The organism is Microbacterium aurum, assembly GCF_016907815.1.
GTDB lineage: Bacteria > Actinomycetota > Actinomycetes > Actinomycetales > Microbacteriaceae > Microbacterium > Microbacterium aurum.
Genome location: NZ_JAFBCQ010000001.1, coordinates 2762529 through 2820199, shown reverse-complemented (window position 1 = coordinate 2820199; position 57671 = coordinate 2762529). Strand labels below are relative to the sequence as shown.

50 protein-coding genes and 3 rRNA genes (2 of these 53 cut by a window edge) are annotated in these 57671 nt (G+C 69.6%); 47 read left to right on the top strand and 6 right to left on the bottom strand.

Translation table 11 applies throughout. The features are described 5' to 3' along the window. A protein-coding gene (hflX, locus tag JOD60_RS13895) for a GTPase HflX (protein ID WP_076691229.1) crosses the window boundary here: on the top strand, positions 1 to 1423 show its 3' portion. The gene continues 101 nt to the left of window position 1, outside the view; 1423 of the gene's 1524 nt are visible here — the last part of the coding sequence; the start codon falls outside the window, past its left edge; it ends in the stop codon at positions 1421 to 1423. Between the two features lie 31 nt (positions 1424 to 1454). On the opposite strand, the gene JOD60_RS13890 is transcribed toward hflX, so the two are convergent. Beyond that, complete coding sequence (locus JOD60_RS13890; protein WP_076691228.1) at positions 1455 to 3443, bottom strand: S9 family peptidase; 1989 nt, start codon at positions 3441 to 3443, stop codon at positions 1455 to 1457. A 165-nt stretch (positions 3444 to 3608) separates the two neighbouring features. On the opposite strand from JOD60_RS13890, the gene JOD60_RS13885 reads away from it, so the two are divergent. Next, positions 3609 to 4646: a methylenetetrahydrofolate reductase gene (locus JOD60_RS13885; RefSeq protein WP_076691227.1), complete on the top strand. Its 1038-nt coding sequence runs from the start codon at positions 3609 to 3611 to the stop codon at positions 4644 to 4646. Continuing rightward, positions 4643 to 6970 carry a 5-methyltetrahydropteroyltriglutamate--homocysteine S-methyltransferase gene (metE, locus tag JOD60_RS13880; protein ID WP_076691226.1) on the top strand — a complete coding sequence of 776 codons (2328 nt, stop codon included), beginning with the start codon at positions 4643 to 4645 and terminating at the stop codon, positions 6968 to 6970. Before JOD60_RS13885 ends, metE begins: the two co-directional genes overlap by 4 nt. Before the next feature lie 48 nt (positions 6971 to 7018). Here metE and JOD60_RS17055 read toward each other — a convergent pair whose 3' ends face one another. Next, positions 7019 to 7153 carry a hypothetical protein gene (locus JOD60_RS17055; protein WP_269746934.1) on the bottom strand — a complete coding sequence of 45 codons (135 nt, stop codon included), beginning with the start codon at positions 7151 to 7153 and terminating at the stop codon, positions 7019 to 7021. Between the two features lie 129 nt (positions 7154 to 7282). Further along, positions 7283 to 7948, bottom strand: coding sequence for a transcriptional repressor LexA (gene lexA, locus JOD60_RS13875; RefSeq protein ID WP_076691225.1), 666 nt, complete (start codon positions 7946 to 7948; stop codon positions 7283 to 7285). Positions 7949 to 8225: 277 nt separating this feature from the next. Here lexA and JOD60_RS13870 point away from each other — a divergent pair, with 277 nt between their 5' ends. The 6 genes from JOD60_RS13870 (at position 8226) to JOD60_RS13845 (ending at position 12643) form a co-directional block, all read left to right on the top strand. Then, the gene (locus tag JOD60_RS13870; protein WP_076691224.1) at positions 8226 to 8606 is read left to right on the top strand and encodes a LysM peptidoglycan-binding domain-containing protein; all 381 of its coding nucleotides are present in this window, start codon (positions 8226 to 8228) and stop codon (positions 8604 to 8606) included. A 13-nt stretch (positions 8607 to 8619) separates the two neighbouring features. Next, positions 8620 to 9738 carry a histidinol-phosphate transaminase gene (locus JOD60_RS13865; protein ID WP_076691223.1) on the top strand — a complete coding sequence of 373 codons (1119 nt, stop codon included), beginning with the start codon at positions 8620 to 8622 and terminating at the stop codon, positions 9736 to 9738. 59 nt (positions 9739 to 9797) lie between these two features. Then, on the top strand, positions 9798 to 10409 hold the full coding sequence (gene hisB / locus JOD60_RS13860) for an imidazoleglycerol-phosphate dehydratase HisB (RefSeq protein WP_076691222.1): 612 nt from the start codon (positions 9798 to 9800) through the stop codon (positions 10407 to 10409). Beyond that, positions 10406 to 11062, top strand: coding sequence for an imidazole glycerol phosphate synthase subunit HisH (hisH, locus tag JOD60_RS13855; RefSeq protein ID WP_076691221.1), 657 nt, complete (start codon positions 10406 to 10408; stop codon positions 11060 to 11062). Before hisB ends, hisH begins: the two co-directional genes overlap by 4 nt. Positions 11063 to 11127: 65 nt before the next feature. Then, complete coding sequence (gene priA / locus JOD60_RS13850) at positions 11128 to 11874, top strand: bifunctional 1-(5-phosphoribosyl)-5-((5-phosphoribosylamino)methylideneamino)imidazole-4-carboxamide isomerase/phosphoribosylanthranilate isomerase PriA (protein WP_076691220.1); 747 nt, start codon at positions 11128 to 11130, stop codon at positions 11872 to 11874. After that, positions 11858 to 12643, top strand: coding sequence for an SseB family protein (locus JOD60_RS13845; protein ID WP_076691219.1), 786 nt, complete (start codon positions 11858 to 11860; stop codon positions 12641 to 12643). The genes priA and JOD60_RS13845 overlap by 17 nt, the downstream gene beginning before the upstream one ends. Before the next feature lie 21 nt (positions 12644 to 12664). On the opposite strand, the gene JOD60_RS13840 is transcribed toward JOD60_RS13845, so the two are convergent. Continuing rightward, positions 12665 to 13060: a DUF1844 domain-containing protein gene (locus JOD60_RS13840; protein WP_076691218.1), complete on the bottom strand. Its 396-nt coding sequence runs from the start codon at positions 13058 to 13060 to the stop codon at positions 12665 to 12667. A gap of 231 nt (positions 13061 to 13291) precedes the next feature. Between JOD60_RS13840 and infC the strand changes: the two genes are divergently transcribed. From infC to JOD60_RS13735, 21 genes are all read left to right on the top strand, one after another. After that, positions 13292 to 13948, top strand: coding sequence for a translation initiation factor IF-3 (gene infC, locus JOD60_RS13835; RefSeq protein ID WP_076691217.1), 657 nt, complete (start codon positions 13292 to 13294; stop codon positions 13946 to 13948). A 58-nt stretch (positions 13949 to 14006) separates the two neighbouring features. Beyond that, positions 14007 to 14201, top strand: coding sequence for a 50S ribosomal protein L35 (gene rpmI / locus JOD60_RS13830; protein ID WP_005048908.1), 195 nt, complete (start codon positions 14007 to 14009; stop codon positions 14199 to 14201). Positions 14202 to 14231: 30 nt separating this feature from the next. Next, complete coding sequence (gene rplT, locus JOD60_RS13825) at positions 14232 to 14612, top strand: 50S ribosomal protein L20 (RefSeq protein WP_076691216.1); 381 nt, start codon at positions 14232 to 14234, stop codon at positions 14610 to 14612. A 69-nt stretch (positions 14613 to 14681) separates the two neighbouring features. Next, a complete protein-coding gene (locus JOD60_RS13820; RefSeq protein ID WP_076691215.1) occupies positions 14682 to 15482 on the top strand; it encodes a TrmH family RNA methyltransferase in 801 nt (266 codons plus the stop codon). Positions 15483 to 15569: 87 nt separating this feature from the next. After that, positions 15570 to 16358 carry an amino acid ABC transporter ATP-binding protein gene (locus tag JOD60_RS13815; RefSeq protein WP_076691214.1) on the top strand — a complete coding sequence of 263 codons (789 nt, stop codon included), beginning with the start codon at positions 15570 to 15572 and terminating at the stop codon, positions 16356 to 16358. A 71-nt stretch (positions 16359 to 16429) separates the two neighbouring features. Then, complete coding sequence (locus JOD60_RS13810; RefSeq protein ID WP_076691213.1) at positions 16430 to 17299, top strand: glutamate ABC transporter substrate-binding protein; 870 nt, start codon at positions 16430 to 16432, stop codon at positions 17297 to 17299. A gap of 73 nt (positions 17300 to 17372) precedes the next feature. Continuing rightward, on the top strand, positions 17373 to 18020 hold the full coding sequence (locus JOD60_RS13805; protein ID WP_076691212.1) for an amino acid ABC transporter permease: 648 nt from the start codon (positions 17373 to 17375) through the stop codon (positions 18018 to 18020). Then, positions 18017 to 18958 (top strand): amino acid ABC transporter permease, encoded by a 942-nt coding sequence (locus tag JOD60_RS13800; RefSeq protein WP_076691211.1) that lies wholly within the window; start codon positions 18017 to 18019, stop codon positions 18956 to 18958. Before JOD60_RS13805 ends, JOD60_RS13800 begins: the two co-directional genes overlap by 4 nt. Before the next feature lie 136 nt (positions 18959 to 19094). Beyond that, complete coding sequence (pheS, locus tag JOD60_RS13795; RefSeq protein ID WP_076691210.1) at positions 19095 to 20135, top strand: phenylalanine--tRNA ligase subunit alpha; 1041 nt, start codon at positions 19095 to 19097, stop codon at positions 20133 to 20135. Next, entirely contained in the window at positions 20135 to 22666 is a 2532-nt protein-coding gene (pheT, locus tag JOD60_RS13790; RefSeq protein WP_076691209.1) for a phenylalanine--tRNA ligase subunit beta, read from the top strand. The genes pheS and pheT overlap by 1 nt, the downstream gene beginning before the upstream one ends. Before the next feature lie 82 nt (positions 22667 to 22748). Then, positions 22749 to 23525, top strand: a complete 777-nt coding sequence (locus JOD60_RS13785) for an ABC transporter ATP-binding protein (RefSeq protein ID WP_076691208.1) — start codon at positions 22749 to 22751, stop codon at positions 23523 to 23525. Beyond that, positions 23507 to 25090, top strand: a complete 1584-nt coding sequence (locus JOD60_RS13780) for a hypothetical protein (protein ID WP_076691207.1) — start codon at positions 23507 to 23509, stop codon at positions 25088 to 25090. Before JOD60_RS13785 ends, JOD60_RS13780 begins: the two co-directional genes overlap by 19 nt. Continuing rightward, the gene (locus JOD60_RS17225; RefSeq protein WP_307823874.1) at positions 25087 to 25629 is read left to right on the top strand and encodes a hypothetical protein; all 543 of its coding nucleotides are present in this window, start codon (positions 25087 to 25089) and stop codon (positions 25627 to 25629) included. The genes JOD60_RS13780 and JOD60_RS17225 overlap by 4 nt, the downstream gene beginning before the upstream one ends. 9 nt (positions 25630 to 25638) lie before the next feature. Then, entirely contained in the window at positions 25639 to 26673 is a 1035-nt protein-coding gene (gene argC, locus JOD60_RS13770) for an N-acetyl-gamma-glutamyl-phosphate reductase (RefSeq protein WP_076691206.1), read from the top strand. 35 nt (positions 26674 to 26708) lie between these two features. Next, positions 26709 to 27860, top strand: coding sequence for a bifunctional glutamate N-acetyltransferase/amino-acid acetyltransferase ArgJ (gene argJ, locus JOD60_RS13765; protein ID WP_076691205.1), 1152 nt, complete (start codon positions 26709 to 26711; stop codon positions 27858 to 27860). After that, entirely contained in the window at positions 27857 to 28777 is a 921-nt protein-coding gene (argB, locus tag JOD60_RS13760; RefSeq protein WP_076691204.1) for an acetylglutamate kinase, read from the top strand. Before argJ ends, argB begins: the two co-directional genes overlap by 4 nt. Continuing rightward, positions 28774 to 30033 (top strand): acetylornithine transaminase, encoded by a 1260-nt coding sequence (locus JOD60_RS13755; protein WP_076691203.1) that lies wholly within the window; start codon positions 28774 to 28776, stop codon positions 30031 to 30033. Before argB ends, JOD60_RS13755 begins: the two co-directional genes overlap by 4 nt. Beyond that, positions 30030 to 30953 (top strand): ornithine carbamoyltransferase, encoded by a 924-nt coding sequence (gene argF / locus JOD60_RS13750; RefSeq protein WP_076691202.1) that lies wholly within the window; start codon positions 30030 to 30032, stop codon positions 30951 to 30953. Before JOD60_RS13755 ends, argF begins: the two co-directional genes overlap by 4 nt. A gap of 13 nt (positions 30954 to 30966) precedes the next feature. Beyond that, positions 30967 to 32073, top strand: a complete 1107-nt coding sequence (locus tag JOD60_RS13745; RefSeq protein WP_232321620.1) for a heparan-alpha-glucosaminide N-acetyltransferase domain-containing protein — start codon at positions 30967 to 30969, stop codon at positions 32071 to 32073. Between the two features lie 69 nt (positions 32074 to 32142). Continuing rightward, positions 32143 to 33582 carry an argininosuccinate lyase gene (gene argH / locus JOD60_RS13740; RefSeq protein ID WP_076691201.1) on the top strand — a complete coding sequence of 480 codons (1440 nt, stop codon included), beginning with the start codon at positions 32143 to 32145 and terminating at the stop codon, positions 33580 to 33582. Positions 33583 to 33673: 91 nt separating this feature from the next. Continuing rightward, a complete protein-coding gene (locus JOD60_RS13735; protein ID WP_076691200.1) occupies positions 33674 to 34324 on the top strand; it encodes a SatD family protein in 651 nt (216 codons plus the stop codon). Positions 34325 to 34401: 77 nt separating this feature from the next. Here the strand turns inward: JOD60_RS13735 and JOD60_RS13730 are convergent, their stop codons facing one another. Continuing rightward, the gene (locus JOD60_RS13730; protein WP_076691199.1) at positions 34402 to 34998 is read right to left on the bottom strand and encodes a hypothetical protein; all 597 of its coding nucleotides are present in this window, start codon (positions 34996 to 34998) and stop codon (positions 34402 to 34404) included. Positions 34999 to 35059: 61 nt separating this feature from the next. Here JOD60_RS13730 and tyrS point away from each other — a divergent pair, with 61 nt between their 5' ends. The 6 genes from tyrS to JOD60_RS13700 all read left to right on the top strand — a co-directional run bounded on the left by tyrS (position 35060) and on the right by JOD60_RS13700 (position 42425). After that, positions 35060 to 36370: a tyrosine--tRNA ligase gene (tyrS, locus tag JOD60_RS13725; RefSeq protein WP_076691198.1), complete on the top strand. Its 1311-nt coding sequence runs from the start codon at positions 35060 to 35062 to the stop codon at positions 36368 to 36370. An 8-nt stretch (positions 36371 to 36378) separates the two neighbouring features. Continuing rightward, the gene (locus JOD60_RS13720) at positions 36379 to 37161 is read left to right on the top strand and encodes a DUF4184 family protein (RefSeq protein WP_076691197.1); all 783 of its coding nucleotides are present in this window, start codon (positions 36379 to 36381) and stop codon (positions 37159 to 37161) included. A gap of 27 nt (positions 37162 to 37188) precedes the next feature. Then, positions 37189 to 38268: a LacI family DNA-binding transcriptional regulator gene (locus tag JOD60_RS13715; protein ID WP_076691195.1), complete on the top strand. Its 1080-nt coding sequence runs from the start codon at positions 37189 to 37191 to the stop codon at positions 38266 to 38268. A gap of 106 nt (positions 38269 to 38374) precedes the next feature. Next, complete coding sequence (mmsA, locus tag JOD60_RS13710) at positions 38375 to 39922, top strand: multiple monosaccharide ABC transporter ATP-binding protein (protein ID WP_076691192.1); 1548 nt, start codon at positions 38375 to 38377, stop codon at positions 39920 to 39922. Continuing rightward, positions 39919 to 41259, top strand: a complete 1341-nt coding sequence (gene mmsB, locus JOD60_RS13705; protein ID WP_076691190.1) for a multiple monosaccharide ABC transporter permease — start codon at positions 39919 to 39921, stop codon at positions 41257 to 41259. Before mmsA ends, mmsB begins: the two co-directional genes overlap by 4 nt. A 47-nt stretch (positions 41260 to 41306) precedes the next feature. Beyond that, on the top strand, positions 41307 to 42425 hold the full coding sequence (locus JOD60_RS13700; protein ID WP_076691188.1) for a substrate-binding domain-containing protein: 1119 nt from the start codon (positions 41307 to 41309) through the stop codon (positions 42423 to 42425). 75 nt (positions 42426 to 42500) lie between these two features. On the opposite strand, the gene JOD60_RS13695 is transcribed toward JOD60_RS13700, so the two are convergent. Next, positions 42501 to 43772, bottom strand: a complete 1272-nt coding sequence (locus JOD60_RS13695) for a CoA transferase (protein WP_076691185.1) — start codon at positions 43770 to 43772, stop codon at positions 42501 to 42503. Between the two features lie 713 nt (positions 43773 to 44485). On the opposite strand from JOD60_RS13695, the gene JOD60_RS13690 reads away from it, so the two are divergent. The 11 genes from JOD60_RS13690 to JOD60_RS13640 form a co-directional block, all read left to right on the top strand. Then, a 16S ribosomal RNA gene (locus JOD60_RS13690) occupies positions 44486 to 46009 on the top strand. A 377-nt stretch (positions 46010 to 46386) separates the two neighbouring features. Continuing rightward, positions 46387 to 49492: ribosomal RNA gene (locus tag JOD60_RS13685) — 23S ribosomal RNA — on the top strand. Positions 49493 to 49591: 99 nt separating this feature from the next. Then, positions 49592 to 49708, top strand: a 5S ribosomal RNA gene (gene rrf / locus JOD60_RS13680). The 16S, 23S and 5S rRNA genes sit together here, the layout of an rRNA operon. A gap of 71 nt (positions 49709 to 49779) precedes the next feature. Beyond that, entirely contained in the window at positions 49780 to 50790 is a 1011-nt protein-coding gene (locus tag JOD60_RS13675; protein WP_232321619.1) for a tetratricopeptide repeat protein, read from the top strand. Then, complete coding sequence (locus tag JOD60_RS13670) at positions 50790 to 51830, top strand: HAD-IIA family hydrolase (RefSeq protein ID WP_076691182.1); 1041 nt, start codon at positions 50790 to 50792, stop codon at positions 51828 to 51830. The genes JOD60_RS13675 and JOD60_RS13670 overlap by 1 nt, the downstream gene beginning before the upstream one ends. Positions 51831 to 51884: 54 nt before the next feature. After that, complete coding sequence (locus JOD60_RS13665; RefSeq protein ID WP_157127956.1) at positions 51885 to 52058, top strand: hypothetical protein; 174 nt, start codon at positions 51885 to 51887, stop codon at positions 52056 to 52058. After that, entirely contained in the window at positions 52055 to 52879 is an 825-nt protein-coding gene (locus JOD60_RS13660) for a TlyA family RNA methyltransferase (RefSeq protein ID WP_076691180.1), read from the top strand. Before JOD60_RS13665 ends, JOD60_RS13660 begins: the two co-directional genes overlap by 4 nt. After that, the gene (locus JOD60_RS13655) at positions 52876 to 53847 is read left to right on the top strand and encodes an NAD kinase (RefSeq protein WP_232321618.1); all 972 of its coding nucleotides are present in this window, start codon (positions 52876 to 52878) and stop codon (positions 53845 to 53847) included. The genes JOD60_RS13660 and JOD60_RS13655 overlap by 4 nt, the downstream gene beginning before the upstream one ends. Next, positions 53844 to 55547 (top strand): DNA repair protein RecN, encoded by a 1704-nt coding sequence (gene recN, locus JOD60_RS13650; protein ID WP_076692224.1) that lies wholly within the window; start codon positions 53844 to 53846, stop codon positions 55545 to 55547. Before JOD60_RS13655 ends, recN begins: the two co-directional genes overlap by 4 nt. 6 nt (positions 55548 to 55553) lie before the next feature. After that, positions 55554 to 57254, top strand: coding sequence for a CTP synthase (gene pyrG / locus JOD60_RS13645; RefSeq protein ID WP_076691176.1), 1701 nt, complete (start codon positions 55554 to 55556; stop codon positions 57252 to 57254). Next, positions 57247 to 57671: the 5' portion of an NUDIX domain-containing protein gene (locus tag JOD60_RS13640; protein ID WP_076691173.1), read on the top strand. 235 nt of this gene lie beyond the right edge of the window; the window shows 425 of its 660 coding nt (coding positions 1–425); its start codon is at positions 57247 to 57249; the stop codon falls past the right edge of the window. Before pyrG ends, JOD60_RS13640 begins: the two co-directional genes overlap by 8 nt.

The window sequence follows — 57671 nt, the reverse complement described above, 5'->3', positions numbered from 1 at the left end:
TGTCTTCGGAGCCGCTCAGGCGCTGCAGGATGCCGCCACGGTCGCCTACGGCGACACGGACGGCGACCAGTGGGATCGCGAGGAGCGCGCGGCGCTGCGACGCGTTCCGGGGCTGTCCACCGAGCTCGAGGACGTCACCGAGGTCGAGTACCGGCAGCTGCGGCTGGAGAACGTCGTGCTCGTGGGCGTCTACCCGCAGGGTTCGCACGAGGACGCCGAGAACTCGCTGCGCGAGCTCGCCGCGCTCGCCGAGACCGCCGGCGCCGTCGTGCTCGACGGCGTGCTGCAGCGGCGCCCGCACCCCGACCCCGCCACCTACATCGGCCGCGGCAAGGCCGCCGAGCTGCGGGACCTCGTCGCCGCCGTGGGCGCCGACACCGTCATCGCCGACACCGAGCTCGCCCCCAGCCAGCGACGTGCGCTGGAGGACGTCGTCAAGGTCAAGGTGATCGACCGGACCACCGTCATCCTCGACATCTTCAGTCAGCACGCCAAGAGCCGCGAGGGCAAGGCCCAAGTCGAGCTCGCCCAGCTCGAATACCTGCTGCCGCGCCTGCGCGGCTGGGGTGAGTCGATGAGCCGTCAGGCCGGTGGACAGGTCGGCGCCGGCGGCGCCGGTATGGGCTCGCGCGGACCCGGTGAGACGAAGATCGAGCTGGACCGTCGCCGCATCCGCACCAAGATGGCGCAGCTGCGCAAGCAGCTGCGTGACTTCGCGCCCGCCCGTGAGGCCAAGCGCAGCGAGCGCAAGCGCAACACGATCCCGTCGGTCGCGATCGCCGGCTACACCAACGCGGGAAAGTCGAGCCTGCTCAACCGGCTGACCAGCGCCGGCGTGCTCGTCGAGAACGCGCTGTTCGCGACGCTCGACGCGACGGTGCGCCGCGCCGAGGCCGCCGACGGACGCGTGTACACGCTCACCGATACCGTCGGCTTCGTCCGCAACCTGCCGCACCAGCTGGTGGAAGCGTTCCGCTCCACCCTGGAGGAGGTCGGCGACGCCGACGTTCTCGTCCACGTGGTCGACGGATCGCACCCCGATCCGGCCGCGCAGCTGGCGACGGTCCGCGACGTCATGGGCGACGTGGGGGCACGGTCGACGCGCGAGATCGTCGTGTTCAACAAGGCCGATCTCGTCGACGACGACACCCGACTGGTGCTGCGCGGACTCGAGCCCGGTGCGCTGTTCGTGTCGTCTCGCACCGGTGAGGGCATCGAACAGCTGCGGGCCGCGATCGAGGCGGCGCTGCCGTTGCCGGCGGTCGAGGTGCGCGCACTCGTGCCGTACGACCGCGGCGACCTCATCAACGCGATGCACGAGAGCGCGCACATCGTCTCGACCAGCCACGAAGAAGGCGGCACCGCCGTGCACGCGCACGTCTCCGAGCGCCTGGCCGCCGAGCTCGCCCCGTACGCCGTCTGACGCGACCGGCAAGAGGCCGCAAAGGCGGTGCTCAGGTCAGCGTGACCGGAGGGATGCCGGGGGTCTCGAACCCGAAGACCTGTCCCACGAAGGCGAGTTCGGTCTCCAGAGCGTGCACGATCGTCTCGGCACGCCGGAAGCCGTGGCCCTCGCCCTCGTAGCGGACGTAGGCGTGCGGCACGCCGTGCGCGGCGAGCGCGTCGCGGATGGCCTCGGCCTGCGACGGCGGGACGACGGGGTCGTCGGAGCCCTGCAGCAGGAGCACCGGCACGTCGAACCCCTCGATGTGGGTCAGCGGCGACCGCTCCCGGTAGACCTCCTCGGCCTCGGGCAGCGGGCCGATGAGACCGTCGAGGTAGTGCGCCTCGAAGCCGTGGGATGCCGCGGCCAGCGCACGGGCGTCGCCGACGCCGTAGCGGGAGATCCCGGCGGCGAACACATCGGTGCGGGCGAGCGCCGCGAGCACGGTCCAGCCGCCCGCCGAGCCGCCCTTGATCGCGAGGCGGGCGGGATCGGCGGCTCCGGTCGCCGCGAGGCCGGATGCCGCGGCGGCGACGTCCGCGACATCCACCACGCCCCACTGCCCGCGGAGCCGCTCGCGATAGGCGCGCCCGTATCCGGTCGAGCCGCCGTAGTTCACCTCCAGGACGCCGATGCCGCGGCTCGTGAAGAACAGCACGCGGCTGTCGGCGACGCCCGTCGCGCGCCCGGTGGGACCGCCGTGGACGAGCACGAGGTACGGCGGGCGCTCGCCGTCCGCGCCCCGCACCTCCGGGCTTGCCGGGGGATGGACGAAGGCGTGCACGTCGCCGGAAGACCCGGACACCGTCAGCGGCGCCGTGCGCGGCAGCCACGCGCGGTCGATCCCCAGGGACGCGCCGACGACCTGTCGGGCGGTCCCGGCATCCGCGTCGATGAGCCAGATGCCCGTCGTCTCGGGCGCCGTCCCCGAGACGAGCGCCTGGTGACCGCGCACCGCCTCGATGAGGAGGTCCCCGGTCGCCGGCAGCGCGACGGGGCTCACGTCGCCTGTGGGACCGATGAGCACGAGGCGGTCGGAGCCGTCGCTGCGGACGGCGAGGATCCGTCCGCCGTCGAGGACGCCGTACCAGCGCATGCCCAGCGACCACAGCGGTCCGCCGGTGTCCGCGTCGGCGGGCGCGAGAGGGATCGGCGGGATGCCGGCATCCGCGCTCACCTGCCACGGGTTCCAGAAACCGGTGGTGTCGTCGAGGAACACGAGGGTGCGCTCGTCACGCCACTCCGGCTGCAGGACCGCGCCGGAGCCGCCCGCGACGTCGACGGGGGCGGCGGGGGTGTCACCGTCGATCCGGGCGATGCGCAGCCGGCTGTGATCCCACGGCATGTCGGGGTCGTCCCACCCGATCCACGCCAGCAGCGCGCCGTCGGGAGACAGGGTCGGCTGGGCGACGAAATCGGTTCCCGTCGCAAGCGTCCGCACGTCGCCGGTCGCGACGTCGATCGCCACGATCGCACGCGTCGCGGCGTCGGTCCCGGCCGCCGCCGTCACGTCGCCGGCCGCGTCGGCACCGGTGGCGCGTTCGCGCACCGCGAGGAGGGTGCCCGCACCCCAGCGGAGGCCGCCGTAGCGGTGGGCAGGGTCCGCCGTGAGTGGCTGCGGCGCGCCGCCGGGGAGCAGCCGCCAGACCTGCTGGTCGCTCTTCTCGACGAAGAACAGGCGGCCGTCGTCCGTCGCGGCCCACGCGCCGCCGCCGTAGTCGTGCACCGTCGACCGGGCGCTCCACGGGGTCGGCAGCACGGTCTCGATCGCGGTTGCCGTCGCCGTCAGCGCGCGGCGGAACACCGCGGTGCGGCCGCCCTCGGCGGGGACCGACTGCCCCCACCAGATCTCGTCGCCGACGAAGGCCGCGCCCTCCAGCCGCGGCGACGCCGCCGAGGCCCACTCCGCCGTCAGCGGCGACGGCCAGCTGCCGTAGGGGAGGGTCGGGAGCGCGGAGGTCTCGGACGTCTCGGGGCGGTCGGGGTGCGCAGCGGTCATCCGGCCACGCTACCGGCGAGATGACATCTGCCGTCATACAGCGCGCGCGGCCATCGCACGCCCCTACAGTGGACGCATCGACGCCCGCAGCTGCGGGCACGCGCCCGGCACCGACCGGGCAGGAGCGACAGCCGAGCCCGGCACCCGCCCGCGACGAGCGCACGTGTGCGCGCATCCGCGGCCGACCGGCTGACCGACCCTGACCCGAGAGCGACGATGACCCGCGCGACGATGTTCCTCCCCGAGACGTCCCCCGACACTCCGGTGCCGGCCGACGCCGCCGCGCCGTTCTCGTTCGAGATCTACCCGCCGCGCACCGCCGCGGGCCTTCCCGCCCTCTATGAGACCATCCGGGTGCTCGCCGACGCCGGGCCGCGGTTCATCTCGGTGACCTTCGGCGCGGGCGGCTCGACGACCGACCGGTCCCTCGCGGTGCTCACCCACATCCTCCGCGAGACCGCCGTGCCGCCCGTCGCTCACCTGACCTGCGTCGGCAGCACCTACGCCGACGCGACGGCGGTCATCCGCGAGTTCCTCGACGCCGGGATCACGCGTTTCCTCGCCTTACGGGGGGATCCGCCGGCCGGTACCGCCGAGGAGGACATCTATCTCGGCGACCTCGAGTCGGCCGCACAGCTGGTGCAGCTCATCGACCGGGTGCAGGCGGAGTGCTCGCCGTACCGCGAGCAGGAGATCCCCGGGGTGCCCGGCGCCGCGCGGGTGCAGCCGGCGTCCCGCGTCGAGATCGCCGTGGCCGCATTCCCGAACGGGCATCCGCGCTCGCGTCACCGTTTCGAGGACATCGATGCGCTGCTGGCGAAGCAGGCCGCGGGCGCCACGTCGGCGATCACGCAGCTGTTCTTCCACGCCGATGAGTACCTCGCCTTCGTCGAGCGTGCCCGCGCCGCGGGGGTGCGCATCCCGATCGTCCCCGGCATCATGCCGATCACCTCCCCGGCGCGTCTGCGTCGCGTGCTGGAACTCACCGGTGATCCGCGGCCGGACGACCTCGGGGAGGCGCTGGAGACGGCGACGGAGGCCGCGGCGCAGCGCGCCGTCGGCATCGCCCACGCGGCGGATCTCGCCCGTGCCGTCCTGGACGGCGGCGCGCCCGGCATCCATCTGTACGCCTTCAACAACCACGAGACCGTACTGGCGGTGCTGCGCGCCGCCGGCCTCATCGAACAGGAGACCCTCGCATGACCGCTCCCGCCTTCCCCGCCGGCACCATCCTCGGCTACCCCCGCATCGGACGGCGCCGGGAGCTCAAGCGTGCCCTCGAGCAGCACTGGGCCGGGGAGATCGATGAGGCCGAGCTCGACCGCGTCACGACCGAGCTGCGCCGCGCGACGCGGGAGCGCCTCGCCACCCTCGGGCTCGGCCGCGGCGACTCGGCGATTCCGGAGTCGTTCTCCTTCTACGACCAGGTGCTCGACGCCGCCCTCACCGTCGGCGCGCTGCCGGAGCGGTTCGGCGCGCTGCGGGCTGCCGACGGGTCGATTCCGCTGGCGGCATACTTCGCGGCGGCGCGCGGTCTCGGTGAGGCTGCGCCGCTGGAGATGACCAAATGGTTCGACACGAACTACCACTACCTCGTCCCCGAGATCGGCCCCGAGACCGACTTCCGGCTCTCCAGCGATCGGTTCGCCCGGCAGGTCGCCGAGGCGCGCGCCGACGGCGTGACGGTGCGGCCCGTGATCGTCGGCCCGGTCACCCTGCTCGCGCTGGCGAAGTCCTCCGACGCGGCTCCCGCAGGGTTCGCGCCGCTCGACCGGCTCGATGACCTGCTGGCGGTGTACGCCGACCTGCTCGGGGCACTCCGCCGGGCGGGCGCCGAATGGGTGCAGCTCGACGAGCACGCCCTCGTGAGCGAGAGCCTTGATGTGGATGCCGCCTCTCTCGCCGCCGCGGCCGCGCGTGCCTACGCCGTGCTCGGGGCGGCGACGGAGCGCCCCGCCATCCTCGTCGCCGCCGGCTACGGTCCGCTCACACCTGAGGCATGGCGCGCGCTCGGCGCAGCGCCGGTCGAGGCGCTCGCGATCGACCTGCACCGCGGTGGCGTCCCGACGGCGGTACCGGGGCTGGCTGGCAAGACGCTCGTCGGCGGTGTGATCGACGGTCGCAACATCTGGCGCGGCGACCTGGGTGCCGCAGCCGAGCGCCTGGCCTCGCTGGCCGGTCTCGGCGCGGCGGGCGTCGCGGCCGGGACGTCCACATCGCTGCAGCACGTGCCGCACGACGTCGCCGACGAGACCGCGCTGGATGCGCGTCTGGCATCCTGGCTCGCGTTCGCCGACCAGAAGGTCGCGCAGGTCGTCACGCTCGCCCGTGGACTCACCGATGGGCCCGCGGCGATCGCGGCCGACATCGCCGACGCCGCGGCCGCGCTCGCCGACCGTCGCAGCGCGCCGGGCGTGCGGGACGGGGCGGTGCGGAGCCGTGCCGCCGCGCTGACGCCGGCCGACGCGGAGCGCGGCGACCTCGAGCTGCGGGCCGCCGCGCAGGAGTCGCTGGGGCTTCCCGTCCTGCCGACCACGACGATCGGCTCCTTCCCGCAGACGGGCGACATCCGCCGCGCCCGCGCCGCGCACGGCCGCGGCGAGCTCACCGCTGCTGAGTACGCGCAGTTCCTGCGTGACGAGATCGCGCGGGTGATCGCGCTGCAGGAAGACCTCGGGCTGGACGTGCTCGTGCACGGCGAGGCGGAGCGCAACGACATGGTGCAGTACTTCGCCGAGCACCTCGACGGCTTCGCCGTGACGCAGCACGGCTGGGTGCAGTCATACGGGTCGCGGGCCACGCGCCCGTCGATCCTGTGGGGCGACGTCGCACGGCCGGCGCCGATCACGGTCGACTGGGCGCGCTTCGCGCAGTCCCTGTCGGACAAGCACGTCAAGGGGATGCTGACCGGCCCCGTCACGATCCTGGCGTGGTCGTTCGTCCGCGACGACCAGCCGCTCGCCGACACGGCGAACCAGGTCGCGCTCGCCCTTCGGGATGAGATCGCGGACCTCGAAGACGCCGGCATCCGGATCATCCAGGTCGACGAGCCCGCCCTCCGTGAGCTGCTGCCGCTGCGCCGCGCCGATCAGGCGTCGTACCTCGACTGGTCGGTGCGCGCCTTCCGCATCGCGACGGCGGGGGCGGCAGCGCCGACGCAGATCCACACTCATCTCTGCTACTCGGAGTTCGGTGTCGTCATCGAGGCGATCGCCGCGCTGGATGCCGACGTCACCTCGATCGAGGCGGCGCGCAGCCGTGGTGAGGTGATCGGCGACATCGCCGCGTCGGGATTCGCGGCGGGCATCGGTCCCGGCGTCTACGACATCCACTCCCCGCGCGTGCCGAGCAGCGCTGAGATCGAGTCCCTGCTGCGTCGCGCCGCCGCTGAACTGCCGCTGCGGCAGGTGTGGGTCAACCCCGACTGCGGCCTGAAGACGCGGGGGTACGACGAGACGGTGGCGTCGCTGCGGAACCTCGTGACAGCCGCGGACCGGGTGCGCGGCGAGTTGCAGCCCATCGGCTGAGTCTCACCACCCGGCGGCAGTGGGCGTGGCGTCTCACCGGACAGCGTCTCACCGCACCGTGGTCGCCGCGTCCGCCACCACGGCGAGGACCGCGGCGGTGTGCGCCGTCTGCCCGGACAGCTGCGCGTAGACGACGGCAAGCCCGGTGGGGGACAGGTCGAGATCGGTCGCGACGCTTCCCATGGCGGCGGAGCCGATCGCGACGCCCACCGCGAGCGAGCCCGCTCCGATGAGCAGGGCCAGGCCGGCGCCGTGGCGCGCGCACGGCCCGCGGCAGGCGGAGTGCTCCGGACCTCAGCCTCGACGGGTGACTCAGACGGCGCGGAGCACGGCGACGACCTTGCCGAGCACGACGGCGTCGTCGCCGAGGATCGGCTCGAACGCACTGTTGCGGGGGAGGAGCCAGGTGTGACCGTCGCGCTGGCGGAAGGTCTTCACGGTCGCCTCGCCGTCGAGCATGGCGGCGACGATGTCGCCGTTGTCGGCGTTCGGCTGCGAACGCACCACGACCCAGTCGCCGTCGCAGATGGCCGCGTCGATCATCGACTCTCCGCTGACCTTCAGCATGAACAGGTCGCCCTTGCCCACGAGCTGGCGGGGAAGCGGGAAGATCTCCTCGACCTGCTGGTCGGCGGTGATGGGGACGCCGGCGGCGATGCGTCCGACGAGCGGAACGAGCGCCGCGTCGCCGAGGGCCGGCGTCATGTCGGCGGGGTTCTCGGCTGCCGAGCCCGGCAGGTCGATGAGGACCTCCATCGCGCGCGTCTTGCCGGCGTCGCGGCGCAGGTAGCCGCTCAGCTCGAGCTGATTCAGCTGGTGGGTGACGCTGGAGAGCGACTTCAGTCCGACGGCGTCGCCGATCTCGCGCATGCTGGGCGGATAGCCGTGCCGCGCGATGGAGGCCTGGATCACCTCGAGGATCTTCAGCTGCTTGTCGCTCAGGCTCTTGCGTCGGCGGGTCTGAGGCTTGTCGGCCATGTCGCGCGCTCCTTCGATCGCGGCCTCCGGAAGGCGTCGCCTTCGAATGTCGGAGGTTGGTGATGGGGTCATCTTGTCGAAACCGTATCCGGTTCCGGAGGTCTCCGCTCGCAGCGCCACGCGTGTCGCGTTCGATCCATCTCCGATCCGGGGAGGGCTTGACAATCAGATTATATCGAAGATAGCTTCGGTACAGAGATTCGCATCCGACTCTCCCGGCCGAGAGTCGGGTGCGAATCTCTGACATCCGCAGGCATCCGTCCTTGAGGAGGAACCCATGACCACGATCGACATCCTCGGCGCTTCGCCCCGCCGCGCCGTGCTCGGCGCCGCACCCGCGACGCGACTGCGGCTGACGCGTCGCGGTCGCCGGGTCCTGGCCTTCCTCGCATCGGTGCCGGCGATCGTCGCCCTCAGCATCGCGATCATCTCCGGCGGTGGCGCACTCGCCACGTCCGACAGCGGCGCAGGCGCCGCACTCGAGAAGGTCACCGTCATGCCCGGCGACACCCTGTGGTCGATCGCCGAGAGCGTCGCGCCGCAGGCGGACCCGCGCGACGTCGTCGATGCGATCATGCGGCTGAACGCCCTGCCGTCGGGCAGCCTCGACGCCGGCGAGACCATCGCGATCCCGCTGGAGTACAGCGCCGCACGCTGACCCGCCCTCTACGATGGTCAGGGTGAGCGCCCGTCTCGAAGACCTCCCCAACTCGCTGGAGAACCTCCTCCGTCCCGACCTCCGCGGTCTCACGCCGTACGGTGCACCGCAGGCGCCGCTGCCGGTCGCGCTGAACGTCAACGAGAACACCCACCCCGTCCCAGAGGAGGTCGCCGACGACATCCTCGACGGCATCGCGCGCGCGCTGCGCGAGGTCAACCGCTACCCGGACCGCGAGTTCACCGCGCTACGCGAGGGCTTCGCCGATTACCTCGGTCACGGTCTTGCCCCCGATCAGATCTGGGCGGCCAATGGTTCCAACGAGGTGCTGCAGCACCTGCTGCAGGCGTTCGCCGGCCCGGGACGCACCGCGTTCGGGTTCGCCCCGACCTACTCCATGTATCCGCTGCTGACCCGTGCGACCGGCGCATCGTACGTGTCCGGCACGCGCGGGGTGGACTACACGCTCGCCCCCGAGGACGCCGCCGCGCAGGTCGCGCAGGCTCGGCCCGACGTCGTGTTCCTGTGCGCGCCGAACAATCCGACCGGCACCCCGCTCGGGCTCGACGTCATCGAAGCGGTGTACGACGCGACCGACGGCATCGTGATCGTCGACGAGGCGTACCAGGAGTTCGCGCCCCGCGACTCCCGCTCGGCCCTGACGCTATTGCCGGGCCGGGAGCGGCTCGTCGTCTCGCGCACGATGAGCAAGGCGTTCGCTTTCGCCGGCGCGCGCGTGGGCTACCTCGCCGCCGACCCCGCCGTGATCGACGCCCTGCGCCTCGTCCGCCTGCCCTACCACCTCAGCGCGCTCACTCAGGCGGCCGCTGTCGCGGCACTGCGTCACGCGCCGGCCATGCTCGCGATGGTCGACGACATCGTCGCGCAGCGCGATCGCATCTCCGCGACGCTCGCCGCGCTGGGCTACACGCCCTACGAGAGCTGGACGAACTTCGTGCTGTTCTCCGGTGTCGCCGACCCTGCGGCGACCTGGCACGCGCTGTACGACCGGGGCGTGCTGATCCGCGATGTCGGCATCGCGCACAGCCTGCGGGTCACGGCCGGCACTGAAGCGGAGTCGACAGCGTTCCTCGACGCGCTCGCGTCGATCGGCGACGCCGGCCGCGCGTAGCCCGCGTCGCGGCATCCGGCCGACGTCGGCGCGGCGCACGGCGCCGATAGACTCGCGGCATGAGCACTCCTGCGTCCCGGACGGCGGCGATCCGCCGCGCGACGAGCGAATCGACGGTCGAACTCGAGCTCGACCTCGACGGCACCGGTCAGAGCCACATCGACACCACGGTGCCGTTCTTCGACCACCTGCTGACGGCGTTCGCGAAGCACTCGCTGACCGATCTCACGGTGCGCGCCTCCGGCGACACCGACATCGACGCCCACCACACCGTCGAGGACGTCGCGATCGTGCTGGGACAGGCGATCCGTCAGGCGCTGGGGGACAAGAGTGGCATCTCGCGCTACGGCGACGCGCTCGTGCCGCTGGACGAGGCGCTGGCGCAGGCCGTCGTCGACATCAGCGGGCGCCCCTATCTCGTGCACACCGGCGAGCCCGTCGGCTACGAGCACCACCTCATCGGCGGCCACTTCACCGGATCGCTCGTGCGGCACACGTTCGAGGCGCTGGCCTTCAACGGCGGCCTCACGGTCCACGTCACGGTGCTCGGCGGTCGCGATCCGCACCACATCGCCGAGGCCGAGTACAAGGCGTTCGCGCGGGCGTTCCGGCAGGCGAAGGCGCTCGACCCGCTGGTGCAGGGCGTTCCCAGCACGAAGGGCGCGCTGTGACCGACGCCGCGACGCGGCCCCTCGTCGCGGTGCTGGACTACGGGTCGGGCAACGTCCACTCCGCCGTCAAGGCGCTCGCGGCGGCCGGCGCGGACGCCCGGCTGACGGCGGATCGGGGACTGATCCAGGATGCCGCGGGTCTCGTCGTCCCCGGCGTGGGTGCGTTCCGCGCCGTCATGGAGGCGCTGCGGGCGAGCCGCGGCGACGAGGCGATCGAACGGCGGCTGGCCGGCGGGCGTCCGGTCCTCGGGATCTGCGTCGGCATGCAGGTGCTGTTCGAGCACGGGGTCGAGCGCGGTGAGGAGACCGAGGGGCTCGGCGAATGGCCCGGCGCGGTCACCGAGCTCGATGCGCCCGTGCTGCCGCACATGGGGTGGAACACCGTCCGGGCGGGGGAGGGCTCGGTGCTGTTCGACGGCATCGCCGACGAGCGCTTCTACTTCGTGCACTCCTACGGCGCCCAGCACTGGTCGCTCGAGGTCATGCGGCCGTTCCGCGAGCCGGTGCTGACCTGGTGCGATTACGGTACGCCGTTCCTGGCGGCCGTCGAGAACGGACCGCTGTCGGCGACGCAGTTCCATCCCGAGAAGAGCGGTGCCGCCGGCATCCGCCTGCTCGGCAACTGGATCTCGGCGTTGCCGTCGGCCGGGTAGTCTCTCTCCTTGTCTTGCATTCACCGCACCCGCACACGCGGGGAGATGACCCACCCACTGGAGCCATGAACGATTTCGCGTCGACCCCCGAACTGATCCTGTTGCCTGCTGTCGACGTCGCCGACGGAAAGGCGGTGCGGCTGACGCAGGGTGAGGCCGGCACCGAGACGAGCTACGGCGACCCCGTCGAGGCGGCGCTGACCTGGGCCCGTGACGGCGCGCAGTGGGTGCACCTCGTCGACCTCGACGCCGCGTTCGGTCGCGGCAGCAACGCGGCGGTACTGCGCAAGGTCATCAAGCAGCTCAAGGGCGTGCAGGTGGAGCTGTCCGGCGGCATCCGCGACGACGCGACGCTGGAGGCGGCGTTGGAGTCCGGGGCCGCGCGCATCAACCTCGGCACCGCCGCGCTGGAGAACCCGGAATGGGCCGCCGACGTCATCGGCCGCTACGGCGACGCCATCGCCGTCGGGCTCGATGTGCGCGGCACGACGCTGGCCGCCCGCGGCTGGACCCGCGACGGCGGCGACCTGTGGCAGGTGCTGGCGCGCCTGGAGGATGCCGGATGCAGCCGTTACGTCGTCACCGACGTCACCAAGGACGGCACGCTGAAGGGCCCGAACCTCGACCTGCTGCGCGAAGTGACCTCACGCACCGTGAAGCCTGTCGTCGCCTCCGGCGGCATCTCCAACCTCGACGACATCGCGGCGCTGCGCGAGCTCGTCCCGCTCGGTGTGGAGGGCGCCATCGTGGGCAAGGCTCTCTACGCCGGAGCGTTCACGCTGGCTGAGGCGCTGGATGTCGCCGCAGGCTGAGCACCCCGCCGACTCGGCCGGAGTCCCCTGGGAGGGGCGTTCGTTCGAGCCGAATCCCCATTCCGGCGACGACGGCTCGGCCGACCCGGCGCTGCTGGCGGCACTGACCGCGTTCCACGCCGGCCAGGGCGACGCCGTCGCCGTGGTCGAGGCCTACCGCACGGCGCGGCTGCTGATCCCGCTCGTGGCGGAGACGGGGAGCGCCGGCCAGGCGCTCGAACCGGAGGTCGGACCGTACGGGCTGCCGGTCGACAAGACGCAGGAGCTGTCGATCGTGACCGTGGCCGCTCCCGACGGGCGCAAGGTCCTGCCGGTGTTCACCTCGGTGACCGCGATGGCGGCGTGGGACCCGAAGGCGCGGCCAGTGCCCGCCGACGGTGTGCGCACGGCGCTGTCGGCCGCGGCCGATGACACCGATCTGATCGTCATCGACCCGGCATCCGCCACGGAGTTCGTGTTGCGCCGTCCCGCGGTCTGGGCGATCGGGCAGGGTCATCCCTGGGAGCCGGCGCACGCCTCGCCGGAGGTCTTCGCGGGGCTGCAGGAATCGATCGGCGGTGAGCTGGGCGTGCTCGATCTGTCCGTCGCGGCCGGCGACCCGCACGCGCGCCTGCGCGGCCCGGAGCTCGTCGTGCGGCTGCATCTGATCGACGGGCTCGATCAGGGCGAGCTCGACGCGGTCCTGCAGCGGCTCGCCGCTCGCTGGGCGGCCGACGACCGCATCGCCGTGCTCGTCGACTCGCTCACGGTCAAACTCGTCCGCGCCTGACCCCAGACCCGCTCCGCGGGGTCAGGTGACCGGCCCGGTCCACTTCTCGCCGGGACCCTTGCCGATCGCGTCCGGGATGACGGAGGCCTCACGGAAGGCCAGCTGCAGCGAGCGCAGGCCGTCGCGGAGGGACCGCGCGTGCATGTCGCTGATCTCGGGAGCGCCGGCGGTGATGAGCCCGGCGAGGGCGTTGATGAGCTTGCGCGCCTCATCCAGATCGAGCTGCGTGTCGGGGTCGTCGGCGAGTCCCGTCTTCACGGCGGCGGCGCTCATGAGGTGCACGGCGGCGGTCGTGATCACCTCGACAGCGGGGACGTCGGCGATGTCGCGGCTGGCCGCCGCGGCGGCGCGCTCCTGCTCCTCCCAGCGGGCCAGGCGCTCGGCGTCGTGCGGGTCGGGGGCGTCGATCGTGTCCACGTGCTGCTCTCTGCTAGACTGAGCGGGCGCCGGAGTGTTCTGCTCCGGATCGAAAGAGGATCACATCCCACCCGCGCTTGCCGCTCCAGGCTACCGGGTCACGCACTCCGCCCCGCTCGTCGGGGTAGCCACGCCGGTCTGCGGCGGGGATCAGGGTGCAGACGAAGCCGACGTGCGCGTCGTGCGGGGTGGACGTGAGACTCTTCCGCCCGAGACACCTCCCGTGTCCCGGTGGCACCCACCCGTACGACTAAGGAGTTCCGCATCAGCGATCCCCGCACCAACGACCGCATCCGCGTCCCCGAGGTCCGCCTCGTCGGGCCGAACGGTGAGCAGGTCGGTGTCGTCCGCATCGAGGCCGCACTGCGCCTCGCTCAGGAAGCAGACCTCGACCTGGTCGAGGTCGCCCCCAACTCGAAGCCTCCCGTGGTCAAGATCATGGACTACGGCAAGTTCAAGTACGAGGCTGCCCAGAAGGCCAAGGAAGCGCGACGCAATCAGGCCAACACGGTCCTCAAGGAGGTCCGTTTCCGCCTGAAGATCGAGGCGCACGACTACACGACGAAGCTCAAGCGCGCCGAGGGCTTCCTGCAGGCGGGCGACAAGGTCAAGGCCATGATCCTCTTCCGCGGCCGTGAGCAGTCCCGGCCCGAGCAGGGTGTGCGCCTGCTCCGCAAGTTCGCGGAGGATGTCGCCGAGTTCGGCACCGTGGAGTCCAACCCCACGATCGACGGCCGCAACATGGTGATGGTGATCGCACCGCACAAGAACAAGTCCGAGGTCAAGACCGAGCAGAACGCGCAGCGTGCTGCCAACAAGGAGGCGGCGCGCCAGGCGAAGACCGTCACCGCGGACGCCCCCGCCGCCGACGACGCCGCTGCCGAATAGCAGCGTCACCGGCACCACAGACTCCCGCCCCGCGGGAACCACAACGAAGGATAGAGACATGCCGAAGCAGAAGACCCACTCGGGTGCCAAGAAGCGCTTCAAGGTCACCGGTAGCGGAAAGATCAAGAAGCAGCAGGCGAACCTCCGCCACAACTTCGAGGGCAAGCCGACCAAGCGCACCCGCCGCCTGTCGGCCGACAAGATCCTGGCTCCCGGCGACGCCAAGGTCGCCAAGAAGCTCCTCGGCATCTGAGCGCCGACGCAACGTTAGGAAGTAGAAGAAATGGCTAGAGTCAAGCGGGCTGTCAACGCCCACAAGAAGCGTCGCGTCATCCTCGAGCGCGCCTCCGGTTACCGCGGACAGCGTTCGCGCCTGTACCGCAAGGCGAAGGAGCAGGTCACCCACTCGCTCGTCTACGCGTACCGCGACCGTCGCAAGCGCAAGGGCGACTTCCGCCGCCTGTGGATCCAGCGCATCAACGCCGCCAGCCGCGCGAACGGCCTGACGTACAACCGTTTCATCCAGGGTCTCGGCCTTGCGGGTGTGCAGGTCGACCGTCGCATGCTCGCCGAGCTCGCCGTGAACGAGCCCAAGACGTTCGCGTCGCTCGTCGAGACGGCCAAGAACGCTCTGCCCGCGGACGTCAACGCGCCCAAGGCGTAAGCACCGCAGCAGCACACGGCAAAGGGTGTCCTCCATTCGGGGGACACCCTTTCTCCGTAGGATGAGAGCGTGCTCGAGAACCCGCGTTCCCCCCGCGTGCGCGCCGTCGCCAAGCTGACCAAGCGCAGCGCCCGGCAGGAGACCGGTCTGTTCCTCCTCGAGGGCCCCCAGGCCGCTCGGGAGGCCCTGGCGTTCCGCCCGGACACCCTCGTCGAGGTGTTCGCGACGCCCTCGGCGATGGAGCGCCACCAGGACATCCGCGACGGGGCGAAGGATGCCGGGGTCGAGATCGTCCTCACCACCGAAGCGGTCCTGGACGCCATGGCCGACACGGTCACCCCGCAGGGCATCGTCGCCGTCGCGCGGCAGTCGCCGACGTCCCTGCGGGACGTCTTCGCCGCCGGGCCCCGCCTCGTCGCGATCTGCGAGGAGGTGCGCGACCCCGGCAACCTCGGCACGATCATCCGCGCCGCCGATGCCGCCGGGGCGGACGCCGTCGTCCTCACGGGGCGCACCGTCGACCCCTACAACCCCAAGGTCGTCCGCGCGACGACCGGGTCGCTGTTCCACCTGCCGATCGCGGTCGGCCTCGAGCTGTCCACCGTGGTCGAGCGGGCGCACGAGGCGGGCCTTCGTGTCATCGCCGCAGATGTCGGCGGCGACGACTTCCTCGCCCGGCGCGACCTGCTCGCCGAACCCACTGCGTGGCTGTTCGGCAACGAGGCGCGCGGCCTCGACGAGTCGTCGCGGGGCCTGGCGGATCTCGCGCTGCGCCTGCCGATCTACGGACGCGCGGAGTCCCTGAACCTCGCGACGGCGGCGAGCGTCTGCCTGTACGAGACGGCCTTCGCGCAACGCGCCGGCTCCTGAGGCGGACATGTTCCGACCGGGTTACGACTCGGTCAAGATCTGTGGAGAACGTCGGTCGGCCACGGGGGTACTGCCTAGGCTGGCCCCATGGCGACCCCGAACTCTGCCCCTGCGACCTCGAACATCAGCGTGCGCCGCGGGGAGCCCCTCGTTCGGATCGAGCACGTCGACAAGCATTTCGGCGACCTCCACGTGCTCAAAGACATCAACACCGTCGTGAACCGTGGTGAGGTCGTCGTCGTGATCGGCCCCTCCGGATCGGGGAAGTCGACGCTCTGCCGAGCCATCAACCGTCTCGAGACGATCGACTCCGGCTCGATCAGTATCGACGGGGTGCCGCTGCCCGAGGAGGGGCGGGCACTCGCCGAGCTGCGTGCCGACGTCGGCATGGTGTTCCAGTCGTTCAATCTGTTCGCCCACAAGACCGTGCTCGAGAACGTCACGCTCGGCCCCATTAAGGTGCGGAGGGTCTCGAAGAAGGATGCCGAGGCGAAGGCGCTGGCACTCCTCGATCGCGTCGGTGTGGCCAACCAGGCCCACAAGATGCCCAACCAGCTCTCCGGCGGTCAGCAGCAGCGCGTGGCCATCGCCCGCTCCCTGGCGATGGACCCGAAGCTCATTCTGATGGACGAGCCGACGAGCGCCCTCGATCCCGAGATGATCAACGAGGTGCTCGATGTCATGGTCGGCCTCGCCCAGGACGGCATGACCATGATCGTGGTCACCCACGAGATGGGCTTCGCCCGGAAGGCGGCCGATCGCGTCCTGTTCATGGCCGACGGAGCCATCGTCGAAGAGGCCGTGCCGGAGAAGTTCTTCACCGCTCCGGAGAGCACGCGCGCGAAGGACTTCCTCTCGAAGATCCTCGCGCACTGACACCAGACCCGGCTGCCTGGCGGCCGTGACCGAGGCCCCTCGGGGTCGAACACACAGCAAAGGAACATGACATGAAGCGAATGCGAATTCCTCTGATCGCGCTTGCCGCCGCCGGCGCGCTGGCTCTCTCGGCGTGCGCGGGCGGCTCGACGCCTGCCGCCACCGACAGCGCCACTCCGGAACCGGACGTGAGCTTCGAGGCGGGCACGACGATGGCCGCGCTGAACGAGGCCGGGGAGATCACCATCGGAACGAAGTTCGACCAGCCGTTGTTCGGTCTCGTCGGCCCCGACGGAAAGCCCGAAGGCTTCGACGTCGAGATCGGCAAGCTGATCGCCAGCGAACTGGGCATCGCCGAAGACAAGATCACGTGGAAGGAGGCGGTCTCGGCCAACCGCGAGCCCTTCATCCAGAACGGCGAAGTCGATCTGGTCATCGCGACCTACACGATCAACGACAAGCGCAAGGAGGTCGTGTCCTTCGCCGGTCCGTATTACATGGCCGGGCAGTCGATCCTGGTGCTCGCCGACAACGACGACATCAAGAGCGAGAAGGACCTCGTGGGCAAGCCCGTGTGCTCCGTCACCGGGTCGACCCCGGCCGCGAAGCTCGCCGAGCTCGGCGCCGAGCCGGTGCTCACCGACACCTACTCGAACTGCCTCGAGCCGCTGCGCCAGGGCAACGTGGTCGCCGTCTCGACCGACAACGTCATCCTCGCCGGCCTCGCCGCGCAGAACGAGGGCGAGTTCAAGGTCGTCGGCAAGCCCTTCACGCAGGAGCCCTACGGCATCGGCCTGAAGCTCGATGACACCGACTTCCGCATGTGGATCAACGACACCCTCGAGAAGATCTACGCAGATGGTCGCTACGAGGAGGCCTGGAACAAGACCGCCGGCACCGTGCTCGACTTCGTCGAGCCGCCCGCCGTCGACCGCTACTGATTGGACGGATGCCCCGGCCGCTCTCCGGCCGGGGCATCCCGGTCTCTGCTGAAATCTACGAGAGGAACGACGGGTGGATCAGTACCTGTCCTTGGCCCCGACCTTCTGGGAGGGGTTCCGGGTGACCCTGCTCCTGCTGGCGGTCTCGGGGGTGCTCGCCCTCGTCCTCGGCACGGTCATCGCGGCGATGCGGATCTCCCCCGTCGCCTCGCTGCGCTGGTTCGCGGCGGCGTGGACCGAACTGGCCCGCAACACCCCCCTCACGCTCGTCTTCTTCTTCTTCGCGTTCGTCATGCCGTTCCTCGGCGTGCGCGTCCCCTACCTCGCACTGGCCATCGCGGCGCTGGCCTACTACACCTCTCCGTTCGTCGCCGAGGCGCTGCGCTCCGGCATCAACGGCGTGCCGGTGGGCCAGGCCGAGGCCGCCCGCAGCATCGGTCTCGGGTTCGGTCAGACCGTGTCCCTCGTCGTTCTGCCGCAGGCGTTCCGGATGACCATCCCGCCGCTGATCAATGTGTTCATCGCACTGACGAAGAACACCTCGGTCGCGGGAGGCTTCTTCGTCGTGGAGATCTTCGCGGCGACGCGCCAACTCGCCAACGACAACGGAAACATGGTGATCCCGATCCTCGCCACGGCTGCCGCGCTCTACCTCGTCATCACCGTGCCGCTCGGTTTCGCGGCCGCGCAGCTCGAGCGTCGGCTGGTGGTGAAGCGATGAGCGGCGCAAGCGTCCTGTTCGACGCACCGGGGCCCCGCGCGCGGAGTATCTCGCTCATCGCTTCGCTCGTCGGCGGCGCGCTGATCGCCGGGATCCTCGGCTGGGTGGTGTGGATGCTGGCGCAGCCCCGCGAGTCGGGCGGGGTGAAGGTCGCACCCATCCTCGACGGTTCGCGCTGGGACATCTTCAGTGACCCGGTCGTCTGGGAGTCGATCGGCCGCGGTGTCGTCGGCACGCTGCAGGCTGCCGCGGTGGCCGCGGCGTTCGCGCTCGTGCTCGGCGTCGTGTTCTCGTTGCTGCGCAGCTCGGAGATCGCGTGGATCCGCATCCCGACGGCGTGGGTGCTCGAGTTCCTGCGGGGCATGCCCGTCCTGCTGATGATGCTGTTCATCCTCCTCGTGGCGTCCACGGGGTCGTTCTGGGCGGTCGTGATCGCGCTGGCGCTGTACAACGGCACGCTGATCGGTGAGGCGCTGCGCGCCGGGCTCGCGGCGTTGCCGCGCGGGCAGCGCGAGGCCGCGCTCAGCGTCGGCATGCGCACGATGCAGGCGAAGCTGCTCGTGGAGTTCCCCCAGGCGTTCCGCCAGATGCTGCCGATCATCGTCGCGCAGCTCGTCGTGCTGCTGAAGGACACCTCGCTCGGCTATATCGTCGCGTACGACGAGCTCGTCCGCGTCATGATGAACCGTCTCGCCAGCTACTTCGGCAACAAGTACCTGTTCTCGCTGTTCTTCGTCTGCCTCGTCATCTACCTCGCGATCAACCTCACGCTGTCGTGGTTCGCCAGATGGCTCGCGCGCCGCACGGCGAGCGGCGGCAAGCGCGGGTCGCGCACGCGGGCGGCGGACGACACCGCGGATCCGACCCGGGCGATCGCCTTGGCCCAGGCGAATGCCGAGGCGCGCAGGTCGGAGAACACCCGCGGCGGTCTCGTCTAGTCCGTCCGGCGCGCGCATCCGAATCCGTTCACCATCTCCGATTCTGCGTTGGGGTGTCGATAGTCCGGGCGAGCGGACGGGTGCGGGCGAGTGGGTGCGACGGGCAGGGGGCGGCCCGCCGGTAGACTCGGCTCTTGTGTCTGACGCACCCGAGATCACGCAAGAAGCAGTGGATGCCGCCGTCGCCGACGCGCTGGCGGCGACCGCCGCGGCCGGCTCCACGGCGGACCTCAAGGCCGCCCGGGCGGCGCACAGCGGCGAGGGCTCGCCGCTCGCACGGCTGAACGCCCAGCTGCGGAACGTCCCGAACGATCAGAAGGCTGCGTTCGGCAAGCTCGTCGGGCAGGCGCGCGGTCAGGTGAACCAGGCGCTCGTCGCCCGCGAAGCCGCGCTCGCCGCGGCCGAGGACGCCGCGCGGCTGGAGGCCGAGCGGGTCGACATCACCGCGATCGCCCCTCGGGGGCGCGTCGGTGCCCGGCATCCCGTCTCGCTCCTGCAGGAGGAGATCGCCGACCTGTTCGTCGGCATGGGTTGGGAGATCGCCGAGGGCCCCGAGCTCGAGCACGAGTGGTTCAACTTCGACGCGCTGAACTTCGACGTCGACCACCCCGCCCGCCAGGAACAGGACACGTTCTACGTCGACCCGCCGTCGCGTCACCTCGTCATGCGCACCCACACGAGCCCCGTGCAGGTGCGCTCCATGCTGGAGCGCGATGTGCCGATCTACGTGCTGTGCCCCGGCCGCGTCTACCGCACCGACGAGTTCGACGCGACGCACCTGCCGGCGTTCGTGCAGTTCGAGGGGCTCGTGGTCGACAAGGGCATCACGATGGCGAACCTCAAGGGGACGCTCGACCACGTCGCCCGCCAGCTGTTCGGACCCGAGGCGAAGACCCGGTTCCGCACCAATTTCTTCCCGTTCACCGAGCCCTCCGCCGAGCTCGACCTCTGGCACCCGAGCTTCAAGGGCGGTGCCCGCTGGATCGAGTGGGGCGGATGCGGGATGGTGAACCCCAACGTGCTGCGCGCCGCCGGCATCGACCCCGATGTCTACTCCGGGTTCGCGTTCGGGATGGGGGTGGAGCGGGCGCTCATGTTCCGCTCCGACGTGCAGGACATGCGCGACATGGCCGAGGGCGATGTCCGCTTCAGTGAGCAGTTCGGAATGGTGGTCTGATGCGCGTCCCTCTGTCCTGGCTGCGGGAGTACGTCGACGTCCCGGCCGATGCCACGACCGACGACGTCTTCGCCGCACTCGTGTCGGTCGGCTTCGAAGAGGAGGAGACGGTCGGCTTCGATGTCTCCGGCCCTGTCGTCGTCGGCCAGGTGCTCTCGTTCGAGGCCGAGCCGCAGTCCAACGGCAAGACGATCCGCTGGTGCCAGGTGGACGTCGGCCCTTCGACAAGCTCAGGGACCGGTCGAGATGTCCGCGGCATCGTCTGCGGTGCCTCCAACTTCCTGGTCGGCGACAAGGTCGTGGTGTCGCTGCCGGGCGCCGTGCTGCCCGGCCCGTTCCCGATCTCGGCGCGGAAGACCTACGGCCACGTCTCCGACGGCATGATCGCCTCAGCGCGCGAGCTGGGCCTGGGGGAGGAGCACAACGGCATCCTGCGCCTCGCCGAGCTGGGTCTCGACCCCGCGCCCGGCACCGACGCGATCGCCCTCCTCGGCCTCGACGACGTCGCGGTCGACGTCAATGTCACGCCGGACCGCGGCTACGCCCTCTCGATCCGCGGCATCGCGCGCGAGTACGCGCACGCCACCGGCGCCGCCTTCCGCGACCCCGCGGCCCACACGTGGGAGGACGTGCAGCCGGGCTCCGGCTTCCCCGTCGCCGTCGATGACGTCGCGCCCATCCGCGGCCGGGTCGGCGCGAGCGAGTTCGTCGCGCGCGTCGTGCGCGGCGTCGACCCGTCACGGCCCACGCCGCCGTGGATGATCGCGCGCCTCACGCTCGCCGGCATCCGCTCCCTCGGCATCCTCATCGACATCACGAACTACGTCATGCTCGAGCTCGGCAACCCCATCCACGGATACGACCTCGACAAGCTCACCGGCGGCATCACGGTGCGCCGGGCCACCGAGGGCGAGAAGCTGGTGACCCTCGACGGCAAGGAGCGCACGCTCAGCGCCGAGGATCTGCTCATCACCGACGAGTCCGGCCCGATCGGCCTCGCCGGCGTCATGGGCGGCGGCACCACGGAGATGAGCGACACGACCCGGGACGTGCTCATCGAGGCCGCGAACTTCGATCCCGTCACGATCGCGCGCAGCGCCCGCCGTCACAAGCTGCCCAGCGAGGCGTCGCGCCGCTTCGAGCGCGGCGTCGACCCGCTCATCCCGTTCGTCGCGGCGCGGCGCGTCGCCGACCTCATGGTCTCCCTCGCCGGCGGGACGCTCGATACCGAGCTCGGCGGGGCGCTGTACGGCGAGGTGTTCCTGCCCTCGATCCTGCTGCCCCGAGCGTTCGTGCCGGCGCTCATCGGCGTCGACTACACGGATGCCGAGATCACCGGCGCGCTGGAGATGATCGGCTGCGAGGTCACGCCCGTCGAAGAGGCGGATGCCGGGTGGGATGTCATCCCGCCGTCCTGGCGCCCCGACCTCACCGACAAGTGGACGCTCGCGGAGGAGGTCGCGCGCATCCACGGCCTCGACCGCATCCCGTCGATCCTCCCGACCCCGCCGTCCGGCCGCGGCCTGACCTCGCTGCAGAAGGGCCGCCGTCGTGTCGCGAACGCGCTGGCTGCCGCCGGCTTCGTCGAGACCCCGTCGTTCCCGTTCGCCACGGCCGACGCGAACGACCTCCACGGATCGGCGTCGGGGGAGCACGTGCCCGCCGTCAAGCTCGCGAACCCCCTCGACGGTCAGGCGCCGTACCTGCGCCGCTCGCTCGTGCCGGGCCTCGTGCAGGTCGCGCACCGCAACCTGTCGCGAGGGTTCACCGACCTCGCCCTGTTCGAGACGGGCCTCGTGTTCACGCCCGAGGCGGGGGTGGACTACGGGACCGCCGAGGTTCCGCCGCTCGCGCAGCGTCCGACCGACGAGACCCTCGCGGCGCTGAACGCCGCGATCCCGCCGCAGCCGCGCCACGTCGCCGTGCTGCTGACCGGCAACCTGCAGGCCAAGCAGCCGGCGCACCCCGCCGTACCGGTGGAGCTGGCCGACGCGCTCGCCGCCGTCGAGGTGATCGGCGCCGCCGCAGGCGTGCGCATCGACGTCGCCCAGGGGCAGCGCGCGGCCCTTCACCCCGGGCGCACCGGCATCCTGTCGGTCGCCGGGGTCGAGGTCGGCTACGTGGGCGAGCTGCTGCCCGCCGTCGCGGCCGACGCCGACCTGCCGGGACGGGTGTACGTCGCCGAACTCGACCTCGACGGCATCCTGTCCCTCGCCGGGGCGCCGGATGCCGCCGCCTCGCTGTCGGGTTTCCCGGCGGCGACGCAGGACGTGTCGCTCGTCGTCGGCGTCGACGTCGTGGCCGCCGATGTGCGCGCCGCACTCGTCGAGGGCGCGGGCGACCTGCTGGAGTCGCTGCGGCTCGTCGACGACTACCGCGGGCAGGGCGTGGCCGAGGGCACGAAGAGCCTGACGTTCGCGCTGCGGTTCCGCGCACCCGACCGCACGCTGACGGCGGCGGAAGCGACCGAAGCCAAGCTCGCCGGCGTCGCCGTCGCCGCCGAGCGATACGGCGCCACCATCCGGGAGTGACAGCCGCATCCCTTGCGGCGGCGACCGGACGCGCCCGCCACCCCGATGCGCCGGATGCCGAGGCTCACTAGGCTCGGGCAGGATGACCGACACCGCCGCCACCCCCGTCCCCGCCCTGCACCTGTCCGGGCTCGTCAAACGCTTCGGTGAGAAGACGGCCGTCGCGGGCGTCGACCTCGTGGTACCGCAGGGCTCGTTCTTCGGGCTCGTCGGGCCGAACGGCGCCGGCAAGACCACGACCTTGTCGATGGCGACGGGACTCCTGCGCCCCGACGCCGGCAGCGCCTGGGTGCACGGGGTGGACGTGTGGGCGAACCCCGTCGCGGCGAAGGCCATGATCGGCAACCTCGCCGACGGCGTGCGTCTGTTCGATCGCCTGACGGGGGAGCAGCTGATCACGTACACCGCGATGATGTTCTCGTTGCCGCGCACTGAGATCGCCGGGCGGGTGAAGGACCTCATCGAGCTGATGGACCTCGGTGAGGCCGCCGGCACGATCGTGGCCGACTACTCGGCGGGCATGACGAAGAAGATCGCGCTGGCGTGCGCGCTCGTCCACGCCCCGCGCCTGCTCGTCCTCGACGAACCGTTCGAGTCGGTCGACCCGGTCTCGGCGGCCAACATCGAGGACGTGCTGCGCTCGTACACCGCCTCCGGCGGCACGATCATTATCTCCAGTCACGCCATGGACCTCGTCCAGCGCATGTGCGACCACGTCGCCGTCATCGCCGCCGGACGCGTGCTGGCCGCCGGAACCGTCGACGAGGTGCGCGGCGCCGAGACCCTGCAGGATCGGTTCGTCTCCCTCGTCGGAGGCCGCCACACGAGCGAGGGGCCGCAGTGGTTGCGACAGTCCTGAAGCTCCGGTACCGGATCCTCGGCAACAGCCTCGTCCGCCGGCCCTGGCAGCTCGTCGGGTTCTGCTTCGGCATCGTGTGGGCGCTGTCGATCCTCGCCATGGTCGTCGCGGCGCTCGTCGCCGTCGCGCAGCTGGACGGCACCCAGGTCGCCCGCCTCGTGACGACGCTGGGCGGTGCCGCCCTGCTGCTGGGATGGGTCGTGGGTCCCATCCTCATCGCGGGCACCGAGACGACGGTGGATGCCGAGAAGCTCGCCCCCTTCCCTCTGACCGCGCGGCAGGTGATGGCGGCGCTCACCGCGACCGGACTGACCGGCATCCCCGGCATCGTCACGACCCTCGCGGCGCTGTCGACGCTGATCCTGTGGCTGCGGTGGCCCGTGGCCGCCGTGGTGGCCGTGCCGTGTCTGGCGATCGCGGTCGTCACCTGCGTCGTGGCCTCGCGCCTGGTGACCGCGCTCTCCAGCGGACTCGGCGGCAACCGGCGAGGGCGGGAGACGCTGGGCACGATCGTGCTGGTCCTGCTGATCCTCGCCGGCCCCATCGTCACCGGTGCTCTCGCGCTGCTGAGCTCGGCCAGCGCGAGCGGCGCGAAGCTGATGCAGATCTCCGGCATCCTGGGCTGGACGCCCCTCGCGGCGGCGTGGGCCGTCCCCGCCGACATCGCCGACGGCGCCGGGATCGCCGCGGTCGCGAAGATCGCGATCGCGGTCGCGACCCTCCTCGTGCTGTGGCTGTTGTGGGCGCGCGCGCTCGCCCGGGCGGCGACGACAAGTCACCGCACCGCCGCCCGCACCGTGCGGCCGGGGGCGCTGGGATGGTTCGGGCGCATGCCGACCGGCGGCGTCGGCGCTACGTGGGCGCGCTCGCTCACCGGGTGGCTGCGCGATCCGCGCTACCTGCGTCAGCTGCTCGTCGTACCGATCTTCCCGGTGCTGTTCGCCTTCACCGGCGGCACCCAGGGCTTCATGTTCATCGGATCCGCGGTGTTCGTCGCCTTCATCCTGTGCATCGGGGGCTACACCGACATCTCCTACGACGGCACGGCGTTCGCCTCGGTGCTGTCGGCCCCGATCCGAGGCCGCGACGACCGGCTCGGCCGGCTGTTGGGCGCTGCCTGCGTCGGGGTGCCGCTGACGGTGCTCGTCGGCGTCGTCACGACGGTGATCGCCGGTCGCGTCGACCTGCTGCCGGCCGTCCTCGGCGCGGCCCTCGGCCTGCTGCTGGCGGGCTACGCCGTGACGGCGGTGTCGTCGGCGCTCATCGTGACGCCGGTCGCCGCCCCCGGCGACAGCCCGTTCAAGAGTGTGCCGGGGCAGACGTTCGTCAGCGGGCTGCTGGTGTTCGTCGTGCTCGCGGCGTGCTTCGTCGTCGGCATCCCGGCGCTCGGTGTCGCCATCGCAGCACTCGTCACCGGGTCGGCGGTGCTCGGCTGGATCTCGCTCGCCGTGGCGCTGGTCGTCGGCGGGGGAGCGATCGCCCTCGGCATCCACCTCGGCGGGCGCACGCTGGACGGCACCGGTCCGGACCTGCTCGTGCGGATCAAGGCGTTCCCGACGACATGACCGACGTCCTCCTCCTCGGCGGCACGGGCTGGCTCGGCTCGCGCATCGCCGAGCGGTGGCTGGATGCCGGGGCTTCGGTCACCTGCCTCGCCCGCGGGGGTCGCGACGCGCCGTACACCGCTGCCACGGCGCTGTCCGAGTGGGCCCGCCACATCACGTTCGTCTCGAGCGTCTCGGCCTATGCGGCCGACGACGAGGCGGATGCCGATGAGTCGGCGCCCCTCGCCGAGCCCGCCGTCAGGCGGGCCTCAGCCGCGCCGACGAACTCGCGCTCATCGCGGCGCTGCCGCCGGCGCCCCATCGCCCCGCCGGCGCCTGACCCACCGGCATCCGCCCCGCGATTTGCGCGAGTCCGCCGACGCGCGTTAGGGTCACGGCATGTCTTCGCCCGCGTTCGCCGTCTCCACGGTGCTGCGCGCGCGCCGACGTCTGGCCGGCCGCCGACTCTAGGCGACCCCGCGATCTCCCCGCGCACCCGGTGCGAAGCGGGTCGAGTCGCCGGTGTCGCCGTTTCCGAGCCCACCGTCTCCAGACAATAAGGTTGAACAATGACCTCTTCGGTCGCCGTCTCCGGCGCCTCCGGCTACGCCGGCGGTGAGATCCTGCGGCTGCTCGCCGCCCACCCCGAGGTGGAGATCCGCACCGTCACCGCCCACTCCAGCGCGGGCGAACCGCTCATCGCCCACCAGCCGCATCTGCGCTCGCTGCGGCACCTGACGCTCCAGCCGACGACGCCCGAGGTGCTGGCGGGGCACGACGTCGTCTTCCTCGCGCTGCCGCACGGTCAGTCGGGTCAGTACACCGACGCGCTCCAGGACGCGCCGCTCGTCATCGACGCCGGCGCCGATCACCGGCTGACCTCGCCGGACGCCTGGGACGCCTTCTACGGCGGCACGTTCCACGAGCCGTGGGCGTACGGCGTCCCCGAGCTGCCGGGCGGTCGCGCGGCGCTTGTCGGTGCGACGCGCATCGCCGCGCCGGGCTGCAACGCCTCGACCGTCTCGCTCTCGCTCGCCCCGGGCGTCGCGGCGGGCGTCATCGACTCTTCCGACATCGTCGCCGTGTTGGCGGTCGGCCCGTCCGGCGCGGGCAAGAGCCTCAAGACCAACCTCCTCGCCGCCGAGATCCTCGGCTCCGCGAACCCGTACGCCGTCGGCGGCACGCATCGCCACATCCCCGAGATCCGGCAGGCGCTCGTGGCCGCCGGCGCCACCGGCGATGTCCGCATCTCGTTCACGCCGGTGCTCGTGCCGATGGCCCGCGGCATCCTGGCCACCTCGACGGCGCCGATCGCCAACGGCGTCACCGATGCGCAGATCCGGGATGCCTGGGAGCAGGCCTACGCCGACGAGCCGTTCGTGCAGGTGCTGCCCGAGGGACACTTCCCGCGGACGGCCGACGTGCTGGGCGCCAACACGGCGCTGATCGGCCTCGCCGTCGACCGTGCCGCGAACCGCGTCGTCGTCGTCACCGCCGTCGACAACCTCGTCAAGGGCACCGCGGGTGCCGCCATCCAGTCGATGAACATCGCCCTCGGCCTGCCAGAGGCCACCGGCCTGACCGTGAACGGAGTAGCCCCGTGAGCGCCGCGTCTGCATCAGGAGCGTCTGCAACAGGAGTGACGGCCCCGCAGGGGTTCGAGGCGGCCGGCGTCGCCGCCGGGCTGAAGTCCACCGGCAAGGCCGATGTCGCCGTCGTCGTCAACCGCGGCCCGCTCACCGTCGGCGCGGCCCTCTTCACGAGCAACCGGGCCAAGGCCAACCCGATCCTGTGGTCGCAGCAGGTGATTGCCGACGGCACGGTCGAGGCGATCGTGCTGAACTCCGGCGGTGCGAACTGCTTCACCGGCAGCTTCGGCTTCCAGACCACGCACCAGACGGCCGAGCGTGCCGCGGAGCTGCTGGGCGTCGGCGCAGGAGACGTCCTGGTCTGCTCGACGGGTCTCATCGGCACGGGCGACGAGGTGTTTCGCGCCAAGGTCCTCGCCGGCACGGAAGACGCGATCGCCCACCTCAGCGCGACCGGCGGCGGCGACGCGGCCCGCGCGATCATGACGACCGACTCCGTCGCGAAGGAGTCGGTCCACCAGGGCGACGGCTGGACGATCGGCGCCATGGCGAAGGGCGCCGGCATGCTCGCGCCGGGCCTCGCGACGATGCTCGTCGTGATCACCACGGACGCCGTCCTCACCGCCGCAGACGCCGATGCGCACCTGCGCGCCGCGACGCGCGTGAGCTTCGACCGGCTCGACTCGGACGGCTGCATGTCGACGAACGACCAGGTGACCCTCATGGTCAGCGGCGCCTCGGGCGTGACGCCCGATGCGGAGGCGTTCCGCGCCGCGCTCACCGCCGTGTGCACCGACCTCGCCGTGCAGCTGCAGGCGGATGCCGAGGGCGCGAGCCACGACATCGACATCCAGGTGGTCGGGGCGGCGACGGAGGAGGACGCCGTCGCGGTGGGGCGCTCCGTCGCGCGCAACAACCTCTTCAAGGTGGCGATCTTCGGCAACGACCCGAACTGGGGACGGGTGCTCGCGGCGATCGGCACGACGTCGGCATCCTTCGACCCCTACGAGGTGGATGTCAGCTTCAACGGCGTGCGCCTGTGCAGCGCGGGCGCGCCCGATCGCCCCCGCGAGGAGGTCGACCTGACGCCGCGGTCGACGAGCGTGCTGATCGATCTGAAGGCCGGCACGGCATCCGCCACGATCTACACGAACGATCTGACGCACGACTACGTCCACGAGAACAGCGCGTACTCCTCGTGAGCGACAGTGCCGTCTCGCCCGAGAACCTCCAGCACACGACGCCCGAGCAGGCGGCCGAGAAGGCCGCCGTGCTCATCGAGTCGCTGCCGTGGCTGCAGCGGTTCCGCGACCAGATCATCGTCGTCAAGTACGGCGGCAACGCCATGGTGTCCGAGGAACTGCAGGACGCCTTCGCCCAGGACATCGCCTACCTGCGGTTCGTGGGGGTGAAGCCCGTCGTCGTGCACGGCGGCGGCCCGCAGATCTCGCAGATGCTCGACCGGCTGTCGATCCCCAGCGAGTTCAAGGGCGGCTACCGGGTCACCTCGACGGAGGCGATGAGCGTCGTGCGCATGGTGCTGACCGGTCAGGTCAACCCGCAACTGGTCGCCCGCATCAACGCGTACGGCCCCTTCGCGGCGGGCCTGTCGGGGGAGGATGCGGGACTGTTCCACGGCCGCCGCCGCGGCGTCGTCATCGACGGCACCGAACACGACCTGGGCGCGGTGGGCGACGTCGTCGCCGTCGACCCGCAGCCGGTGCTCGACCAGCTGGCCGCCGGCCGCATTCCCGTGGTGTCCTCGATCGCGCCGGACCTCGACAACCCGGGGCACTCGCTCAACGTGAACGCGGATGCCGCGGCCGCGGCACTCGCGATCGCGCTCGACGCGACGAAGCTCGTCGTCCTCACCGACGTGCCGGGACTCTACGCGGACTGGCCGAACCGCGACTCGCTCGTCTCGCACCTGACGGCGGACGAGCTGCGCGCCATGCTGCCGCGGCTGGAGTCGGGCATGATCCCGAAGATGCAGGCGTGCCTCGACGCCGTCGACGGCGGCGTCGACACGGCGGCGATCATCGACGGCCGCCAGCCGCACTCGGTGCTGGTGGAGATCTTCACGGAACAGGGAATCGGAACAGAGGTGGTGGCCGGATGAGCGGCGCAGCGGAACAGGTGATCCAGACGCACTGGCAGGACGACGCCGCGCGCGACCTCGTCCACAACGTCTCCGACCGGTACGCGCTGTTCGTGCGCGGCGAGGGGTCGTCGCTGTGGGATGCCGATGGCAAGCGCTACCTCGACTTCCTGGCCGGGATCGCGGTGACCTCGCTCGGCCACGCGCATCCGGTCTTCGTCGACGCCGTCGCCACGCAGGCGGCGACGCTCGCGCACGTGTCGAACTTCTTCGCGACACCGCCGCAGCTGGCCCTGGCGGCACAGCTGAAGCGCTTGGCCGGCACCGGCCCGGCCGGACGCGTCTACTTCGGCAACTCGGGCGCCGAGGCCAACGAGGCGGCGTTCAAACTCGCGCGACTGCACGGCGCGGCGAAGGACGGCGGCGCCGGGCGCCCCCGCATCCTCGCCCTGAAGGACGCCTTCCACGGCCGCACGATGGGCACGCTCGCCCTCACCGGCAAGCCGTACATGCAGGCGCCGTTCGTCCCGATGGTGCCGGGCGTGGAGTTCATCGACTCCACCGTCGAGGCGCTGGAGGAGGCGATCGACGACCGCGTGGCGGCGCTGTTCGTGGAGCCGATCAAGGGGGAGGCCGGGGTCATCCCGCTGCCCGACGGGTTCCTCGCTGCGGCGCGGGAGCTGGCCTCCCGCCACGGCGCGCTCCTGATCGTCGATGAGATCCAGACCGGCGCCGGCCGCACCGGTGCGTGGTTCGCGTTCCAGCACGAGGGCATCACCCCCGACGCGATCACGGTCGCCAAAGGCATCGGCGGCGGCTTCCCGATCGGCGCGCTCATCACGTTCGGCGCGGCCAGCGAGCTGTTCTATCCTGGGACGCACGGTTCGACCTTCGGCGGCAACGCCCTCGCCACCGCGGTCTCGACGGCCGTTCTCGGTGAGATCGAGCGGGCCGGGCTCGTGGAGAACGCCGCCGTCCGCGGCGATCAGCTGCGTGAAGCGATCGACGCGATCGGGTCGTCCCTGGTCGATGGATGCCGGGGTCGGGGCCTTCTCATCGGCGTTAGCCTGCGGCATCCGGTCGCCGGCGCCGTCGTCGCCGCGGCGCAGCAGCACGGACTCATCGTCAACGCCGCCAACGACGCGACGGTGCGGATCGCGCCGGCGCTCACGATCGGCGATGTCGAGATCGACGAGTTCATCGACCTGTTCACCCGCGCGCTGCGCACCGTCGAGGACGCGCTCGTGCTCGACGAGACCCCCGAGGAGAAGAAGTGACCCGCCACCTGCTGCGCGACGACGACCTGAGCCCCGCCGAACAGGCGGAGATCCTCGACCTCGCGGTCGCGCTCAAGAAGGACCGCTGGAAGCTCAAGCCCCTCGAGGGCCCGCAGACGGTCGCCGTCATCTTCGACAAGAGCTCTACCCGCACGCGGGTGTCCTTTGCGGTCGGGATCGCCGACCTCGGCGGCTCGCCCCTGATCATCTCGACCGCCAACAGCCAGCTCGGCGGCAAGGAGACCCCCTCCGACACCGCGCGGGTGCTGGAGCGCCAGGTGGCGGCCATCGTGTGGCGCACCTACGCGCAGGCGGGTCTGGAGGAGATGGCACGCGGCACGACCGTCCCGGTCGTCAACGCGCTCAGCGACGACTTCCACCCCTGCCAGCTGTTGGCGGATCTCCTCACCATCCGAGAGCACAAGGGGGAGCTGACGGGTCTCACCCTCGCGTTCTTCGGCGACGGCAAGTCGAACATGGGGCACTCGTACGTGCTCGCCGGGGTCACGGCGGGCATGCACGTGCGCGTCGCCTCGCCCGCCGAGTACGCACCGCGGGAGGACGTCGTCGCCGATGCCGACCGCATCGCGGCACAGACCGGGGGATCGGTCACGCTCTACACCGATCCGCTCGAGGCCGCCGCGGGTGCCGATGTCATCGTCACCGACACGTGGGTGTCGATGGGCAAGGAGGAGGAGAAGGCCAAGCGCCTGCGCGACCTCGGCCCGTACAAGGTGACGACCGAGACGATGGGGCTGGCGGATGCCGGTGCCGTCTTCATCCACTGCCTGCCGGCCGACCGCGGCTACGAGGTGGACGCCGAGGTCATCGACGGACCGCAGAGCGTCGTGTGGGACGAGGCCGAGAACCGGCTGCACGCGCAGAAGGCGCTGCTCGTCTGGCTGCTGCGTCAGCAGTGAGGCCGCCCGGACGGTGAGCGAGCGAGCGCAGCGAGACACCGGCATCCTGCGGAGCGGCCACGGCCGCATCGCCGGTCGCATCCCCGGTCGTATCCCTGGTGTGGATCTGGCGCGCGGCCTCGCCGTGCTCGGGATGTTCGCGGCGCACCTGCTGACGATCGCGCCGTTCGATCCCGCCGACCCGGCGACCTGGATCGATGTCGCGAACGGGCGCTCGTCGATCCTGTTCGCGACGCTCGCCGGGGTGTCGATCGCGCTCGTGACCGGGGGAGCGCGCCCGATCGACGGCGCGGCGCTCAGCACGGCGCGGCGGCGGCTGGTGGTGCGCGCCATTCTGCTGTGGGTGATCGGCGCGCTGCTGATCTCGACGGGCGTGCCGGTGTACGTCATCCTGCCCGCGTACGCGCTGCTGTTCCTCATCGCGCTGCCGCTCCTGCGCCTGTCCGCGCGGATGCTGTGGATCATCGCGGCCGTCATCGCCCTGGTCGTGCCTTGGTTGCTGCCGTGGCTGAACGCCCTGCCGGTGTGGGAGGGCGAGACGGGCGGCGACCTCGCTCTGATCCTCGGCTGGCACTACCCCTTCCCACTGTGGTCGGCATTCGTCGTCGCGGGGATGGCCGCCGGGCGCGCGGACCTGCGCTCGCGACGGACCGCGTGGCTGCTGACCGCGGGTGGCCTTGTCGCGGCGATCGCGGCGGCCGCGGCATCCGCCGTGCCGGCCCTCGCCGCCCTCGACCCGCGGAGCATTCTCGGGCAGGTGCTCGCCGACGACGCGCACTCCGGTGGGCTGCTCGAGGTCATCGGATCCGGTGGGGGCGCGCTGGCGACCATCGGGGCGTGTGTGCTGCTGTGCCGCACCCGCGCGAACGGCGTATTGCTGCCGCTGCGCGCCGTCGGGTCGATGCCGCTGACGGCCTACGTGGGCCAGCTCGTCGCGTGGGCGCTCATCGCGGCGGCGGTGCTCGGCGACACGGGAGACCTCCTGGGTTTCCGCGCCCTGCAGCCGTTCTGGCCGTTCGTGCTGGTGACGCTCGCGGCGTGCACCGCGTGGGCGCTGTTGCTTGGCCGTGGACCGCTGGAGCGGCTGCTGGGGTGGGTCGCGCGTCGCGTCGCGCCCTGAACATGGGGCGTGCCGCGGCGCGGAACCCACCCCGCCAACCCGCCCCACGGCCGTCGGTAGGCTGGTGCGGTGAGCGACACGAAGCACGACGGCACCAACGAGGGCGCGCTGTGGGGCGCCCGCTTCGCCTCCGGGCCCGCGCCGGAGCTGGCGGCGCTGAGCCGCTCCACGCACTTCGACTGGGTGCTGGCGCCCTATGACATCGCCGGGTCGCACGCCCACGCCGCGGCGCTCGCCGCCGCGGGATACCTCACCCCCGACGAGGAGCGGCGCATGCACGCCGGCCTCGACGCGCTGTCCGCCGCGGTCGCCGACGGAACGCTCGTCGCGCAGCCGGGCGATGAAGACGTGCACGGCGCGCTGGAGGCCGCCCTCATCGCCGAGGTCGGACCCGACCTCGGTGGTCGGCTCCGCGCCGGCCGCAGCCGCAACGACCAGATCGCGACGCTCGTGCGGCTGTACCTGCTCGACCACGCCGCCGTCATCGCCCGCGACATCCTGCGGGTCATCGACGCGATCGTCGCCCAGGCCGAGGCGCACCCCACGGCGATCATGCCCGGCCGCACCCACCTGCAGCACGCCCAGCCGATCCTGCTGGCCCATCACCTCCAGGCGCACGCTTGGCCGCTCGTGCGCGACCTGGAGCGCCTGCGCGACTGGTCGACCCGCGCCGCGGTGTCACCGTATGGCGGGGGAGCGCTCGCCGGCGCCACCCTCGGCCTCGATCCGCAGCTCGTCGCTGACCGGCTGGGTCTCGCGCGACCCGCGGAGAACTCGCTCGATGGCACGAGTTCGCGCGACGTCGTGGCGGAGTTCGCCTTCATCGCGGCGATGATCGCGGTCGACATCTCGCGCTTCGCTGAGGACGTCATCATCTGGAACACCCGCGAGTTCGGCTTCGTCACGCTCGACGACGGCTACTCCACGGGCTCCAGCATCATGCCGCAGAAGAAGAACCCCGACATCGCCGAGCTCGCCCGCGGCAAGGCGGGGCGCCTCATCGGCAACCTGTCGGGTCTGCTCGCCACGCTCAAGGCGCTGCCGCTCGCGTACAACCGCGACCTGCAGGAGGACAAGGAGCCGGTCTTCGATTCCGTCGCGACCCTCGAGGTCGTGCTGCCCGCCTTCGCCGGCATGATCGCGACTCTCCGCTTCGACACCGACCGGATGGCCGAGCTCGCCCCGGCGGGTTTCTCCCTCGCGACCGACGTGGCCGAGTGGCTCGTGAAGCAGGGCGTGCCGTTCCGCGATGCGCATGAGATCTCGGGCGCGCTGGTGCGCGCCTGTGAAGAGCGGGGGATCGGGCTCGAGGATGCCGACGACGCGCTGCTCGCGCAGGTCTCCGCACACCTGGTGCCGGCGGTCCGTGACGTCCTGTCGATCGAGGGTTCGGTGGCGAGCCGCACCGGCGTCGGCGGCACGGCCGGGGTCAGGGTGGCGGAGCAACGCGCCGAGCTCATCGCCCGCGCGCAGGCGGCGCTGCATGCGCTGCGCGGTGACGCTGGCTGAACTCGTTGAAAGCAATAAGTCCCGAGCTTCTCGAATCGGACTTATGAGGAAAAGCTTGATCCTACTGTGACATCAGTGGAAGACTGATGTCGTGGTCGCCGCCGTCATCGCCGATATCGTCGGCTCGCGTGAGCTCGAGGACCGTGTCGCGGCGCAGCGCGCGCTCGACGCGGCGCTCGCCGACCTTGCGGCAGCGGGGCCCCGGGCTGTGCGTGCCATGCTCCCGACCGTGGGCGACGAGCTGCAGGGGGTGTATCCCGATCTCGCAGGAGCCCTGGCGGCGACGTTGCTCCTCCAGCTCACCCTGCCCGAGACGATCGAACTGCGATTCGGCATCGGCCTCGGCGAGATCCAGTCCATCCCGTCGGCGGCGGGTCCGCTGTCGGAGGGGGAGGCGTGGTGGGCGGCCCGCGCGGCGATCGAGCACGTCGAGCGCCTCGCGCGTCGTGCCGCCCCGAGCGCGCGCACCTGGGTCGCCGCCCCAGACGAGGCCCCCGCGGAGGTTGCCGAGCTGGTGCGGGTCGCCAATGCCGGGCTGCTGGTGCGCGACCGCGCGATCGCTCAGCTCACTCCTCGCACCCGGCGCCTCGTCCGCGGGCGCTGGGAGGGACGCACCCAGCGCGAGTTGGCGGATGCCGAGGGGATCACCCAGCCGGCGGTGTCCCAGGCGCTGGCGACAGCGGACGGCGCGGCCCTCATCGAAGGGCTGCGCGCGCTCGGCGCCATGCCGGGGAGCGCCTGAGACCCCGCGCTGCGCATGCCGCAGCGGCTGAGACCCCGTCGCGCGCGTGCCGGGCAGCGCCTGAGACTCGAGCTGCGTCACCAGATCGCGAGCCGGATGACACCGGCCACCGCGCACGCCCACAGCAGGCTCGCCATCGTGCCGACGATGAACCGCTCGCGTGCGGCGGGGGTGGCGAGCTCCGTGAACCGGCCGACGCCCTTGAGCGCCACGACCACGGCGCCGACGCCGGGGAAGCCGGCGAGGATGCCGAGGGTCACCGACGCGCGTTCGAGATAGCCGATCGTGGTGCCCCCGCGCAGGATCTCCTCCTGCCGAGGCGGGGTCGCCGCGGCGCTGTCCGCCATGAGCTCGACCAGGATGCCGCCGCGAGGCCCCTCCACCGTGCGCCCGCCGTCGGCGACGCCGAGGATCCACCGGGTGAACGGGTTGCCGCCGAGCGTCGCGAGCGCCGTGCCGAGGACGGCGAGGACGGCGCCGAACAGCACTGGCACGTCGTACGGCAGCACCGCCACGACGATGAGGCACAGCACGACCAGTCCGCCCGCGACGCCGAGCGGTGCGGCCGCCGGCGTGCGCAACGCCACCGTGACGAGCACGAGCGCGGCGCACAGCGCGAGGTACAGGAAGATCGTCAGCACGGCGATGGTGATCGCCTCGGCCTGGATGTCCATGGCGTCAGTCTGGCACGGCCCTCGGACGGGGGCCGTGCCCGCCGCTGATAGCCTGGACCGCGTGTCTGAAACCGTCGCTGTGAGCGCTCTGGCGCCCGCCAACGACCCGTCGTTCGAGAACGTCTGGGACGAGATCGTGTGGCGTGGCCTGGTGCATGTGTCCACCGATCAGGAGGCGCTGCGCGCCCTGCTGGCGGGCGGCCCGATCACGTATTACTGCGGCTTCGACCCGACCGCGCCGAGCCTGCACCTGGGCAACCTCGTGCAGCTGCTGCTGCTGCGCCGGCTGCAGCTGGCCGGGCACAAGCCGCTGGGTCTCGTCGGTGGCTCGACCGGGCTGATCGGCGACCCTCGGCCCACCGCGGAGCGCACGCTCAATACGAAGGACACCGTCGCCGAGTGGGTCGGATACCTCCGTGCGCAGGTCGAGCGGTTCCTGAGTTTCGAGGGCGACAACGCGGCCCGCATGGTCAACAACCTCGACTGGACGGCGCCGCTGTCGGCAATCGACTTCCTGCGTGAGATCGGCAAGCACTACCGCGTCGGCACGATGCTCAAGAAGGATGCCGTCAGCGCCCGGCTCAACTCCGAGGCCGGCATCAGCTACACCGAGTTCAGCTACCAGATCCTGCAGGGGCTCGACTACCTGGAGCTTTACCGCCAGTACGACTGCGTTCTGCAGACCGGCGGCAGCGACCAGTGGGGAAATCTCACGAGCGGCACGGATCTGATCCATCGCGTCGAGGGCGCCAGCGTCCACGCGATCGGCACGCCGCTGATCACGAACAGCGACGGCACCAAGTTCGGCAAGAGCGAGGGCAACGCGATCTGGCTGGACGCAGCGATGTGCAGTCCGTACCGCATGTACCAGTTCTGGCTGTCGACGGCGGATGCCGACGTCGTGGACCGCCTGAAGATCTTCACGTTCCTCACGCGCGCTGAGATCGAGGAGTACGCCGCGTTGGTCGCGTCCGAGCCGTTCCGTCGCGCCGCGCAGAAGCGACTCGCCCTCGAGGTGACGACCTTCGTCCACGGTGCGGATGCCGCGGAGGCGGTCATCGCGGCATCCGAGGCGCTCTTCGGCAGTGGTGACCCCACCGTGCTCGACGCGCAGACGCTGCGCAGCGCGCTCGAGGAGCTGCCGCACGCCGAGGTCGCGCCGGGCACACCGGTCGTGCAGGCGCTCGTCGACACGGGCCTGGTCGCGAGCCTGTCCGAGGCGCGCCGCGCGATCGCGCAGGGCGGGGTGTCGCTCGACGGCGCCAAGGTCGAGGACGAGGCAGCGACCGTCGCGGGCACGCTTCCCGGCGGTGTGTCGGTGCTGCGTCGCGGCAAGAAGACCCTCGCGGGTCTGTTCGTCACGGGCGCCTGACCCGACGGATGCCGTTCACTCCCTCGCACGCCGTCGTCGCGCTGCTGTTCGTGCGCACGCCGCTGCTGCCGGCGGCGATCGCGATCGGCGCGATGACGCCCGACCTGCCGCTGTTCCTCCGTGGCACGCCGTTGAGCTATCAGGCGACGCACACCAACCTGCTGCTGTCCGGCCTGCTCGCGCTCGCCCTCCTCGTGCTCTGGTACGGGCTGCTGCGACCCGCGGTGCGCGAACTGTCGCCCGACGCGCTCGCCCGTCGCCTGCCGGGGGAGTGGGATGCCGGTCCGCGCGCGACCTGGCGCGAGATCGCGCGGGAGCGCCCTGCCGCCGTAGCCGCGCTCTGGATCGCCGTCTCGCTGCTGCTGGGCGTCGTGACGCACATCGTGTGGGACGCCTTCACGCACGAGGGGCGCTGGGGTGTGCGCCTCGTGCCGGCACTGGACGAGCAGTGGGGGCCGCTCGCCGGCTACAAGTGGCTGCAGCACGGCTCGAGCCTCCTGGCCCTCGTGATCCTGGCCCTCTGCGGGGCGCGCTGGCTCGCGCGGCGGCGACCGGCGGCATCCGTCACCCGCGCTCTCCCCGGCTGGATGAGGGTCGCGTGGTGGGTGTCGCTTCCCGTCGTGCTGGTGGCGGCGTGGGGAATCGGCCTCGCCGCATACGGTCCTCTGACGCCTTCGTGGACGGCGCAGCACCTTGCCTATCGCATGCTCCCGCCGGCATGTGCGGTCTGGGGTGCGCTGACGATCGTGCTGTGCCTCGCGGTGGCGGTCCGGCGGCGCGGCGCCCGCTGATCGTCGTTCGCAGCGCCGCGCGGTAATGTGAACGTGCACATCGAAGGCGAGGGCACTGTGTCCACAGGCGAGGAGCGGACGCGCACCGCGAGTATCCGCGATGTCGCGCGCGCCGCGGATGTCTCGTACCAGACGGTCTCGCGCGTCTTGAACGGGCACCCCTCGATCCGCCCCGAGACCAAGCAGCGCGTGCTGGATGCGATGGCCGAGCTGCGCTACCGCCCCAATCAGGCGGCCAGGGCGCTCGTCACCAGTCGCTCCCGAACGATCGGCGTCATCCTGGGTTCGCGCGGCGAGTACGGCCCGACCTCGAGCCTCGCGGCGCTCGAGGATGCCGCCCGCGCACGCGGGTACTGGGTCACCTCCGCCTACCTCGGCGACACGCGCCCCGAGGCGATCCGCGCTGCCGTCGACCATCTGCGCCGACAGGCCGTGGAGGGGATCGTCGTGCATGCGCCGCAAGTCCGTGTCTTCGATGTGCTGGAAGAACTCGACATCGGCATCCCGCACCTCGGGCTGCACACGGCGCAACGCGGCATCGCCGAGATCGCCGAAGACCAGGTGCACGGCGCGCGACTGGCTACCGAGCACCTCATCGGTCTCGGCCATGTGGAGATCGTCCACGTGGCCGGCCCGCAGGACTGGATCGAGGCGGAAAGTCGCATGCGCGGCTACCTGCATGCCCTCTCGGACGCCGACCTCCCGACGCGGCCCCCGATTCTCGGTGACTGGACGGCCGACTTCGGCTATCGCGCCGCGCTCGAGCTGTCGCGGCGACTCGATTTCACGGCGGTGTTCGCGGCCAACGACGAGATGGCGCTGGGGCTCTTGCACGGCTTCCGCGATATCGGCCTCGAGCTGCCCCGGCAACTGAGTGTCGTCGGGTTCGACGACATCCCGCTGGCCCGGCACGGCTGGCCGCCGCTGACCACGGTGCATCAGAACTTCGCCGGTCTGGGGGAGCGCGCGGTGGGGGCGCTGCTCGCGGCCATCGGCGGGAACGACGCGTCGTCGGATGCCGCGGGAGCCCCGCGCGCGGAACCCGAGGTCGCGCCGCGTCTGGTCGTGCGCGACTCGGCGGCGGGTCCGGTCGCGCACCGAATGTGACACTTCGGTAACGGCGCAGACGCGCAATTGACAGCGCGGCCCGGAGGGTGCACGATGTTCAAGCGATGTGAACGGTCACATCGTGAAGACGAGGAGGTCGCGGCCGATGACGGACGCAATGCCCATCCTGGAGATGCGCTCCATCACGAAGGAGTTCCCCGGGGTCAAGGCCCTCAGTGACGTGTCGATCACCGTCGCGGCCGGCGAGGTCCACGCGATCTGCGGAGAGAACGGCGCCGGCAAATCCACGCTGATGAAGGTGCTCTCCGGCGTGTACCCCTACGGCACCTACAGCGGCGAGATCTTCTTCCGCGGCCAGGTCGTCGAGTTCAAGGACATCCGCGCGAGCGAGCAGGCGGGCATCGCGATCATCCACCAGGAGCTCGCGCTCATCCCGGAGCTGTCGATCACCGAGAACATCTTCCTCGGCAACGAGATCGCGCACGGCGGCGTCATCGACTGGTCCGAGGCGCGCATGCGCGCCGTCGACCTGCTCGCCCGCGTCGGGCTGCGCGACGACCCCGACACGCAGATCAAGCACCTGGGCGTCGGCAAGCAGCAGCTCGTCGAGATCGCGAAAGCCCTCGCCAAGGAGGTCAAACTCCTGATCCTCGACGAGCCGACTGCGGCGCTCAACGAAGACGACTCGCAGCACCTGCTCGACCTCATCCTCTCGCTCAAGGGCAAGGGGATCACATCGATCATCATCAGCCACAAGCTCAACGAGATCGAGCAGATCGCCGACTCGATCACCATCATCCGCGACGGCCGCACGATCGAGACCCTCGATGTGTCGGCGGGCGGCGTCGACGAGGACCGCATCATCCGCGGCATGGTCGGCCGGTCGCTCGCAAGTCGCTTCCCCGACCGGACGCCGCACATCGGCGACGTGTTCTTCGAGGTGCGCGACTGGACGGTGCGCCACCCGCAGGTGCCCGAGCGCCTCGTGGCGAAACACTCCAACCTCTTCGTGCGCCGCGGCGAGATCGTCGGCATCGCGGGACTCATGGGGGCGGGGCGCACCGAACTCGCCATGAGCCTGTTCGGCCGCTCCTACGGCATCTACGAGTCGGGTCAGATCCTCATCGACGGCAACGAGGTCGCCATCAAGGACGTCAAGTCCGCGATCGACCACGGCATGGCCTACGTGAGCGAAGACCGCAAGGTACTCGGCCTCAACCTCCTCGACACCATCAAGCGATCGATCGTCGCAGCCAAGCTCAGCAAGATCGCCCGTCGCGGCGTCGTGGATCCGTATGCCGAGAACGACATCGCCGAGGACTACCGCAAGCGTCTGCGCATCAAGACTCCGAGCGTCGACGTCGGCGTCGCGAAGCTCTCCGGCGGCAATCAGCAGAAGGTCGTCCTGGCGAAGTGGATGTTCACCGACCCCGACCTGCTGATCCTCGACGAGCCGACGCGCGGCATCGACGTCGGGGCGAAGTACGAGATCTACACGATCATCCAGCAGCTCGCGGCGCAGGGGAAAGGCGTGATCCTCATCTCCAGCGAACTGCCCGAGCTCCTCGGCATCGCCGACCGGATCTACACGGTCTTCGAGGGGCAGATCACCGATGACATCCCCGCATCCGAAGCCACCCCCGAAAACCTCATGCGCAGCATGACCTCCTCCCGACCGAAGGCGAAAGCATGACCGACACCACTCAGACCGCGAAGAGCAAGGGCGGACTCTCCGACCTGCGCAAGATGTTCGGCTCGGGGTCGACAGGGCGTCAGTTCGGCATCCTCGGCTCGCTCATCATCATCATCATCGTCTTCCAGATCTGGACCGGCGGCACGACCCTTTCGCCGCAGAACCTCATCAACGTCGTGAGTCAGCAGTCGTACATCCTGATCCTCGCGATCGGCATGGTGATGGTCATCATCATGGGCCACATCGACCTGTCGGTCGGTTCGGTCGCGGCCTTCGTCGGCATCATCGTCGCCAAGTCGATGAGCGAGTGGAACATGCCCTGGCCCCTCGCGATCGGCATCGGCCTTATCGTCGGTGCGCTCGTGGGTGCCTGGCAGGGCTTCTGGGTCGCATACGTCGGCGTCCCGGCGTTCATCGTCACGCTGGCCGGCATGCTCATCTTCCGCGGCGGAAATCAGTGGATCGGGCAGTCGACCACCATTCCCGTTCCCCCGGAGTACGGATTCATCGGCGCCGGATACCTGCCCGAGCTCCCGCTGCCGCTCGAGTTCAACGTCCTGACGATGGTGCTCGGACTCATCGGCGTCGCGTGGATCATCTACAACGAGGTGCGTCTGCGCCGCCAGCAGCGCAAGATCGACAGCGACACGGCGCCGGTGTGGGTGTCGGTCGTGAAGGTCGTCATCCTCTCCGCCGTGATCCTGTGGGCGGCGTGGCTGTTCGCGACCGGCCGCCCCGGCACGAGCTTCCCGATCTCGGGAGTGATCCTGCTCGTCCTCGTGGTGATCTACTCGTTCGTGACGAACCGCACGGTGTTCGGTCGCCACATCTACGCCGTCGGCGGCAACCGTCTCGCGGCGAGCCTCTCCGGCGTCAAGGATCGGCGCATCGACTTCTTCGTCATGATGAACATGTCGGTGCTCGCCGCGGTCGCCGGAATGATCTACATCGGCCGCGCGACGGCGTCGGGGCCGCAGGACGGCAACGGCTGGGAGCTGGATGCCATCGCCGCGGTCTTCATCGGCGGCGCGGCCGTCTCCGGCGGCATCGGAACGGTGATCGGCTCGATCATCGGTGGCCTCGTCATGGCGTTCCTCAACAACGGTCTGCAACTGATCGGCGCCGGCGCCGACGCGATCCAGATCACGAAGGGCCTCGTGCTTCTGCTCGCCGTCGCCGTCGACGTCATGAGCAAGCGCCGCGGCGGCCCGTCCATCAGCGGCCTGCTCATGCGTCGCCGCGATCGAAGTGCCGAGATCGCCATACCTGTCCCCGCCGTCATCCCGACGTCGGGTACGAACGAGTCGAGCCAACCGGCCGACCTCCCCAAGGGGTAGGCACGAGACCGCCTCGTCTCACCCTCACCAGAGAAAGTGATGAATCAATGAAGAGAATCGCTCTTGCGGCAGCCTCCTTGGCCGCCGTCACGGCTCTCGCACTGACCGGCTGCTCCGGCTCCGGACGCACGGGCGGCGACGCCTCCGAGAGCGCGGCCGCCGGCTTCGCCGCCGACGCGTCGATCGGCATCGCCCTGCCGGACAAGACCTCGGAGAACTGGGTCCTCGCGGGCGACCTGTTCAAGGACGGACTCGAGGAGGCCGGCTTCAAGGCGGACGTCCAGTACGCGCCCGCGTCGAACACCGTCGCCGAGCAGCAGAACCAGATCTCGTCGATGATCACCAACGGGGCGAAGGTCATCGTCATCGGCGCCAAGGACGGCAAGCAGCTGGGCACCCAGCTGCAGCAGGCTGCGGACGCCGGCGTCAAGATCATCGCGTACGACCGCCTGATCGAGAACACGCCGAACGTCGACTATTACGTCGCCTTCGACAACTACAAGGTCGGCGAGCTGCAGGGCCAGGCCCTGCTCGACGGCCTCGCCGCCCGCTCGGGTCACGCCGCGCCGTGGAACATCGAGCTGTTCTCGGGTTCGCCTGACGACGCCAACTCCGCGGTGTTCTTCAACGGCGCGATGAGCGTCCTGCAGCCGAAGATCGACGACGGCACGCTGGTCGTGAAGTCGGGTCAGACCGACATCGCGCAGACGGCCACGCAGGGCTGGAAGGCCGAGAACGCGCAGAGCCGGATGGACTCGCTCATGACGGCCAACTATGCCGACGGATCGATCGACGGCGTCCTGTCACCCAACGACACCCTCGCCCGCGCCATCATCACGTCGGTGAAGGGCGCAGGCAAGGACATCGCGACGTTCACCGTGACGGGTCAGGACTCGGAGGTCGAGTCGGTCAAGTCGATCATGGCCGGTGAGCAGTACTCGACGATCAACAAGGACACCTCGCTCCTCGTGGCGCAGACGATCAAGATGATCCAGCAGCTCCAGAAGGGTGAAGAGGTCGACGTCAACGACACCGAGCAGTACGACAACGGCGTGAAGGTCGTGCCCGCGTACCTGCTCGACCCGGTGATCGTCACCAAGGAGAACGCGGCCGAGGCGTACGCCAACAACCCGAACCTCCTCGAGATCGTGAAGGCTGCCCAGTAAGCAGCGCGCACGCAGCACGACGGCCCCCGCTCTCCGGAGCGGGGGCCGTTCGCGTGGCGGGGCGGATGCCGGCGGTCACGCCCACGCCGGCTCGTCGCGTCCCCACGGGCGCGGCGCGGCGAAGGCGGTCGGGCCGCCGGGGTAGGACACCGCAGGGGCTGCGGTCGTGATGCGGACGCCGTCCACGATGAAGTCCTGAGTGTGACCTGCCGCATCCGCGAGGGGGTGCAGGGGAGTCTTCTCCGGCGTCCGCGGCAGGCCCAGCAGCTCGGCGGCGATCCGACGCAGCGACGTCGATGCGAGCCATGATCCGCCCTCACGACTGCGACGACCGAGGAGGTCCATCGCCGCGGAGGCCAGCAGATAGCCCGCGCTGTGGTCGAGTGCCTGCGCGGGAAGCGCGCCGGGCGCGGCGTCGTCGCCCTCGAGGACGGCGATGCCGCTGTCCGCCTGCACGAGACTGTCGAAGCCGCGCCTGTCGGGCTCGCCCCACGCCGTCAACTGCAGCACGACGACGCCCGGATGCCGCGCCGCGATCGCCTCCGGCGACAGACCGAGCGCAGCCAGGGCCGCGGGACGATATCCCAGCGCGATGACGTCGGCGCCGCTCAGCAGTTCCTCCCCGCGCGAGCGGCCCGCGGGGGAGGACAGGTCCAGCAGCGCCGACCTCTTGCCGTGACCGGTGTCGAGGTGCTGGTGCGCCAGCTCGGGGAGCCGCGGGGGATCGATGCGCAATACCTCGGCCCCCAGCAACGCCAGCGTCCGCGTCGCGACGGGTCCGGCGATGACGCGCGTCAGATCGAGAACGCGGATGCCGCGCAGGGGAGCGTCGACCCTCGGATCGGGCAACAGCTTGACCGGTCCCGCGCCCACGCGCTCGATCTCGACGAGGGGCGCTCGTCGGAGCGCTGCGTCGGCGCGGGGCGCCTCGGCGCGGACGATGACACAGAGTCCACCGGCTGCCGTGATCGCGGATGCCGCGGAGTGCGCGCTGCGGGTACGGAGCACCGCGGCCAGCGCGTCCCGACCAGCGCGATCGTCGGAGATGTCGGGCATGCCGAGCGCCCGCAGCAGCGCGGCGCGGTGATGCGGGTAGTTGGCATGCGTGCGCACGTAGGCGTCGGAAGTGGGGAAGAAGCCCGACAGGGGAGCGAACGCGACCGGAGCGCGGCCGTCGACACGCAGCCACCGCTCACTCGTGTAGGCGACGGCGACGCGATCGGCATTCACGGTCACGCCTGCATCCGCCCGCGCGAGCGCGGCGGCGGCCGCGCTCGCGCGCGTGACGGCGCGCATCGCGAGAGCGGCGACGTCGGTGCGCGCGGGGAGGGGGACGGGAGCGGCCATGGGCTCACGCTACGCGCACGACGGCCTGTTTTCCCGGCGCGATCAGGCCAGACGGGGCGGCGATCACGACGCGACACGCCCGGGATGCGAGCCGGACTTGCCGGATGCCCCGGAGTCAGGTAACTTATTACTTGTTCGCCCCACAGGGAAGAGCGAAGGGCCGGAAGGCCTCGCCCCCTCAAGCGGAGAACCACCCCATCCCAAACCTCTCGTAGAGAGAACAAGACCTTCTGGTCTAGGATGGGATCCCACTCCTCACCGCCGTGAATGAGTGCTGCTGGAGACGACAGAAACAGTCACAGCGGCCGACTTGACAGGCAGAGCGAGAAGGGATAAGATAGAGAAGTTGCCCGCCGGGCTGGCTTGAAGCCGAAACGACGGGGAGCCGATCTAGCTTCGTGAGATGCGCGTCATCGTATCCTGACTTCGTCAGAAACGCCGATTTGACAAGCGAAACACGAAGTATAAGATAGAGAAGTTGCCCTGCAGGGGAGGCCGAGAGGCTGAACGGCAGGAGCATCCGATCCTTGAGAACTCAACAGCGTGCACTTGTCAAATGCCAAAAAACCTCGATTCAACCTCGGTTGAATGAGATTCCTTTGGATCAAAGTCCGGCACTTTCGGTGCCGGCAACGGAAGTCAGTAATGACATCCCTTTGGTCAGATCAAACTCGCTGCTTCAGTCAATTTCCGGCTGATCGCGGCAACATTTCTTTACGGAGAGTTTGATCCTGGCTCAGGATGAACGCTGGCGGCGTGCTTAACACATGCAAGTCGAACGGTGAAAGCGGAGCTTGCTCTGCTGGATCAGTGGCGAACGGGTGAGTAACACGTGAGCAATCTGCCCTTGACTCTGGGATAAGCGCTGGAAACGGCGTCTAATACCGGATACGAGCTGCGAAGGCATCTTCAGCAGCTGGAAAGAACTTCGGTCAAGGATGAGCTCGCGGCCTATCAGCTTGTTGGTGAGGTAACGGCTCACCAAGGCGTCGACGGGTAGCCGGCCTGAGAGGGTGACCGGCCACACTGGGACTGAGACACGGCCCAGACTCCTACGGGAGGCAGCAGTGGGGAATATTGCACAATGGGCGCAAGCCTGATGCAGCAACGCCGCGTGAGGGACGACGGCCTTCGGGTTGTAAACCTCTTTTAGCAGGGAAGAAGCGAAAGTGACGGTACCTGCAGAAAAAGCACCGGCTAACTACGTGCCAGCAGCCGCGGTAATACGTAGGGTGCAAGCGTTATCCGGAATTATTGGGCGTAAAGAGCTCGTAGGCGGTTTGTCGCGTCTGCTGTGAAAACTGGAGGCTCAACCTCCAGCCTGCAGTGGGTACGGGCAGACTAGAGTGCGGTAGGGGAGATTGGAATTCCTGGTGTAGCGGTGGAATGCGCAGATATCAGGAGGAACACCGATGGCGAAGGCAGATCTCTGGGCCGTAACTGACGCTGAGGAGCGAAAGGGTGGGGAGCAAACAGGCTTAGATACCCTGGTAGTCCACCCCGTAAACGTTGGGAACTAGTTGTGGGGTCCATTCCACGGATTCCGTGACGCAGCTAACGCATTAAGTTCCCCGCCTGGGGAGTACGGCCGCAAGGCTAAAACTCAAAGGAATTGACGGGGACCCGCACAAGCGGCGGAGCATGCGGATTAATTCGATGCAACGCGAAGAACCTTACCAAGGCTTGACATATACGAGAACGGGCCAGAAATGGTCAACTCTTTGGACACTCGTAAACAGGTGGTGCATGGTTGTCGTCAGCTCGTGTCGTGAGATGTTGGGTTAAGTCCCGCAACGAGCGCAACCCTCGTTCTATGTTGCCAGCACGTAATGGTGGGAACTCATGGAATACTGCCGGGGTCAACTCGGAGGAAGGTGGGGATGACGTCAAATCATCATGCCCCTTATGTCTTGGGCTTCACGCATGCTACAATGGCCGGTACAAAGGGCTGCAATACCGTAAGGTGGAGCGAATCCCAAAAAGCCGGTCCCAGTTCGGATTGAGGTCTGCAACTCGACCTCATGAAGTCGGAGTCGCTAGTAATCGCAGATCAGCAACGCTGCGGTGAATACGTTCCCGGGTCTTGTACACACCGCCCGTCAAGTCATGAAAGTCGGTAACACCTGAAGCCGGTGGCCCAACCCTTGTGGAGGGAGCCGTCGAAGGTGGGATCGGTAATTAGGACTAAGTCGTAACAAGGTAGCCGTACCGGAAGGTGCGGCTGGATCACCTCCTTTCTAAGGAGCATCTGGCACCCTCGGGTGTCCAGGCGCCGGATCGAGACGAACGTTCTCGCCGGTTAGCTCATGGGTGGAACATTTGACGAGGTGCCGAGGATCGATCCTCGAGTCAGTACGACCTTCGGGTCTGGAAAGCTCGAGGCGAGAGAGCCAGCACATGCACGCTGTTGGGTCCTGAGGGACCGGATGCGCGAAAGCGCAACCAACCTCAGGACCTTTTCTGACGCCGGCAGCGCCGGCTGCGGAGAGGGTACCGCCCGTACTTTGAGAACTACACAGTGGACGCGAGCATCTTTGAACCGACGCAAGTCGGTTCAGAAAGATGATCTTAAAGATCATTAGTCAATTTCAATTGACGATTCAAACTCATGTGATTTCAAGTCTTTAAGAGCAAACGGTGGATGCCTTGGCATCTGGAGCCGAAGAAGGACGTAGCAATCTGCGATAAGCCTCGGGGAGTGGATAAGCACACTTTGATCCGAGGATCTCCGAATGGGGAAACCCCGCTGGGCGGCGTGCCGACCCAGTGACTCCCGCCTGAATATATAGGGCGGGTAGAGGGAACGTGGGGAAGTGAAACATCTCAGTACCCACAGGAAGAGAAAGCAACCGCGATTCCGTTAGTAGTGGCGAGCGAAACCGGAACAGGCTAAACCGAGTACGTGTGATATCCGGCAGGAGTTGCGTATTCGGGGTTGTGGGACTTTTCAGGCTGTTCTGCCGAGCAGCCGGCGTTACAAGAAGGTATAGACGAACTGGATTGAAAGCCAGGTCATAGAGGGTGCCAACCCCGTAGTCGAAATGCCTCCCTTGGCGCGAAGAGTATCCCAAGTAGCACGGGGCCCGAGAAATCCCGTGTGAATCTGTCAGGACCACCTGATAAGCCTAAATACTCCCAGATGACCGATAGCGGACAAGTACCGTGAGGGAAAGGTGAAAAGTACCCCGGGAGGGGAGTGAAATAGTACCTGAAACCGTTTGCTTACAAACCGTTGGAGCAGCCCTAGCAGCTGTGACAGCGTGCCTTTTGAAGAATGAGCCTGCGAGTTAGCGATATGTGGCGAGGTTAACCCGTGAGGGGTAGCCGTAGCGAAAGCGAGTCTGAATAGGGCGATTCAGTCGCATGTCCTAGACCCGAAGCGAAGTGATCTATCCATGGCCAGGCTGAAGCGACGGTAAGACGTCGTGGAGGGCCGAACCCACTTAGGTTGAAAACTGAGGGGATGAGCTGTGGATAGGGGTGAAAGGCCAATCAAACTTCGTGATAGCTGGTTCTCTCCGAAATGCATTTAGGTGCAGCGTTGCGTGTTTCTTGCCGGAGGTAGAGCTACTGGATGGCCGATGGGCCCTACAAGGTTACTGACGTCAGCCAAACTCCGAATGCCGGTAAGTGAGAGCGCAGCAGTGAGACTGTGGGGGATAAGCTTCATAGTCGAGAGGGAAACAACCCAGACCACCAACTAAGGTCCCAAAGCGCGTGCTAAGTGGGAAAGGATGTGGAGTTGCTCTGACAACCAGGAGGTTGGCTTAGAAGCAGCCACCCTTGAAAGAGTGCGTAATAGCTCACTGGTCAAGTGATTCCGCGCCGACAATGTAACGGGGCTCAAGCACGCCACCGAAGTTGTGGCATTGACATTATTGGTAGGCCTTCGTGGTCCAGCCGTGTTGATGGGTAGGAGAGCGTCGTGTGGCCAGCGAAGCGGCGGTGTGAACCAGCCGTGGAGGCTACACGAGTGAGAATGCAGGCATGAGTAGCGAAAGACGTGTGAGAAACACGTCCTCCGAAAGACCAAGGGTTCCAGGGTCAAGCTAATCTTCCCTGGGTAAGTCGGGACCTAAGGCGAGGCCGACAGGCGTAGTCGATGGACAACGGGTTGATATTCCCGTACCGGCGAAGAACCGCCCAAACTAATCCAGTGGTGCTAAGTGCCCGAATTCCTCTGCATCGATCCCTTCGGGGTGAGAGCGTTGGAGCTAGCGCACGACCCCATGCTGGTGCGGTTAGCGTATTAACAGGTGTGACGCAGGAAGGTAGCCCAAGCCAGGCGATGGTTGTCCTGGTGCAAGTGCGTAGGCCGAGAGATAGGCAAATCCGTCTCTCATACAGGCTGAGACACGATGCGGATAAAAAGTGGGTGATCCTATGCTGCCAAGAAAAGCATCGACGCGAGGTTCTAGCCGCCCGTACCCCAAACCGACTCAGGTGGTCAGGTAGAGAATACCAAGGAGATCGAGAGAATCGTGGTTAAGGAACTCGGCAAAATGCCCCCGTAACTTCGGGAGAAGGGGGGCCTTCGACGTATTAGGACTTGCTCCGAAAGCGTTTGGAGGCCGCAGAGACTAGTGGGTAGCGACTGTTTATTAAAAACACAGGTCCGTGCCAAGTCGCAAGACGATGTATACGGACTGACGCCTGCCCGGTGCTGGAAGGTTAAGAGGACCGGTTAGCCGCAAGGCGAAGCTGAGAATTTAAGCCCCAGTAAACGGCGGTGGTAACTATAACCATCCTAAGGTAGCGAAATTCCTTGTCGGGTAAGTTCCGACCTGCACGAATGGCGTAACGACTTCCCAACTGTCTCAACCGCGAACTCGGCGAAATTGCACTACGAGTAAAGATGCTCGTTACGCGCAGCAGGACGGAAAGACCCCGTGACCTTTACTACAGCTTGGTATTGGTGTTCGGTGTGGCTTGTGTAGGATAGGTGGGAGACTGTGAAGCGGTGACGCCAGTTACCGTGGAGTCGTTGTTGAAATACCACTCTGGTCACTCTGGATATCTAACTTCGAACCGTAATCCGGTTCAGGGACAGTGCCTGGTGGGTAGTTTAACTGGGGCGGTTGCCTCCCAAAAAGTAACGGAGGCGCCCAAAGGTTCCCTCAACCTGGTTGGCAATCAGGTGGCGAGTGTAAGTGCACAAGGGAGCTTGACTGTGAGACTGACAGGTCGAGCAGGGACGAAAGTCGGGACTAGTGATCCGGCAGTGGCTTGTGGAAGCGCTGTCGCTCAACGGATAAAAGGTACCTCGGGGATAACAGGCTGATCTTGCCCAAGAGTCCATATCGACGGCATGGTTTGGCACCTCGATGTCGGCTCGTCGCATCCTGGGGCTGGAGTAGGTCCCAAGGGTTGGGCTGTTCGCCCATTAAAGCGGTACGCGAGCTGGGTTTAGAACGTCGTGAGACAGTTCGGTCCCTATCCGCTGCGCGCGTAGGAAATTTGAGAGGATCTGACCCTAGTACGAGAGGACCGGGTTGGACGAACCTCTGGTGTGCCAGTTGTTCTGCCAAGAGCACCGCTGGTTAGCTACGTTCGGGATGGATAACCGCTGAAAGCATCTAAGCGGGAAGCCGGCCTCAAGATGAGATTTCCATGCCTTCGGGCGAGAGGCTCCCAGCCAGACTACTGGGTTGATAGGCCGGATGTGGAAGCGCGGTAACGCGTGAAGCTGACCGGTACTAATAAGCCGATGACTTGATAACACACCGTTTTAGGTGCTTGCGTCCACTGAGTGGTTCTCGATGTACGGTCGAGAACCGCATGACATTGACATGTTGTGCAGACTGAAACATCAATAGTGTTTCGGCGGCCATAGCGTGAGGGAAACGCCCGGTTACATTCCGAACCCGGAAGCTAAGCCTCACAGCGCCGATGGTACTGCAGGGGGGACCCTGTGGGAGAGTAGGACACCGCCGGACTTCTTTCGTGAAATGGCCACCCAGTGATGGGTGGCCATTTCTCGTTAACACGCGTGTGAGAGGAAGCAGCAATGGCCGAGGAACGACGCCCGCGGAGCGGCGAACGGAAGCAGCTGTCCCCGCGCGACGGTGAGAAGAAGCCGTACGCGAAGCGCGACGGCGACAAGAAGCCGCACCCGAAGCGTGACGTTGAAAAGAAGCCCTACGCCAAGCGCGACGGCGAGCAGAAGCCTTACGCGAAGCGCGACGGGGACCGCCGGTCCAGCCGGCCGCCGCAGGATTCCGACCGTCGTGTCGGTCCGCCGGCGCCGCCGCTGCCCGCCGACGTGACGCCGCAGGATCTCAACGGGGCTGCGCGCAATGAGCTGAAGACCCTCAGCAAGGAGAACGCCGAGCAGGTCGCCCGTCATCTCGCGATGGCCGCACGTCTCATCGACGACGACCCGGAGCTCGCGCACCAGCACGCGCTTGCGGCATCGCGCAGCGCGGGACGCATCGCGATCGTGCGTGAGACCGTCGCGATCACCGCGTACGCGCTCGGGGACTTCGCCCTCGCCGTGCGCGAACTGCGCACCTATCGCCGGATCTCCGGCCGCGACGATCAGATCGCACTGCTCGTCGACAGCGAGCGGGGGGTCGGTCGTCCCGACCGCGCCCTCGAGGTCGGTCGCGCCGTCGACCGGAGCACCCTGCCGACCGAGGTGCGCGTGGAGCTCGCGATCGCGATGTCGGGCGCACGGCTGGACCTCGGCGAGACGGAGCGCGCCCTGCAGGAGCTCGACATCCCCGAACTCGACCCGGACCGCGCGTTCGCGTGGAGTCCCGGCCTGTTCGCGGCCCGCGCCGCCGTCCTCGAGGAACTCGGCCGCACCGAGGAGGCTGCCGCGTGGCAGCGTCGCGCCGAGGTCGCCGAAGAGGCCATCGGTGCCCGCGATGCTGATCGCGAAGTGCTGGAGATCGACGAGGTCGAAGAGATTCCGCTGCCGGTCGGCGACCACACGGACGTCCCCGCGGATGGCCCTGCGGCTGGCCCCGCGGACGACCCTGCAGGTGACGACAACGGCGAGGCGGGGGAGCGCTGATGGCGCTGTTCGGCCGTCGCGCGTCGCGCACACCCCTCGACGGCGTGGATGCCGTGCTCGCGGACCTCGACGGCGTAGTCTACGCCGGTCCCGGGGCGCTTCCGCATGCCATCGAGAGCCTCAACGCGGCTGCGACCCGCGGACGCCGGCTCGGCTACATCACCAACAACGCCTCCCGCCGAGACGCGGTCGTCGCGGAACACCTTCGCGATCTCGGCCTCGTGGCGACGCGGCCCGAGGACGTCGTCACGAGTCCGCAGGCGGCGATGCGCCTCCTGCGGGAGCGGGTGCCCGCCGGTGCGACGATCCTCGTCGTCGGTGGAGACGGCCTCGTCTTCGAGATCGAGAAGGCCGGCTTCGTCGTCACGCGCAGCGCCGACGATGCACCTGCGGCCGTCGTGCAGGGGTTCGCGCCCCACGTCGGCTGGGAGCATCTCGCTGAGGCGTCCTACGCGCTGGCGACACCGGAGGACGAGGGCGGCATCCCCTGGATCGCCACCAACACCGACTGGACGATTCCGCAGGCGCGCGGGATCGCACCGGGCAACGGCACGCTCGTCTCCGCCGTCCACACCGCCGTCGGGCGCCTCGCGGTCGTCGCCGGCAAGCCGGAACGGCCCATCTTCGACGAGGCCGTCGCCCGCTTCGGCGCCCGGCATCCGCTCTTCATCGGCGACCGGCTCGACACCGACATCGCCGGCGCGCAGACGGCGGGCATCGACTCGGCCCTCGTGCTCACCGGGATCGACCGGCCCAAGCACGTGCTCGCGGCGCCGCCCACCTCGCGCCCCACCTACATCCTCGCCGACCTGCGGGAGCTGCACGAGGAGTACCCCGAGACCGTCGTCCGCGGCGAGGTGACGAGCGTGCGCGACGCGGCGGTGCGGATCGACGGCGCCGACATCCACATCGTCGCCGCGGGTACCCGCCCGATCGACCTGGTGCGCGCCGGGGCGGCCGCCATCTGGGCGAGCGGGCGCGCGATCTACGGCTTCCGCGTTCCCGAGCAGCTCTACGCCGACCCGTTCCATCGACCCTGACCGCGGCGGAGCCCGCCCCGCCCGTCGTTGTGCCCGGACGGTATCGTTGAGCGCATGCCGATGGATGCCGCCGACGCTCGCGACCCCGATGGCCATGGCCGCCGGGAGGATCTGCTGTCCGCGCTCGAGGTGATCGAGGGGCAGCCGCTCGGCGAGCGCGCTGCGGCGTACGCCGCGCTGCACGACGACCTGGCCCGGCGCCTGGAGTCCGGACCGCGGGACCAGTGACCCAGCGCCTCGATGCGGCCGTCGCCGCCCGGGGACTGGCCCGGTCGCGCACGCATGCGGCGCAGCTGATCACCGCCGGACTGGTGTCCGTCGATGGCCACCCCGTCGTCAAGGCGTCGGTGAAAGTGGGCGACGATCAGCAGATCGCCGTCGCCGCCTCCGACCACTACGTCAGCCGTGCCGCGCACAAGCTCATCGCCGCTCTCGACGGTTTCGGCGTCGACGTCACCGGGCGGCAGTGTCTCGACCTCGGTGCCTCGACGGGCGGCTTCACGCAGGTGCTGCGCGAGCGCGGCGCCGCGCGCGTGCTCGCCGTGGACGTGGGCCACGGGCAGCTGGACCCGGTGATCGCCGCCGACCCCGGCGTGACGGGGGTGGAGGGGTTCAACGTCCGCTACATGACGGCGCAGTCCCTCGCCGAGGCGGCGGGCGACGGCATCCGCCCCGAGATCGTCACCGGCGACCTCTCGTTCATCTCGCTGACGCTGGTGCTGCCCGCGATCGCCGCGGTGATCGGCGCCGACGCGCACGTCGTGCTGCTGGTCAAACCCCAGTTCGAGGTCGGCCGCACCGGCGTCCGCGAAGGTCTCGTGACGGATGCCGCCGGCCGCGCCGACGCCGTCGCCGGCGTGCTCTGGGCCGCATGGGACGCCGGTCTCGGCACCGTCGGCGTGCTCGCCTCGCCCCTCGCAGGCACGCACGGCAACCGGGAGTTCCTCGTGCACCTGCGTCCCCGGGCCGCCGGCGCGGACGGCGGGACCGAGACGGGCAATCCGACAGACTATCTGCAGGCTGTCAATCGACTGGCGGGAGCGACATGATGGGCGGGACCACCCAGCCGACGCGGAACATCCTCGTCGTCGCGCACGCGCGCCGAGACGACACCGTCGCGGCGGCGCGTCGTGTCATCGCCGCCGTGCTCGCCTCGGGCGCCCGTCCTGTGCTGGCGATCGACGACCCGGAACTCGTGGCCGCGCTCGCCGACCTCGGCCCGATCGCGGGGCTCGGCGCGGACGTGGACGTCGCCGACATCGAGATCGCGATCGTCCTCGGCGGCGACGGCACGATCCTCCGCGCCGCGGAACTCGTCCGCGGGGGCACCGCGCCGATCCTCGGCATCAACATGGGTCACGTCGGCTTCCTCGCCGAGATCGAAGCCGACGTCATCGACGACGCCATGCGGCGGGTCATCGACCGCGACTACGAGGTCGAGGAGCGCATGACGCTGGCGGTGCGGGTGAAGGATGCCGCCGGGGAGGTCATCTACGACACCTGGGCGCTCAACGAGGCCACCGTCGAGAAGGCGGCGCGGGAGCGGATGATGGAGGTCGTCATCGAGATCGATCGCCGGCCGTTGTCGGCGTTCGGCTGCGACGGCGTCGTCATCGCGACGCCGACCGGATCGACCGCCTACAACTTCTCCGCCGGAGGACCGGTGATCTGGCCGACGGTGGAGGCCATCGCCGTCGTCCCGCTGTCCGCCCATGCCCTCTTCGCCCGTCCGCTCGTCGTGGGACCGGAAGCCACCGTGGCGATCGAGGTGCTCGCCCGCACCGACGGCACCGGCATCCTGTGGTGCGACGGCCGGCGCTCGCACGATCTGCCCCCCGGGGCCCGTGTCGTCGTCGGCCGCGATCCGGAGCCCGTGCGGCTCGCCCGGCTGCACCCGGCGCCGTTCACCGACCGCCTGGTGCGCAAATTCCAGCTGCCCGTGGTGGGGTGGCGCGGCCCGTCGTCGAGCCCGGTGAGCCCCGTGAGCCCCGCGAGCCCCGGGACGGGTGCGGCGTGATCGAGCAGATGACCCTGCGCGACCTCGGCGTGATCGCGCAGGCCACCCTCCCTATCGGTCCGGGTTTCACGGCGATCACCGGTGAGACCGGGGCCGGTAAGACGATGGTCGTGACGGGGCTCGGATTGCTGCTGGGTGCGCGTGCCGACTCGGGCGTCGTCCGCTCCGGCGCGGATCAGGCCGTCGTCGAGGGCGTGTGGATCGTGCCGGATGCCGGGGCGGTCTCCGATCGCGTGAGCGAAGCCGGCGGCGACGTCGAGGCGATCGGCGACGGCCGCGCCGAGCTCTACCTCGGGCGTACCGTGACGGCGGAGGGCCGCAGCCGCGCCAGCGTCGGCGGACGGTCGGCGCCGGCCGGTGTGCTCGCCGACCTCGCCGAGCACCTCGTCGTCGTCCACGGCCAGTCCGATCAGCTGCGGCTGCGTTCGGGCGCCGCGCAGCGCGATGCGCTGGACCGGTTCGGCGGCGAGGAGATCGCGGCGGCCCTCGCGGCCTACCGCGACGCGTTCGCCCGCCAGCGCGAGCTCGCGGCCGAGCTCACCGAGCTGACCGAGCGCGGCGCCGAGCGCGCCGCCGAGGCCGAGGCGCTGCGCGCGGCGCTCGCCCAGATCGAGCAGGTCGACCCACAGCCGGGGGAGGACGTCGCTCTTGCCCAGCGCGCCGAGCGCCTCGCCAACGCGGAAGAGCTGCGTCAGGCCGCCGCCGTCGCGCACGACGCGCTGTCCGGCGACGGGGACACGCCCGACGTTGGCATTCTGCTCGCCGAGGCGCGGCGCGCGCTCGACCGCGCCGCCCGCGGTGACGAGACGCTCGCCGCGCACGCCGCGACCCTCGACGATCTGGGCTACCGGGCCGCCGACCTCGCCACGGAGCTGAGCGCCTACCTCGCCGATCTCGACGAGTCCGGCCCGCACGAGCTCGCCGCCGTGGAGGAGCGCCGTGCCGCCGTGGGCGCACTCGTCCGCGCGCACGGCAGCCTCGATGCGGCCCTGGAGGTGCAGCGCACCGGTGCGCTGCGCCTGGCCGAGCTCGACGACGACGGCGATCGGATCGCGCGCCTGCGCGCAGAGGAGGAGGCCGCGGCATCCGCCCTGGACGACCTCGCCGTGCGGCTCACCGCGCTCCGGCGTGCGGCCGCCGAACGGCTGTCGGCGGCCGTCACCGACGAGCTCCGTGCCCTCGCGCTGCCCGACGCCCGCGTCGAGGTGCAGGTCACCGAGGGGACGGCGTCGGCATCCGGTCGCGATGACGTGACGATCCTGCTCGCACCGCACCCCGGCGCCGACCTCCGGCCGGTGGCCCGCAGCGCCTCCGGCGGCGAGCTCAGCCGGGTGATGCTGGCGATCGAGGTCGTGATCGCCGGTGCCGACAGTGTTCCCACATTCGTGTTCGACGAGATCGACGCCGGCATCGGGGGAGCGGCGGCCATCGAGGTCGGCCGGCGCCTGGCGCGCCTGGCGGAGACGAGCCAGGTGATCGTCGTGACGCACCTCGCCCAGGTCGCCGCCTTCGCGACCAACCATCTCAGCGTCGTCAAGGGCAGCGACGGCGCCGTGACCGCCTCGAGCGTGCGCGCGCTGGCGGGCGCCGACCGCGAAGCCGAGATGGCGCGCCTGCTGTCGGGACTGCCCGACTCGTCGGTGGCGCTCGAACATGCCCGGGAGCTGCTGAGCCTCGGCCACTCAAGACTGATAGGATGAAAGCCCGTGACGGACACTCATTCAGACGCGGGATCACTTCAGAACGACACCACCAAGCACATCTTCGTGACGGGCGGTGTCGTTTCGTCGTTGGGGAAGGGCTTGACCGCCGCGTCGCTCGGGAACCTCCTCACCGCGCGGGGCCTGCGCGTCGTGATGCAGAAGCTCGACCCGTACCTGAACGTCGACCCCGGCACGATGAACCCGTTCCAGCACGGTGAGGTCTTCGTCACCGACGACGGCGCGGAGACCGACCTCGACATCGGCCACTACGAGCGCTTCCTCGACATCGAGCTGAGCCAGGCCGCCAACGTCACGACGGGACAGATCTACTCGCAGGTGATCGCGCGCGAGCGCCGCGGCGAGTACCTCGGCGACACCGTGCAGGTCATCCCGCACATCACCGACGAGATCAAGCGCCGCATGCGCCTGCAGGCCGATGAGACACCGAAGCCCGACGTCATCATCACCGAGATCGGCGGCACCGTCGGCGACATCGAGTCGCAGCCGTTCATCGAGTCGGCCCGGCAGATCCGCCACGAGCTCGGCCGGAAGAACGTGTTCTTCGTGCACGTCTCGCTCGTGCCGTACATGGGCGCCTCCGGTGAGCAGAAGACCAAGCCCACGCAGCACTCGGTGCAGGCGCTGCGCCAGATCGGCATCCAGCCCGACGCGCTGGTGCTGCGCAGCGACCGGCCCGTGACCGAGTCGAACAAGCGCAAGATCGCGCTCATGTGCGACGTCGACGAGGATGCCGTGGTCAACGCGGTCGACGTGCCGTCGATCTACGACATCCCCACGATGCTCAACGAGCAGGGGCTCGACGCGTACATCGTCGACGCGCTGGGCCTTGCCGCGAAGGCCGACGAGGTGGACTGGACGCGCTGGAGCAAGGTCCTGAACGCCGTCCACAACCCCAAGCACGAGGTCACGATCGGTCTCGTCGGCAAGTACATCGACCTGCCCGACGCGTACCTGTCGGTGACCGAGGCGCTGAAGGCCGGCGGGTTCGCGCAGGAGACCAAGGTGCAGGTGACCTGGATCCCGTCCGACCTCTGCGAGACCCCGGAGGGCGCGGAGAAGGCGCTCGCCGCCGTCGACGGCATCGTCGTGCCCGGCGGCTTCGGCATCCGCGGCATCGAGGGCAAGCTCGGCGCCCTGCGGTTCGCGCGCGAGCAGGGCATTCCGACGCTCGGCATCTGCCTCGGCCTGCAGTGCATGGTGATCGAGTACGCCCGCAACGTCGCCGGGATCGAGGGGGCGTCTTCGAGCGAGTTCGACCCCGACACCGCGCATCCCGTCATCGCGACGATGGCCGAGCAGGTCGACATCATCGCCGGCGGCGACATGGGCGGCACGATGCGTCTGGGACTCTACGAGGCGGGGCTGGCCGAGGGCTCGCTCGCGGCCGAGGTGTACGGCGCGAACCGCGCGAGCGAGCGTCACCGTCACCGCTACGAGGTCAACAACCGCTACCGCGACCAGATCGCCGAGGCGGGCCTGTGGTTCTCCGGGCTGTCGCCCGACCGCAACCTCGTCGAGTACGTCGAGCTGCCGCGCGAGGTGCACCCGTACTACATCGCCACGCAGGCCCACCCCGAGCTGCGCTCGCGTCCCACCGAGGCCAACCCGCTGTTCCGCGGGCTCATCGCGGCGGCGCTGGAGCGCCACCGCGCGAGCGAGCTGTTCGAGGTCGAGGGTGAGTGAGGCCGCCCCTGGGACGCTGACCGACGACCCCGTGCAGGTCGAGGTCCTCAGGACCGAGACGCCGTTCACCGGCCGCGTCTGGAACATTCGCCGTGACGCGTTCGCCTACAACGGCGACACGATCGTCCGGGAGTACGTCGACCACACCGGCGCCGTCGCCGTCCTCGCGATGGACGATCAGGAGCGGGTGCTGCTGATCAAGCAGTACCGCCACCCGGTGCGCGCCCGCGACTGGGAGATCCCCGCCGGTCTCCTCGACGTCGCGGGGGAGGACGCGCTCGCCGCCGCGCAGCGAGAGCTGGCGGAGGAGGCCGACCTCACGGCATCCCGCTGGGACGTCCTCAGCGACTTCTACACGAGCCCCGGCGGCAGCGACGAGGCGATCCGCGTCTACCTGGCCCGCGATCTCGCGCCCGC

Coding starts and splice junctions, on each gene's coding strand:
- JOD60_RS13890 (WP_076691228.1), bottom strand. CDS start 3,443: ATGACCGCTGCGCACCCCGACCGCCCCGAGACGTCCGAGACCTCCGCG.
- metE (WP_076691226.1), top strand. CDS start 4,643: ATGACCGCTCCCGCCTTCCCCGCCGGCACCATCCTCGGCTACCCCCGC.
- JOD60_RS17055 (WP_269746934.1), bottom strand. CDS start 7,153: ATGGGAAGCGTCGCGACCGATCTCGACCTGTCCCCCACCGGGCTTGCC.
- lexA (WP_076691225.1), bottom strand. CDS start 7,948: ATGGCCGACAAGCCTCAGACCCGCCGACGCAAGAGCCTGAGCGACAAG.
- JOD60_RS13870 (WP_076691224.1), top strand. CDS start 8,226: ATGACCACGATCGACATCCTCGGCGCTTCGCCCCGCCGCGCCGTGCTC.
- JOD60_RS13865 (WP_076691223.1), top strand. CDS start 8,620: ATGGTCAGGGTGAGCGCCCGTCTCGAAGACCTCCCCAACTCGCTGGAG.
- hisB (WP_076691222.1), top strand. CDS start 9,798: ATGAGCACTCCTGCGTCCCGGACGGCGGCGATCCGCCGCGCGACGAGC.
- priA (WP_076691220.1), top strand. CDS start 11,128: ATGAACGATTTCGCGTCGACCCCCGAACTGATCCTGTTGCCTGCTGTC.
- JOD60_RS13845 (WP_076691219.1), top strand. CDS start 11,858: ATGTCGCCGCAGGCTGAGCACCCCGCCGACTCGGCCGGAGTCCCCTGG.
- rpmI (WP_005048908.1), top strand. CDS start 14,007: ATGCCGAAGCAGAAGACCCACTCGGGTGCCAAGAAGCGCTTCAAGGTC.
- rplT (WP_076691216.1), top strand. CDS start 14,232: ATGGCTAGAGTCAAGCGGGCTGTCAACGCCCACAAGAAGCGTCGCGTC.
- JOD60_RS13815 (WP_076691214.1), top strand. CDS start 15,570: ATGGCGACCCCGAACTCTGCCCCTGCGACCTCGAACATCAGCGTGCGC.
- JOD60_RS13810 (WP_076691213.1), top strand. CDS start 16,430: ATGAAGCGAATGCGAATTCCTCTGATCGCGCTTGCCGCCGCCGGCGCG.
- JOD60_RS13800 (WP_076691211.1), top strand. CDS start 18,017: ATGAGCGGCGCAAGCGTCCTGTTCGACGCACCGGGGCCCCGCGCGCGG.
- pheT (WP_076691209.1), top strand. CDS start 20,135: ATGCGCGTCCCTCTGTCCTGGCTGCGGGAGTACGTCGACGTCCCGGCC.
- JOD60_RS13785 (WP_076691208.1), top strand. CDS start 22,749: ATGACCGACACCGCCGCCACCCCCGTCCCCGCCCTGCACCTGTCCGGG.
- JOD60_RS17225 (WP_307823874.1), top strand. CDS start 25,087: ATGACCGACGTCCTCCTCCTCGGCGGCACGGGCTGGCTCGGCTCGCGC.
- argC (WP_076691206.1), top strand. CDS start 25,639: ATGACCTCTTCGGTCGCCGTCTCCGGCGCCTCCGGCTACGCCGGCGGT.
- JOD60_RS13755 (WP_076691203.1), top strand. CDS start 28,774: ATGAGCGGCGCAGCGGAACAGGTGATCCAGACGCACTGGCAGGACGAC.
- JOD60_RS13730 (WP_076691199.1), bottom strand. CDS start 34,998: ATGGACATCCAGGCCGAGGCGATCACCATCGCCGTGCTGACGATCTTC.
- JOD60_RS13720 (WP_076691197.1), top strand. CDS start 36,379: ATGCCGTTCACTCCCTCGCACGCCGTCGTCGCGCTGCTGTTCGTGCGC.
- mmsA (WP_076691192.1), top strand. CDS start 38,375: ATGACGGACGCAATGCCCATCCTGGAGATGCGCTCCATCACGAAGGAG.
- mmsB (WP_076691190.1), top strand. CDS start 39,919: ATGACCGACACCACTCAGACCGCGAAGAGCAAGGGCGGACTCTCCGAC.
- JOD60_RS13700 (WP_076691188.1), top strand. CDS start 41,307: ATGAAGAGAATCGCTCTTGCGGCAGCCTCCTTGGCCGCCGTCACGGCT.
- JOD60_RS13695 (WP_076691185.1), bottom strand. CDS start 43,772: ATGGCCGCTCCCGTCCCCCTCCCCGCGCGCACCGACGTCGCCGCTCTC.
- JOD60_RS13675 (WP_232321619.1), top strand. CDS start 49,780: ATGGCCGAGGAACGACGCCCGCGGAGCGGCGAACGGAAGCAGCTGTCC.
- JOD60_RS13670 (WP_076691182.1), top strand. CDS start 50,790: ATGGCGCTGTTCGGCCGTCGCGCGTCGCGCACACCCCTCGACGGCGTG.
- JOD60_RS13665 (WP_157127956.1), top strand. CDS start 51,885: ATGCCGATGGATGCCGCCGACGCTCGCGACCCCGATGGCCATGGCCGC.
- JOD60_RS13655 (WP_232321618.1), top strand. CDS start 52,876: ATGATGGGCGGGACCACCCAGCCGACGCGGAACATCCTCGTCGTCGCG.